A 54,438-nucleotide genomic window follows, 5' to 3' on the forward strand; every position below is an offset into this window, starting at 1 on the left:
TTGAAGCCGCTGTTCCGGCGCCGGGAGGTGGAGACGCGCCCGGAAGAGCCGCTCGGGACCGTGCCCCAACCACCGGGCCTCTCCCTCCCCTCAAGGGGGAGGGGAGCCCGACTGCGGGCGCAAGTTCCCCTGCCGCAAGACGCAGATGGGGCCGATTTGCTGCGCCGGTGGGGTCGGTGGTTGGGGGCGGGGAAGGAAGGGGAATGGGGCTCGGTTGCTCGCACCGGGTGGGGATTACGGGGAGCGGGATGTTTGAAGTAGCGGCTTCTTCTCGTACTCTCGGGGCGGCAAGGGGGAAGCCAATGAGCGCGTCGCTTAACACACCAACAATCGGCCTTGGCCAGCTTATTCAGGAGCGGTCATTCTTCGTTCCTCGCCACCAGCGGGACTACTCGTGGACCATCGATTTCGTGAACCACTTTCTTGAGGATGTCGAGCGGGCGCAACACGACGGGAACGAGGAGTACTTCTTCGGGCTGATGGTGTTCACGCAGCAGACGGGCTCGCAGCGACTGAATGTGATCGACGGGCAGCAACGCCTCGCGACAACCATCATGCTACTGAGCGCCATCCGCAACTGGATGGCAGGGTACCCTACTCTGAGCACACCGACCCATCAAATTGAGGAACGCTACATCGGGTTCGCCGATCTGGGTTCGGACGTGCTGCAGGCCAAGGTCATTCTCAATACGACAAACAACGATCTCTTCAAAAAGCTCATCATCGACCGGGTGCCGAGGGTAGAGGTCGAAAAGGCCGACAAGGTCCGAGGAAAGGGCGACCGTAACAAGCGCCTTCTTGAGGCGGCACTGCGGACTATCGAGTTTGTGGAGGCTAAGGCCGCCTCCTTCAAGGACGAGTTAGCCGCAAGGGACTACTTCATCAAGCTCATCAAGTTCTTCGACGAGAATGTTCGGGTCGTGTCTCTTATCCCCGGTGGTGACGAGGATGCGTACACCATCTTTGAGACGCTGAATGATCGCAGTCTCGCGCTCGCCCCGCTCGACCTCGTGAAGAACCTCCTGTTTTCCCGCGCGGAGAACTTCCAAAGGGGCAGTCTCCCCGCCATGGAAGCCCGTTGGAACGAAATGATGACGGTCCTTGAGCGCTCCAAGGTCGATGCGTTCTTACGGGTGTACTGGGCCTCGCGGTACGGGTTGGTAGAGGGAACCAAGTTGTTTGCCGCCTTTAAGGGGAAGTTCACATCGGCCGAGGACGCCTTCAACGCCTCCAACGAGTTGCGCGACGTGGCCGACGAGTACGTGGCGCTGGATGACCCCAGCGACCCCCTCTGGGCGGCCTACTCGCCAATGGTCCGAAAACGCATAGAGGCAATTCGCATAATAGGGGCGACGCAGCTCTACCCTTTGATGCTCTCGGCCATCGAGAAGTTCTCACCCCCCGAGATGGAGAAGCTCCTGCATCTCGTTGAGGTGATCGCCGTCCGGTACCAGTTGGTGGCGCGAGGGCGGCCGGGCCGAATGGAGAGCCTCGGGTCACAGGTGGCACGCAAAATACACGGGGGGGAGGTCACGACCACCGCGCAGGTCAAAGCCGAACTGGGGGAAATCTACCCAGACGACAAGGCGTTCAAGCAGGACTTCCTCACGAAGACCGAGAAGGACGCGAAAAAAGCCGCCTACATGCTCCGGGCGCTGGAGTTGCAGAGCCGCCGCGCGGCCGGACTGGAGCATCCCGAGGAGCTACAACCAGGCGACGTGACGATTGAGCACATCATGGGCAGGTCGCTGACGCCGGGACTGCAGGCGTACTTAGGACCCGATGCGGCTCGACATGACGAGTATCGCGACCGGCTCGGTAACCTCTGCCTCCTAGGTAAGGCCAATTCAAAGCTGGGTGACAAGCTCTTCCCGGAGAAGGTGTCGGCCTACTCGACGTCCGATATCCGTACGACTAATTCATTGTCGAAATACACTGATTGGAGGATGAAGGAGATTGACCAGCGTCAGGGGCACCTCGCCGAGTTTGCGGTGGTCGCTTGGAGGTACTAAGTCACGACTGGTTCCCCGCCATACCTACCAGGCCGAGGCTAACTTCCGTTGAGAAGGTTCTTGATCCGCTCGGCCTCCATAGCATAGCTGGCCATCATCTGAGCTCAGTAGCCGCCCCTAAGCTCCTGATGATTTTCGATCCTCGGCACCTCGACGATGGTGCCGGCCCAGCGCTGAAATCGACCGTTGGACCTTCGCCAAGAGTGTCCGGTTGCAGGAGAGGCTTTCGCGGGTGATCGACAAGTGGAGCAAGTCGCAGAGGGATTTGCGCCGCCGCGTGCACGATCACGAAGCGCGGGGCGTCCCCCATGCCTCCGCCAATCTTGCAGAAGCTACTTCTTCGGTGGCGCGGCGGCGATGGCGACTTCGACCCGGGCTGGTATCTCGAAGCCGACACGAACTGTCTTCACGCCCCTGTACTCACCCCCGTTGGGCGGGGAGTTCATCCCGCCGAACTCGTTGAATTGGGGGCGTTCCAGTCGCAAGCCAAGAACTGACCGCCCCTCCCGTTCCGCGCCATCAATAACGCCATCTAACCAGCGGCGAGTATCCTCCATTGAAATGTCGTCGACCAAGTTGTTGATAATGTCGAAGCGCTCCGACTCGTCTCTGCATCGACGAACTGCCTCATCAAATCCCGCGCCGTACCAGTCTATGTTGCTCGCCATCGTTCTCCCCTACGGTGCCATAGTCAGCAGTGGCACGTGCGGAGTAGTGCTGCAACCGCCTACATGGGTATCGTCCGCATAAACGACCCCCATGTAGCATGTCGTCCCGGACGCTCTGATCGGTGTTCACGGCTGCCACCGCTCAGACACAGAACGAGGCGACCGAGGAGGCGCAGTGAGCCGGGATTGACGCGGCGAGATCGAAGCGTGGGCGCTTGCCAGGCGACGGGCCTGACCCGCCCAACGGTACAGCGTCCGCGCGGCGACATTGCGGAGGCGGGAAGCCGTGCAGCGTAAGACACACACCCAACTACAACCACTGGTCTGTCCCCGTACACGGTCCGGGCCGCCCGCTGCCCCGGCGGACACAAATCTATACCTATCGGACGCCACCTGTTGGGCGCGTCAGCTTCGCGTCCAGTTCGGGCGCGTCTACCGATGTCATCGGGAACGGTGTACGGCGCATCATCTGCCACTTCGGCAACGCAGCGCGGGCCATCGCCGCATGGGTCCACGAGATCGCCGCTGCGCGGCGTCCGGGGGTGACGGTGCGGTGGGTGGGTGAGCCTGCGAAGCTTCGCCCCCCACCCGTCTCGGCCTGCGGCCGAGCCACCCTCCCCGCAAGGGGGAGGGAGGGCGGTGACTGTGGGAGGGGTGCGTCGCCTCACCCCAAGCCTGACGTCAAGAGCCTCAGATCCGCAACAGATTGGGGTGGCGGTCCGGTGGGGAGTTACCCCCTCACATTGCCGGGAGCGGCGAGTGGGCGCATTGCGGAAAGGGCTGCGGGTTCGTAACAAGGCGCCATCTGGAGGCGCAATGGACGGGTTCTCTTTTTCGCTGGTGTTCGGGGCAGGGGTCCTGAGCTTCCTCAGCCCCTGCGTGCTGCCGCTGGTGCCGCCCTACCTGACCTATATGAGCGGGGCGAGCTTCGACCAGCTGCGCGAGGACGGCGCCAGCGCCGGCGCGCTGTGGCGGCGCAGCGTCTTCACCTCGCTGTTCTTCATCCTCGGCTTCTCGGTGGTGTTCGTGACGCTGGGCGCCACGGCGACGGCTTTCGGCACGGCCTTCCGGCAGGCGCTGCCGGTGCTGACCCCGATCGCCGGGGTGGTCATCATCGCCATGGGGCTGCATTTCCTCGGCGTCTACCGCATCGGCCTGCTCGACCGGCAGCTGCGGCCGCAGGGGCCGGGGGTCGCCAGCGGCCCGCTGGGCGGGTTCCTGCTCGGGCTGGCCTTCGCCGTCGGCTGGACGCCGTGCATCGGGCCGGTGCTGGCGGCGATCCTGTCGGTCGCGGCCAGCCGGGATACGGCGCTCGAGGGGGCGGGGCTGCTCGGGCTCTATTCGGCCGGGCTGGGCGTGCCGTTCCTGCTGGCCGGCATCGCCATCGGCCCGTTCCTGACGTTCTTCCAGGGCTTCAAAAAGCACCTGGGAACGGTGGAGAAGGTGATGGGCGGCCTGCTGGTGCTGACCGGGCTGCTGTTCCTCACCGGCCAGTTCACCCGCATCTCCTACTGGTTCCTCGAAACCTTCCCGGTGCTGTCGACCTTCGGCTGAGTGCCCGGAGCGGTCAGCGGATCACCAGCACCGGAATGGTGGTGCGCACCAGCACCTCCGAGGTCTGGCTGCCGAGCAGCATCTTCTGGATGCCGCGCCGCCCGTGCGAGGCCATGACGATGAGATCGCAGTTGCGCAGCTTGGCGGTGCGCACGATGGCCTCGGCCGGGGAGCTGTCGGTCTCGCGGGCGACGTCGATGGTCACCCCCAGCTCGCCGGCGCGGGCCTTGGCGGAATCGGTGAACTTGTTCACCTGCTCGTCCATGTTCTGCTCATAGAGCGTGACCGGATCGGACACTCCGCCGCTGCGGGCGGCCCGGACGACTTCGGACGACAACGGCTCGGTGACGGAAAGCAGGGTGACCTCGGCGCCAAGCTGCTTGGCGAGATAGAGGCCGTGCTCGACGCCCTTGCCGGCGAGTTCGGAACCGTCGGTGGCGATCAACAGGTGCTTGTACATGCGTGTCCCCCAGGAGGTGCTCGCCGGGCCCGCCCCTTTCGGCCGGCCGCGGCATACGGCCAATAGGGCGCGATTGAAGCACCGGCCTTGCGCCAGATCAAATGCCGGTCAGATCAGCTTGAGGCTGCGCAGCGACGCGTGCCCGGAGCGGCCGATGACGATGTGGTCGTGCACGGCGATGCCGAGCGGCTTGGCGATGTCGGCGATGGCGCGCGTCATCTGCACATCGGCGGCCGACGGGGCAGGGTCGCCCGAGGGGTGGTTGTGCACCAGGATCAGCGCCGTGGCCGAGAGTTCGAGGCTGCGCTTGATGACTTCGCGCGGATAGACGGGGGTGTGGTCGACGGTGCCGGTCTGCTGCACCTCGTCGGCGATCAGCCGGTTCTTCTTGTCGAGGAAGAGGATGCGGAACTGCTCGATGTCCTCGAACGCCATCTGCGAGCGGCAGTAATCGATGAGCGCCGCCCAGGAGGCGAGGATCGGCATGTCGCGGCTGACGCGGTCGCGGGCGAAACGCTGGGCGACGGCCTGCACCACCTTGAGGCTGGAAATGGTGACCTCGCCCAGCCCCTTGAACTCGCGCAGCCGCTCGGGCGCAGCGCTCAGCGCCGCCGACAGCGAGCCGAAGCGGGCGAGCAGGTCCTTGGCCAGCGGCTTGGTGTCGACGCGCGGGATGACGACGTGCAGCAGGATCTCGAGCAGTTCGGCGTCGGTGAAGGCCTCGCCGCCGGTGTCCCGGAAGCGCCGGCGCAGCCGCTCGCGATGGCCGAGATAGTGGGGAGAGGCCTCGGCCAAACCGTCGGAGGGTTCGGTCGGGCCGCCCATCTGCTAGCGGCGGGCGTCGAGCGGGTTGAACAGGCCGCGCGGCGAGGCGGTGAAGATCTCGCAGCCGGTCTCGGTGATGCCGATCGAATGCTCGCACTGCGCCGACAGGGTGCGGTCGCGGGTGACGGCGGTCCAGCCGTCGGAGAGGATCTTCACGTGCGGCCGGCCGAGATTGATCATCGGCTCGATGGTGAAGATCATGCCCGGCTTGAGCGGCACGCCGGTGCCGGGCACGCCGAAATGCATGATGTTGGGCTCGTCGTGGAACAACTGGCCGACGCCGTGGCCGACGAAATCGCGCACCACGCTGGTGCGTTCCGATTCGGCCAGCTGCTGGATGGCGGCGCCGATGTCGCCGGTGGTGTTGCCCGGGCGCGCCGCGGCGATGCCGGCGGCGAGGCCGTCATAGGTGACCTCGATCAGGCGCTCGGCCTTGCGGGAAATTTCCCCCACCGGATACATCCGCGAGGAGTCGCCGTACCAGCCGTCGACGATCAGCGTGATGTCGATATTGACGATGTCGCCCTCGCGCAGCGGCCGCTCGTCGGGGATGCCGTGGCAGACGACGTGGTTGATCGAGGTGCAGATCGAGTGCCGGTAGCCCTTGTAGAACAGGGTGGCGGGGATGGCGTTGTTGTCGCGCGCGAATTCGTAGGCCAGCCGGTCGAGGGCGAGGGTGGTGACGCCGGGCTGCACCGCATCGACAAGGAGGTCGAGCGCCTCGGCGGTGAGCCGGCCGGCCTTGCGCATGCCCGCGAAGCCGGCCTCCCCATGCAGGGGGATGACTCCCGCGGTGCGGCGGGATTTGGACTCGGCGGTGACGAAGGTGACCATCAGGGACTCCGGAAGACGGCTGCAAAAATAGTGTTTCGGGCGCCGATTTGGAAGGGGCTGGCGCAAACCGGCCGCCGCGGCGGGGTCGGGCGCGCGCAATCGCTGTGGCAAATGCCCCGGCTCGCTTGACCTTGCGCCGCCATGCGGGCATTGCATTGAGCTTTCCGCCAGGCGCTGCTGACCGATGCCCGCCCCCCGAACCATCACTGCCGGCCTGCTTGTCATCGGCGACGAGATCCTGTCGGGGCGCACGCGGGACGTGAATATCGCCGCCACCGCCACGTTCTGCACCGATCTCGGGATCGACCTGCGGGAAGTGCGGGTGGTCGCCGACGACAGCGACGACATCGTCGCGGCCGTCAATGCGTTGCGGCACCGCTATACCTACGTGTTCACCACCGGCGGCATCGGGCCGACCCACGACGACATCACCGCCGAGGCGATCGCCCGCGCCTTCGGCGTGGCGCTGCCGGTCAACTCCGAGGCCCGGGCCATGCTGGAAACCCGCTGGAAGGCCACCGGCACCGAGGTCACCGAGGCCCGGCTGAGGATGGCGCGCATCCCCGAGGGGGCGAGCCTGATCGTCAATTCGGTGAGCGCCGCGCCGGGCTTCCGGATCGGCAACGTGCACGTGATGGCCGGCGTGCCGGTGATCATGCAGGCGATGCTGGAGGCGATCGCGCCGACGCTCGAGACCGGGCGCAAGGTGCACTCGGTCACCGTCACCTGCGGGGTGGGGGAAGGCGCTATCGGCGGGCCGCTGGGGCGGCTGCAGGAGGCCTACCCCGACGTCAGGATGGGCAGCTACCCGCAGATGGGGCAGACTTTCGTGCGCACCGAACTGGTGCTCAGGTCCGCCGACCAGGCGCGGCTCGCGGAGGCGGCGAACAAGGTGCGGGCCATGGTTGCCGAGGCGCACCGCGCGGCCGGGCTGCCGCCGCCGGCCGAGGCCTATTGAGGGATGCCGCCCGCCGGGAACGCCGGGCCGGAGCGGCCGCTTGGAGACAGAACGTGACGCAGACTTCGCAGAAATCCTTCCCCGTCACCTGGGACCAGTTCCACCGCGACAGCCGGGCGCTGGCCTGGCGGCTGCAGGGCCTCGGCCCGTTCGACGCCGTGGTGGCGATCGCCCGCGGCGGGCTGGTGCCGGCCACCATCGTCGCCCGCGAACTCAACATCCGCGTAGTGGAGAGCGTCGCGGTCAAGAGCTACGACCACCAGAACCAGGGCGAGGTGCGCGTGCTCAAGGCGATCGCGCCCGATATCCTGGCGCGTGCGAAGGCGGGCGGCAAGATCCTCATCGTCGACGACCTGGTCGACACCGGGGCCACGGCCCGGGTGGTGCGCGACATGCTGCCGGGAGCGCATTTCGCCACCGTCTACGCCAAGCCGAAGGGCCGCGACATGGTGGATACGTTCATCACCGAAGTAAGCCAGGACACCTGGATCTTCTTTCCCTGGGACCTCGACGTCGCCTACGCCCCGCCGATTTCGGGCGGCACGGATTAGGCGGGCCCTTGCGGCGCGTTGAGTTTTCCCCGCCCGTGTGGGACAGAGGGGCGCATGCGGGCGTGGTGGAACCGGTAGACACACAGGACTTAAAATCCTGAGGGGGTATCCCCGTGCGGGTTCGACTCCCGCCGCCCGCACCACAGGGCCGGGAACACCGCGGAGGGGCGAGGCATGCTGATCAAACGCGAGGTGCTGGAGGCGATCAGGCGCGGCGAGGTCACCCTGCAGTTCCGCCGCTGGACGCGCCCCTCGGTCAGGCCGGGCGGCACGCTCAAGACCCGGCTCGGGCTGCTGCAGATCGGGCGCATGGACGAGATGTCGCCGGACGACGTCAGCGAGGCGGACGCGAGGAGGGCCGGCTTCAAGGACATCGCCGATTTCCGCGCCTGGCTCGCCACGATGAAACAGGGGCCGCTCTTCCATCGCATCGAGGTCGGCTGGCTGGGCGAGGCGGAGTGACGCGAGGGGCGCGGGGGAACCCGGCGCCGCGACGCCGCATTGAGGGCGTGCAACGCGAGGAGGATGCGATGCCCAAGCCCCATACCGGACCGATCGACAGGCCGCCGCGCAAGGGGAGCAACGACCCGAGCGGCAAGCTGACCGACAATCCCAAGCTTCCCAAGCAGGCCGGCGGTGGCCGCGTCCCGTCGGGAAGCGGCAAGTCCAATCCGCACGCAGGGCTCAAGCGCGGCGGTTGAACCGGGCGGATATTCCGGCGATTTCCGGCGATCCGACAGGGTATTGTGAACCATTCCACAGGCACGGCGCCGCCGGAAATTGCGGCGTCCTCACGACTTCGTTAACACTTCCCATGGGCGCCGCTGCGGGCCGCCCGGGGATGCGAGCCATGTGGGATTTTTCCGTTGCCCGGGCGCTGGGGCTGATGCTGCAGACTAGCCCGTTCATCGTTTTCCGAGTCATCGTCTATGCCGGGATCGCCGTCGCCTACGTGCTGGCGACCGGGCTGGGGGCGGGAGTCGGCTGGGGCATCGGCGCTTTCGGCGACGACGAGTTCCGCGGCGCCTCGATCTTCTGGGGCGGCGCGGCGGGCTTCGGCCTCACTGCCGGGGCGCTGTATTTCCTCAGGGAATACATCCTCTACGTCGTCAAGGCCGGCCACATCGCCGTGCTGGTGGAACTGCTCGACGGGCGCGACATCCCCACGGGGCGCGAGCAGATCACGCATGCCACCAGCGTGGTCAAATCGCGCTTTGCCGAAACCAGCGTGCTGTTCGCTGTCGACCAGTTGGTCAAGGGCGTGCTCGCGGCGATCATCGGCCTCGTCGAGGGGTTGGCATCGCTGTTGCCGATTCCGGGCCTGCAGAACGTGGTTGGGCTGGTGCGCGCCTTCCTCAGGATCGCCATCGGCTTCGTCGACGAGGTGATCCTTGCCTACGCCATCCGCACGGGTGCGACCAACCCCTGGGCGTCGGCGCAGACGGCGCTGGTGCTGTACGGGCAGAATTACCAAGCGATGCTCAAGAACGCCGCGTGGCTGACCGTCATCACCTACGGCCTCGCTTTCGTCGTATTCCTCGTGATGCTGGCCCCTGCCGCGCTGGTGGTCTGGCTGATCCCGGGCGGCTGGTCGGCGGGGGGCTTCGTGTTCGCGCTGATCTTTGCCTGGGCGGTCAAGGCGGCGCTGATCGAGCCTTTCGCCATCGCCTGCATGATGCAGGTCTATTTCCGGGCGATCGAGGGCCAGAGCCCGGATCCGGCCTGGGAGCGGCGGCTGTCGGAGGCGTCGCGCAAGTTCGGCGAAATCAAGGAGCGTGCCGCCCGCTGGGCAGGCGGCCGTGAAGCAACCGGCAGAACGCCCCATTCGAGCGAGGGTGCCCTGGGCAATTGAAGCAGGTTCACTTCGTGGTCGACTACGGCATGGTCGCGCATGGGCTGGCGCCGCTGTTCATCGACGGCCATCCGACGGAACTCGGATTCTGGGGCTTTTCCAACGACATCATCCGCCGGCTCAAGCGGCTCAACGAGTTGTACGACCGGCAGATCAACTGGGACAATCCGCACGACGAGAACTGGCGGCTGTCGGAACGCGACCGCCAGGAGTTCAATGCGCTGCTGCCCTTCGTGGCCTCGGAACTGTCGCTGGCGCTGGGCGAGCAGTGGGAACTGGTGATCGACACCAAGCCGCTTTAAGCTCGGGGTTTCAGTCGAAGCGGTAGTGCAGCCGCGCCATGCCGCCGCCGAGGGCGCGCGCGGACACCAGGGTCGGCATCGCCTTGCACCCGGTCGGGGGGAACAGCGGGACGCCGCCGCCGAGGATGGCGGAGGTGACGTAGATTTCGATCTCGTCGAGGGCGCCTCGCTCGAGGAAGGCCATCTGCAGCCGGCCGCCGCCCAGCATCCAGACGTCGCCATCGTCCAGTGCCCGCAGTTCGGCGACCAGCGCATCGACGTCGCTGCGGGTTTCGAGGGGACCGAGAGGGGTGTCGAGCGGGCGGGAGGTGACGACGATGACGCGCTGGCCGTCATAGGCCCAGCCGCCCTCGCGGGCGAGCCAGTCGTAGGTGGCGCGACCCATCACCACGGTGCGGATGCGCTTGATGAACAGGGTGTAGTCGTATTCCCCGAGTTCGAAGTCGGTGCGCTTCGTCAGCCAGTCGAGCGAGTCGGCGTCGTCGGCGATGAAGCCGTCGAGCGAGGCGGCGATGTAACCTACGATGCGAGCCATGACGATTCTCCTTGGCAAGGGCGACGTCGTATATATAAATGAATGTTCGTTTACAATAGGGAAGATTTTGGCGCGCCCCAAGACGGTATCGGATGAAGCGATCCTGGATGCGGCCGGCCGAGTATTGCGCCGGTCCGGACCGGCGGGCGTAACTTTCGCCGCCGTCGGCGCCGAGGCCGGGCTGTCACCCGCAACGCTGGTGCAGCGCTACGGCAGCAAGGACGGCCTGATGCGGGCGACGCTGCTGCGCGCCTGGGACCAGCTCGACGTCAGCACCCGGGTGGCCGACGAGCTCTCGCCGGTGGACGCCGAGGGGGCGGTCGCCATGCTGGTGGCGCTTTCGGGCGAGTATGGCGACCACGAGCAATATGCCGAGGGCCTGCTGGTGCTGCGCGAGGACATGCGCGACCCGGTGCTCAGGGAGCGCGGCGCCCGCTGGGGCGAGGCCCTGGCCCAGGCGCTGGGGCGGCGGCTGACGACGAACGAACCCGAGCAGCGCCGGCTCGGCCGGCTGCTGGCCGGGCAGTGGCAGGGGGCCCTGATCTGGTGGGGCTTCGAACGCGAGGGCTCGGTCGGCGAATACGTGCAGAAACAGCTCACAAACTGGTGCGAAGTGGCGCTGCGGCGCTGAGCAGATGGCTGCGAGGCTTCGCCCGGAACGCCGGCTGCGCTAGGCTCCCGCCATGCAGTACGCGCTCATCGACACCGACCTCGGCACCATGGGCCTCGGCTGGACGGCGCGCGGGGTCAACCGCTTCGCCCTGCCGGGTACCGATCGCGCCGCCGCGGAAGGCCTGTTCGCGGGCGTCGCCGCCGGCACCCCGGATGCGGCCCTCGTCGCCCGCGTCCGTGCCTATGCGCAGGGCGAGCGCGTGGAGTTCGTGGATGTGCCGCTCGACCTCGCGGGCGTCTCCGCCTTCAACTGCGCCGTCTACCGCGAGACCCTGACGCTCGCCTGGGGCGAGACCGCCACCTATGGCGACATCGCCCGGCGGCTCGGCGACGTCACCCTGGCGCGCGCGGTCGGGCGGGCGCTGGGGGAGAACCCGATCCCGCTGCTCATCCCGTGCCACCGCGTCATGGGGGCGAACGGGCGGCCCACCGGCTTTTCGGCGCCGGGCGGGGTGACGGCCAAGCTGCGCATGCTGGCGCTGGAGAAGGCGGCGCCGGGCGGGCAATACGGCTTCGGCTTCTGAAGAACCGGGTTATTGCTGGCGCCGAAAGCTCCGCAGATGGCCCAGGGACCTGGCGATCCTGTCGGCGGTGGGCTCGACCGGCTCGAGCACCGAAATGGTCATGACCTGTTCGTCGGCATCGGGCATTTCGAGCGTCGCGAACTGGCTGTCGAGCAGGCTGGCCGGCATGTATTCGTGGCTGCGGCGCGCCATGCGCTCGGCGATCACCGATTTTTCGCCGTGCAGATGCACGAAAAGCAACGGTTCCCCAACGGTCTTGCGCAGCAGGTCGCGGTAGCTGCGCCGCAGAGCCGAGCAGGCGCCGACGGCGACGCCCTTGGTGCGGGCGGCGTCGCGCAGGGCCAGCCCCAGCGTCTCGAGCCAGGGCCAGCGATCTTCGTCAGTCAAGGCGATGCCCGCGCGCATCTTGTCCTTGTTGGCAGGCGGGTGGAAATCGTCGCCGTCGAGGAAGGGCGCGTGCAGGCGGCGCGCCAGCGCCTTGCCCACGGCGGTCTTGCCGCTCGAGGAGACGCCCATGATCACGATGATGCGCGCCACCTCAGACGGTGGCGGAGAAGGCGCCGTCGACATAGAGGATGTGTCCGTTGACGAAACTGGCAGCGTCCGAGGCGAGGAAGATCGCGGCCCCGCCGAGTTCGCCGAGGTCCCCCCAGCGGCCCATGGGGGTGCGCTTTTCCACCCAGGCATTGAACTCGGGATCCCGGACCAGGGCCTCGTTGAGCTCGGTGCGGAAATAGCCCGGCGCGATGCCGTTGACGTTGAGCCCGTGCCGGGCCCAGTCGGTGGCCATGCCGCGGGTGAGGTTGGCGACAGCCGCCTTGCTGGCGGCGTAGGGGGCGACGGTGGGGCGGGACAGGGCACTCATCAGCGAGCAGATGTTGATGATGCGGCCGCGGCCGCGCCGGATCATCGCCGCCGCCACCGCCTTGCTTACCATGAACACCGAGGTGACGTTGGTGGCCAGCACCTGCTCGAAGCGGTCGAGGGGGTAGTCCTCGAGCGGGGCGCGATACTGCATGCCGGCGTTGTTGACGAGGATGTCGAGGGGGCCGATCTCGGCCTCGGCGTAGGCGACTGCCTCGGTGATGCCCTGCTCGCTGGTCACGTCGAAGGCGAGTGCCCGCACGCGCGCGCCCGACTGCGCCAACTTCTCGGCAGCCTCGCCCAGCGCCGCCGTGTCGCGGCCATTGAGGATGATTTCGGCACCGGCGCCGGCCAGCGCTCCGGCGATGGCGAGGCCGATGCCGCGGCTCGAGCCGGTGACGAGGGCACGCCGGCCCGCAAGACTGAAAAGCGAAAGCGATTCCAACGCCGACTCCTGCCTCCCGGCGAGCCTAGAGCATTCCGCGCGGCGATGGAATCGGGCTGCGCCGGCGCCCTCCGGGCGGGCGTGGCGCAGCGGCGAAAGGCGCTGGTGCGGCAATGACGTACGTGCACATCGCTAGTGCTTTAGTATGGTATTGCCGCCGGCCGCGTGCGAAACAGGCACGTGCCGCATGCCGGCGCTGCGTGAAGGAGACTGTGATGCCGTCTGCCGATATCGGCCTGATCGGGCTGGCCGTGATGGGTTCGAACCTGGCCCTCAACATCGCCGAAAAGGGCTACACGGTGGCGGTCCACAACCGAACGACGGGGCGCATCGTCGAATTCGTGGCGACCGCCAGGGAGCAGGGGCTGGCCGAGCGGGTCGTGCCGGAGGCCGACCTCGGGGAATTCATCCGCGCGATCCGGCGGCCGCGTTCGGTGATCATCATGGTCAAGGCCGGCCAGCCGGTCGACGACATGATCGAGCAGCTGCTGCCGCATCTCGAACCCGGCGACGCCATCCTCGAATGCGGCAACTCGCTCTATACCGATACCGACCGGCGCTTCGCCTATCTGGGCGGCAAGGGCATCGGCTATCTCGGCGTCGGCGTTTCGGGTGGCGAGGAGGGAGCCCGGCACGGCCCCTCGATCATGGTCGGCGGCTCCAGGGCGCAGTGGCACAATGCCGAGCCGGTGCTGACGGCGATCGCGGCCAAGTTCAACGGCGAGCCGTGCGTCGCCTACCTGGGCGAGGGCGGCGCCGGGCACTTCGTCAAGACCATCCACAACGGCATCGAATACGGCGACATGCAGATGATCGCCGAGGTCTACGGCGTCATGCGCGACGGGCTGGGCATGGACCCGGCCGCGGCGGCCGACGTGTTCAAGGGCTGGAACGCGGGGCCGCTCAACTCCTATCTCATAGAGATCACCGGGCACGTGCTGGCCGCCGTCGACGCGCCGACCGGCAAGCCGCTGGTCGAACTGATCCTCGACAAGGCGGGACAGAAGGGCACCGGCGCCTGGTCGGCCATCGCAGCGCAGCAGCTCGGCGTGCCGGCCACCGCCATCGAGGGGGCGGTCGCGGCCCGCTCGCTGTCGGCGCGCAAGCCGGAGCGGGTGGCGGCCGAGGCGGTCTACGGCAAGCGTGCCGGGGGCAGGGCCGAGGTGACGCTGGCCGAGCTCGAGCAGGCACTGCTGGCGGGCAAGATCGTTTCCTACGCGCAGGGCTTTGCGGTGATGGCCGAGGCCTCGCGCGCGTATGGCTGGGAGCTGCCGCTGGCGACCATCGCCAGGATCTGGCGGGCCGGGTGCATCATCCGCTCGCGCTTCCTCGACCAGATGGCGGCGGCCTACGCCAAGGGCGACGGCGGCAATCTGCTGCTGGTGCCCGATTTCGTCGCACTGATGCGGGGCGCGCATCCGGCGCTGCGCAAGGTGGTGGCGGCGGGCGCGGCCGGCGAGTTCCCGCTCATCTGCCTCTCCGCGGCGCTCAGCTATTTCGACTCCTACCGGCAGGCGCAGGGGACGGCGAACCTGATCCAGGGGCAGCGCGACTTCTTCGGCGCGCACGGCTTCGAGATCGAAGGCCGGGGCGCCGGCCTGCACGGGACCTGGCCGGCAACGATCGCGGGGTAGGGACAATGCAAAAGAGGCGCCACCCCCGGGGAGGTGGCGCCTCGCCGTCGACGCGCGGAGGGACGGCGCGTCAGGGCAGCAGGACGGCGTCGATCACGTGGATGATGCCGTTGTCCGCCCTGATGTCGGCGGCCACGACATTGGCCGTGTTCGCGCCGGCGACGGTCACCGTCCGGGCCTTGGCGCTCTTGGTCACCGCAAGCATCTCGGAGGTGTTCAGCGTACGCACGTGGATGCTGCGGCCCGGCAGCTGGTTGGAGGCCAGTTCGCGGGGCAGGACGTGCATGGTCAGGATGGCGACCAGCTTGTCCTTGTTCTCGGGCTTGAGCAGATCCTCGACGGTGCCGGCCGGGAGGGCGGCGAAGGCCTCGTCGGTCGGGGCGAAGACGGTGATGCTGTCGGTGGTGGCGAGGGCGTCGGCAAGGCCGGCGGCGGTGGCCGCCGCGAGCAGGGTGCCGAAGGTGCCGGCCTGCTGGGCCGTCTCGACCACGTTGGCCGCTTGCGCGGAGGAGAAGGTGGCCGAGCCCAGGGCGAGCGTGGCAGCGAGGGCAGTCGCCTTGATGAACCGCACTTGATGTTCCTTTCGTCGGTGCATTGCCGCCGGGATGTCCGGCAGGTCGCACACAGCTACGGCAGGGGCGCGGAAAGAGTTTCAGCGGGCGTGTGTCGCCGCGTTGCGCGGATCGCCGCCGCTGTGCGAGCCCGCCGGCGGCGGCCCCGAGCCTAGCGGTCCACCCCGGAGGCCGGGTCGGGGTTCGCCTCGTCCTCGACATGCGGCGGGGTGACCTGCGCGCCCGGCGGGGCGAGGTCGGGATGGTGCGGGTGCTTGGCGACCGGCGGCCGGTGCGTCAGGTCGAAGCGCCAGGCGGTGAAGCTGAACAGCGCCGCCGCGGCGAGCACGAGGATGCCGGCGCCGAGGAAGGGTGCGCCCGGGAAATAGCCGCTGGAGCCCTCGGGGGCGGTGGTGAAGATGCGGAACAGCTGCGTCGCCAGCAGCGGGCCGACGATGGCGGTCAGCGAGTTGGTGGCATTGATGGCGCCCTGCAACTCGCCCTGGGCGTCGTCGGACACCTGCCGCGACAGCAGCGAGTTGATGGCCGGGCCGGCGAGGCCGGCGAGCGAGCCGACCATGAGGAAGCCATAGAGCCCGAACGGGGTGTGGATGAAGGCGGTGCCGGTGAGCGCGATGGCGGCGGCCAGCATGCCGAGCAGCACCGTGGACCACTCGCCCAGCCGCTTGACCACGGGGGCGATGAGGAAGGCCTGGCTGGCGGCGAAGCCGAAGCCGAAGGCGCCGAGGGCGAGGCCGATCTGGCTCGAGGAGAAATCCAGCACCTCGATGGTGAAGAAGTTCCACACCGAGGGGAAGGCCTGGCTGGCCAGGGTGAACAGGCCGAGCGCGGCCAGCAGCCACAGCACCACCGGGTTGCGCCCGAGGCTCCACAGCGCGCCGAAGGGGTTGGCGCGGCGGATGTCGAACTTGCGGCGCTTGGCCTTGCCGAGGCTCTCGGGCAGGACGAAGAAGCCGAACAGCAGATTGGCCGCGGCGAGGGTGGCGGCCGCGTAGAACGGCCAGCGCGGGCCCAGTTCGCCGAGCAGGCCGCCGACGACGGGGCCGATGATGAAGCCGAGCCCGAAGGCGGCGCCGATCAGCCCGAAGCGCTGCGCCCGCTTTTCCTGCGGCGTGATGTCGGCGATGTAGGCGGTGGCGGTGGCGACGGCGGCGCCCGAGATGCCGGCGATGGTGTGGCCGATGAACAGGAAGATGACGGCCGGGGCGAAGCCCATGATGGTGTAGTCGATGGTCAGCCCGATGAGCGAGATCAGCAGGATCGGGCGGCGCCCGAACTGGTCGGAGAGGTTGCCCAGCACCGGCCCGAAGACGAACTGCATGAGGGAATAGAAGAAGACCATGTAGCCGCCGATGACGGCGGCGTCGGCGACGCTGCCGCCGGTCAGTTCCCCGATCAGCCGCGGCAGCACCGGCAGCACGATGCCGTACCCGACCATGTCGAGCAGGATGGTGATCAGGATGAAGGCAAGCGTGAGCCTGGATTGCGGGGATACGGCCATGCGGATCGGTACGAACCTGATTTTGGCGGCAGTTGACACAGAGGGGGTGCCCAAGGCAAGCGCCAAGGCCGGCGCGCGGCGGCCCGCGACGGCACGTCAGGCCGGGGGATGGAGGCTCCCGGTTCGGACCGGAGCCCCGATCGCCGGGTCCGGGGCGGCGCGGTAGCCATAGAGCCAGTCGAGGCGCTTGAAGTGGCCGCGCGACCCCTGCAGGGCGAGGACGGCGTTGCGGCCGAGGGTGAACGGCCATTCGAGGTGGAAGGCGAAGCCGTTGAAATCGGACAGCCGGCGCACCCGTTCGACCCGTTGCCGGCGCAGTGCGGTATAGTGTGCGAAGGCAGAGGCGGCGTCGGGCTCGCTGATCAGCAGCGGGGCGAGCACGGCGGCGTCCTCGATGGCCATGGCGGCGCCCTGGGCCTGGAACGGCATCATGGCGTGGGCGGCGTCGCCGATGAGGCCGATGGCCCCCTGATGCCAGGCGTCGGTCTCGACCCGGAACAGCGGCCAGTAGTTCCACGCCCCCGTCGCCGCCTCGGTGATGATGCGGAAGTGCTCGCTGGGCAGCGCCGCCCACGGCAGCTGCGGCTGCCGCGGCGGGTTGGGACCGAAGGCGCGGCCCGGCTTCTCCCGGGCGAACAGGGCGATGTTGACCTGGTTGCGGTGCGGCAGCGGGTAGCACACGGCATGGTAGCCGGGCCCGAACAGCAGCGTCGTGCGATCCGGCGCGATGGCGCCGCGCAGGTCGGCCATGGGCAGCGTGGCGCGCCAGGCCACGGCGCCGGTATAGACCGCCGCGCCCCCTCCGAGCAGTTCGGTGCGGGTGCGCGAGCGCACGCCGTCGGCGCCGACGAAGGCGAAGGCGCGGCTGCTGCGCGAGCTGCCCCCGGCCTCGTCGGCGGTCACCGACACGCCGCGTGCGTGGCTCTCGGCGTCGAAGCTGCGCACGCCGAAGACGATCTCGATATTGGCGAAGCGCTTGCAGGCCCGGTAGAGCACGTCGGCGAGGTCGGCGCGGTGCATGACCGCGTAGGGCGCCCCGTAGCGCTCGACCATCGCCCCGCCCAGTTGCAGGGTGGTGAGCGGGCGCCGGGCGCGAAAGGGGAAGACGTCGATGCCGGCGGGTTCGAGGCTGCGCGCCGCGACCTGCCGGTCGAGCCCGAGCTGGTTGAGCACGTGGCGTGCGTTGGGACTGACCTGCAGGCCGGCCCCGACTTCCTGGATGGCCTTGTTGCGCTCGAGCACGACGACGGTGGCGCCGAACTTGGCCAGCGCCAGGGCGAGGGTGAGCCCCGCGATGCCGGCTCCCGCGATGTAGACCGTGCGGCCCCCGCCGGACATGGCCGGTCAGGCGACCTCGTCGTGGAAGACGGCGGAGAGCGGTTGCGACGTGCCCTCGGGCAGGTCCGGGTTATAGACGTACAGGGTGGAGCAATAGGAGCAGACGATCTCGGTGTCGTCGCCCATCTCGATATAGATGTGCGGGTGGTCGAAGGGCGGCAGCGCGCCCACGCACTTGAACTCCTTCGAGCCGACTTCGATGCGGGCGAGCCCTTCGGAGTTGTGGAAATGGGGCATGCTCGACTCGGACATCTGCCAGTCCTGAAATGCGGTGGGTGGAGACGCGCGGACCATATAGAAGCGGCGGGGCAAAGGAAAGAGCCGCCGCGCCGGCGCGATTGTCGCGCCCGGTTGGCGGCGCCGCCCGCCGATGCTAGACCCGGCCGCGCCACACCCAGGGAACTTCGACCGTGCCCAGCTTTCTCTCCGCCGGCATTCCGATCGCCTACGACGTCTACGGCGAGGGCATGCCCATCCTCTTGATCCACGGCTTCGGCTCAAGCGGCAAGGTCAACTGGCTCGACACCGGCTGGGTGGAGACGCTGACCAAGTCCGGCTACCAGGCCATCACCATCGACAATCGCGGCCACGGGAATTCCAGGAAGCTCTACGACGCCGGCCTGTACTTCGCCCGCGACATGGCGCTCGACGCCAAGCGCCTGCTCGACCATCTCGGCATCCGCCGCGCCCCGGTCATCGGCTATTCGATGGGCGCCCGCATCGCCGCGTTCCTCGCGCTGCAGCATCCCGGCCACGTCAGCGCCAGCGTCTGGGGCGGCATGGGCATGAACCTGATCAGCGGGCTCGCCGACTCCGAGGAGATCATCTCGGCGCTGACCGCGGAGTCGCTGGCCGACGTGCGCGGCAAGACCGGGCGGCAGTTCCGCATCTTTGCCGAGCACACCGGGGCCGACAAGGCGGCGCTGGCGGCGTGCATGGTGTCCTCGCGCCAGCCGATGACGGAAATGCAGGTGCGCGAGATCACGGTGCCGGTGCTGGTGGCGACGGGCAGCGAGGACGAAATGGCGGGCTCGGCCGACGACCTCGCGGCGCTGCTGCAGCACGGCGAAGCCTTCACGATTCCGCGCCGCGACCACATGCGCGCCACCGGCGATGCCAAGTTCAAGCAGGCGGCCCTCGACTTCCTCGCCCGGCACCGCTGACGATCCGCCGTCGGGTGTCTTGAGGAAACCATTTTCCTCCGCGGGACTTGGTTGCAAGATGCGATTGCCCTATATCGGCAATCTGCGATGGAGATTTCGATGAACAGCATCGTGACGAAGCCGGTCGAGTTGACCTCCGTGGACCCGGTCTGGGCCGCAGTGCTGGCGGGCGCCCGCCAGATCGCCGCCGGCGAACCGGCCCTGGGCAACCTGGTCTACGCCTCGGTGCTCAACCACGACGGTTTCGAGAGCGCGCTGGCGCACCGGCTGGCCGAGCGGCTGCACCATGGCGACGTGTCCGCCGACCTCGTGCGCCAGGCGTTCGAGGACGCCTTCGAGATTCGGCCCGAGATCGGGGCCGAGGCGCGGGCCGACCTGGCTGCGACGCTCGAGCGCGATCCCGCCTGCCACAAGGCGGTCGATGCCTTCCTGTATTTCAAGGGCTACCAGGCCATCCAGACGCACCGCTTCGCCAACGCGCTCTGGTATGCCGGCCGGCGCGACTTCGCGCTCTACCTGCAGAGCCGCTCGAGCCAGGTGTTCCAGGTGGACATCCATCCGGCCGCGCGCATCGGCAAGGGCATCATGCTCGACCACGCCACCGGCTTCGTCGTCGGCGAGACGGCGGCGATCGGCGACCATGTCTCGATCCTGCAGGGCGTGACGCTGGGCGGCACCGGCAAGTCCGAGGAAGACCGCCATCCCAAGATCGGCAACGGCGTGCTGATCGGAGCCGGGGCGATCGTACTCGGCAATATCCGGGTGGGCGAGTGCGCCCGCATCGGCGCCGGTTCCGTGGTGGTCAAGGAGGTGCCGCCGCGGGTGACGGTGGCCGGCGTCCCGGCGCGGATCATCGGCGAAGCCGGGGTGCAGCCGGCCTCGGTGATGGACCAGGTGCTGCCGGTCAGCGACAGCAACGGCTGACGGCGCCGCAATTTCGCCGATTCGAGCGGGGAAAAGCGGCAGGTGGGATTGCCGGCGCGCCAACAAACCCTATTGTGGCCCTCCCTAACTCTACCCAAGGACGACGGTACGTGAAGCACCCCGAGATCATCAAGCTGCAGAAGTTCCTGCAGCAGAAGTTCGGCAACCGTGCCATCGACGTGCGGCCGCGCAACAAGCAGGACGACAGCGTCGAAGTCTATCTGGGGGAAGAGTTCCTCGGCCTCATCTATGCCGACGATGAAGACGGCGAGCGGTCCTACAATTTCCAGATGGCCATCCTCGACGTCGACCTCGAGGACATCCACTAAGCCTTTCAGTCGATCCCGATCGCCGCGAGCAGCGGCCGCATCCTGTCGTCGAACTGCCGCCACGCCGGCAGCAGTTCGGAGTCGAAGGCGTAAACGGCCGCGATATTGCCGAAGCGCACGGTCCTGAGGCAGCGCGTGCCCGCACCCGGTGCCACCGGCACGCTGCACTTGGCGACGAAGGGATCCGCCGACAACGGGTCGTACCACACCGTCTCGCCGGTGAAGCCATCGGCGGCGGCCAGCGGCTTGCCGACGAGCCCCGGCGGCCCCGCCAGCTGCGCCGGCTGGAACTGGTGCAGATAGACGCGGTCAAGCAGCAGGGCGCTGGGCTGCGCCCGACTGCGCGGCACGAGCATCACGTCGACACTGCGAGGCGCGCCCTCCGGCCCGAGCGGCAGGTTGAGCCGGAGGTCGACCTGACGGGCGAAGCCGTCCGCCGGGATTGCAGCCTCGCGGAACCATGAGACGGGGATGTGCAACCGGCGGTCGGCGAGCGTGCGGGTGAGGACGGTCTCGGCCCCGGGCCGGTGCGCCGGCTGGTGGCCGGCCCGGCTCATCGCATCGATGCCGTAGGCAAGCCCGATTCCCGCCAGGGCGAGGAGCAGCATAAGGCCGACCACGTTGAAACCCACGGTCGAAGCCTCGCTTCGCTGTGCCGAAGAGGCGGGCATGTGCGGATTAACCAGCATTTCGAAGGACAGATGACAGCCGATTGGGCGCTCCATATGATTAACAAACGGTAAATGCGACCGGCGGCGCGGAGGGCGTCGCCGCGGTACATCGTGGACGGTGCTCATGGTCACAGAATTCGCACTGGCGGGGTTCCTCATGGCCGTCGGCCTGTCGCTCGCGGGGGCCGGGACCCATCTGTACCAGTGGCTCTCCAGCCAGCCGGCAGCGCTGCGCTATGACGGCCGCACGGTGCTGCACATGGCCGGGCACCTGGCGATGAGCTTCATCTGCGGGCCCTACATCATGCTGCAGCTCGGCTGGCAGCAGGAGGAGGGCGGCACCGTGCTGCTGAGTTCGGCGCTGCTGGCGGCGCTGGTGGCGTTTGGCTGGGCGTTCCTGACCGGGCTTCTCGCGGTGGGTGTCTATCTTGCCCTGGTGAGCTAGGACCCCGGCCGGTCCTCGCCGGGGCGGGGCCGCGGCAGCCATCGCACAGCCGGTCCTGGGTGTGGCGGAAATGGCTTTGCGCGGTCGTGACACAGAACCTGCAAGCAGCATTGCGGCCCTCGCGGTCACCGTCTGGATCGCGGTGATGGCGTGGCTGGCCGCCACGACCGGCGCCCGGCACGACTACCTGTTCTATCTCCAACAGTGGCGGGCCGTCCTTGCCGGCGGCGACCCCTGGGCGGGCAGCAACGCCTACGGCCCGGCGCACAACGCCCTGGCGCCCCTGCTCGGGTTCGGCGCGTTCGGGCCGAAATACTTCATGGTTGCGCTGCTTCTCCTCGCCAGCACGCTGCTGGCGGCGAAGCTGTGGCGGGCGCGGGGCGGGGCAGGGCTCTATGGTCCCTATCTTCTTGCCCTGCCGACGAACTTCCTGCTCGTCGGCATGGGCGTCATCTACGGCCTCAATGACGGGCTGGTCGCGGCCCTGGTCATCGGCGCGGTCCTTGCCCGCGAGCGACGGGCCTGGCTGAGCGGCGCGCTGCTCGGTCTTGCGGCGCTCGTCAAGTACTACCCCCTCGTGCTGGTGCTGCCGTTCGCGCTCGAGGGGCGGCGGTTCCGGCCGGACGTCATGCTGGCCGCGGCGATGGTGTTTGCGGCGGGCATGGCGCTCGCCTATGCGCTCTGGGGACCGGCCGTGTTCAGTGCCATCGTTTTCGGCGCCGAGCGGGGCCCCAAGCTGCTGTCCATCGTCAACGCGCTGACGACGGTTCCCGGGGCGGAGACGCTGGTTCGCTGGCTTAGCGACGCCAATGTGTATTTCGTGGCGGGGGCGGCGGCGATGGCGACCGCGGCGGCATGGTGGTGCCGCCTGCACTGGCTGGAAGCGGGCGCGGTAACGCTGCTCGCCGTCCTCCTCGCCTACAAGACCGGTCACCAGCAGTTCTGGATCCCCTGGCTCGCGCTGATCGCGAGCCTGCCCCTGGCCGGGTCGCGCCGCAGCGACCGGATGGCGCTTGCGGCGCTGCCGCTGGTCTTGTTCCTGTCCCTGTACCAGTGGGGCTACCAGTTCGGCTCGGACGGCTATGTGCGCACCCTCGGCTGGGTGCGCGCCTATGGCGGGTTCGTGGCCTTTCCGCTGGGCGTGGCGACCCTGGCCGCATGGTTTCTGCCCTGGAATCGGCCGCGGGCCCTGGCCCGGGAGGAGCGGCCCCTGACGGGGCCTGGCTCTACTTCGTCGCCACCATGAAGACGCGGTTGTCGACGATGTCGACCCATTCGGCGGCGTTGGCCTGCGACTGGCGCTTGAGGAAGTGGTAGGGGGTCTCGCCCCACAGGCGGATGGTGCCGTCCTGGTTGTCGAGCACGAGGTCGCCGCGGTCGGTGCGCACCATCAGCACGGCGTGGCCGTTGCCGTCGGTCTCGCGCACCACGGCCATGAGCAGCGTGCTCGGATCCCAGCCCCTCTCGACCAGCGCCCGGCGCTTGGCCAGCGCGATGTCCTCGCAGTCGCCGTAGCCGGCCGGGTAGGTCCAGTACTCGGCCATCTGGTAGAAGTCCTGGTCGCTGATCGGCACGATCGAACTGTTGACTTCGTTGTTGATCGCGACCAACTCGGCCCAGCTCTGCGCGGTCAGCTCGGTGACCTCGCGGACGCTGGCATAGACCGGGCATTCGCCCGGGTTGAGCCGGCAGAACTCCGAATGCCCGACCGGCACGCTGGTGCGGCCGCCAACCTGGGCGAAGGCAGGATTGGAGAAATCCACCGGCGAGGCGGCCAGTGCCGCGGGAGCCGCGAGCAGGACGCACAGCGCCGCAATCATGGTGCGCAGGTTCTTGGTGTGGATTGGCATAACGTGAGCCCCCCGAATGGAGATCACGTTGCCAGTCCACAATTGCGCTGCCCCGAAAACTCCAAGGCAATTTTTACGGGAAGTCTAACGAAGCTGTTAAGAGAAAATTAACCGCTGCCGATCACGCGCCGGACAATTTTGTGTTTGCTGTGACGCAGGCGCAACAGGACTTCAGCCGACCCGCAGGTTCTGCTGCACGACCGAAAGCATTTCCTGCGCCGACGTGAATTCCACACCGATCCCGTCATGGAAATGCCGGACCACGCGCGCCCGCATCCGCCCCAGCGTCACCGGCGTGCCCATGGCCGGGCGCACGGCCAGCTCGATGGCCGCGCCGGACAGCGAGATGTCGATGATCTTGCAGTTGTAGCGCCGTCCATCGTCGAGGACGACGGTGGAATGGCGGTTGTCGGGCACGACGCGTTCGTGCCGGCGGTCTTCCGGCAGGTCGAGCAGTTCCTTGTTGGCGAGCCAGGTGAGCTGCGCCGCGGTCTTGTCGCGCTTGCGCGCCGAGGCGACGATCTCCATGACGAAGCCGCCGTCGACCTCCTCGGTGATGCTGCCCTCGATGCGGCCGATGTGATCGACATAGGCGACGATCTTTTCCCCGACGCTGCCGGGCACCGGCGCGATGACGAGGGCGTCGCCGGGTGACATCTCGAGGATCTGGCAGGGGAACTCGCGCCGGTCGGCCAGCATGTAGCGGCCGAGCACCGATATCCTTACGCGCTGGAAGCGCGGCAGCTGTGCGTAGTTGCGCGCCGGTCTGACCAGGCGCGAGGGGGAATCGTCGGTGAGCATGCGGCGGGCCGGCCTATCGGCTTAAAGTATACCGACGTCACTGTAGGCGCGCTTGGTTAACCGAAGATGATGGCCTTGCCTCGGGATTGCGGCAATCAGCGGGCAAGCGGGAGCGCGCCGCTGCAGGCGGCTCAGAGGCTGCGGCCGCCGTCGATCACGGCGAGGTGGGCATAGCGCCGCGCGGCGCGGCCGTAGACGGTTGCGGCCATCGGAATGGGCGCGTGCGGATGCGCGCCGTCGGCGAACAGCGCCTGCCTGGGCTCGGGAGCGGCGGCCATGCTGCGGGCGACGTCGCCGAGCGCCACGTCGTCGGGCCAGATCAGCCTGAGGCCGGTGATGCGCTGCTCGAGGATCGGCTCGACCCCGAACCAGTAGGGTTCGTCCAACGCGGTCATGGCGCCGAGGATACGGGTATGGGTGGAGCCGTTGTGGCGGATCGGCAGCAGGATGGTCTCGACGGCGGCGCGGGTGTGCAGCGCCGTCGTGCCCTGGAAGGTGATGAGCGCCACCGCGTGATCCTCGGTGACGGCGCGCACGAGCGTGTCCATGGCGTCGCGGTCGCGCGCGTGCCACAGCCGGGTGAACGAGCGCCCCTTGAGTTCGCGGGCATAGGCCGCGCACAGATGCGAGCCGGCGAGGCGGAAATCGAAGCCGCCCTGGTCGTTGAGCTCGAGGATGAAGGTGTTGGCCAGCGCGCCGCGGATGCGCGTCGGGTCGATGTCGCGGCGATCGGGGGCGCTGCGCGAGCCGCGCAGGGCGTTCCAGTAGTCGTAGAGCGTCTTGGTGCTCGTTTTCTGCATCGCCTGTCCTGCATCCGCCACAGGCGGACCGGCCATCCCGAGGGGTGCCGCCGCCGGGTCCCACACTCGCAAAAGGCGGCCCCGAAAGCGCGCTTAAACAACTCTTAAGGTTAATGCCGACGCTTCCGTGTGGATAATTCGGTGAACTGGGGTAAAAGCCCCCAGCGCAACGGGGATGCCCATGTCCGACGAGCACAATCCACAGGAAAACCCGCCCACACAGCCGCACCAGCCGGTGTTCCTGCTGCCCGCTTCCGTCACCTGGCTGGGCGGCCTGCTGATCGCCGTGCACCTCGCCAGCACGCTCGTTCTTAACGAACAGGCGGGCTGGGACCTACTCGCCTGGTTCGGTTTCATCCCCATCCGGCTGCTGGCCGGCGACACCATTCCCGGGGGCTGGCTGCCGCTGCTGTGGACGCCGTTCACCCACGCCTTCCTGCACGCCGGCTGGGACCACGTGCTGTTCAACACGGTGTGGCTGGCGGTCTTCGCGACGCCGGTGGCCCGGCGCTACGGCGGCCGGCCGATGCTGGCGATCTTCCTCTTGGGTGCGGCGGCGGGAGCTGCCGCCTTCGCCGCGACGACGCTGCCCAGTTTCCAGGTCCTGATCGGGGCTTCGGGCGGGGTGGCGGCGCTGACCGGTGCGGCGGTGCGCTTCGTGTTCCAGCCGGTGATCGTCGCCGAGGATCCCGAGAGCGGCCGGCGCCGGGTGCTCGGCCGGCGCCTCGCCAGCTTCGCCGACCTCGTGCGCGACCCGCGCCCGCGCTACTTCACGCTCATCTGGGTGGTGCTCAACGCGGCGGTGCCGCTGCTGCCGCTGCTCACCGGAGCAAACGTGCAGATCGCCTGGCAGGCGCATCTGGGCGGCTTCTTCGCCGGGCTGCTGGCAGTGGGCTGGTTCGAGCATCGCACGCGAGGAGGCGCGCAATGAGCGAGAGCGACGACCTCAAGCGGCGCATCGAGCGGCTCGAAGAGGTGGCGGCGTTCCAGGAGCGCACCATCGAGGAGCTGAGCGCAACCCTGACCGACCAGTGGAAGCAGATGCAGGCGCTGAAGCGCGAGTTGGCCAATCTGGGGGCGCAGCTGGCGGAGGTGGAAGCGGCGGGTGCGACGCCGCAGCGCGAGCCGCCGCCGCCGCACTACTGATCAGAGCTTGTACACCTCGGCCGGGTCGAACAGGCGCGGTTCGCCGGTGTCGACCAGCCCTGCCGCGCCGTCCGCGACCTCGACGCGGCGATAGAAGCAACTGCGGCGCCCGGTGTGGCAGGCGGCGCCGCGGCCGGTCTGCTCGACCAGGACGAGCAGGGCGTCCTGGTCGCAATCGGTACGGATCTCGACGAGCTTCTGGATCTCGCCCGAGGTCTCCCCCTTCTTCCAGAGCGTGCCGCGCGAGCGCGAGTAGTAGTGGACCTCGCCGGTCTCCAGCGTGCGCGCCAGCGCCTCGGCGTTCATGTGGGCGAGCATGAGCACGGCGCCGCTCGCCGCCTCGACGGTTACGGCGGTGACGAGCCCGCGACTGTCGAAGCGGGGCGCGAACACGGTGCCTTCCTCGAGCGAGTCGTGGTCGAGGCCGGCGGGTGAAGAAAATGTGATGCTCATTGGCGGCTTATAGGGCACAGGGGCAGGGGCTGTCATCCGCCGCGCACTTGCGGGGCGGCGCGGCAGGCCACATATTCCGGGCAGGAAGGAGCACGCGTGAAGACGCCAGGCAAGCCCAAGGCCGCGACCCCCGCGACGACCACGTCGTCCGGCGGCGACGTCGCCGCGTTCATACGGCAGGTCAATGCGCTCGGCCCGGCCGGGACGCCGGGCGAGCGGGGGCGGCTGTTGTTCGCGCTCGATGCGACGATGAGCCGGCAGCCGACCTGGGACCTCGCCTGCAAGCTGCAGGCCGAAATGTTCGAGACGCTCGCCGGGACGCAGAGCCTCGAGGTGCAGCTCCTCTATTTCCGCGGCTTCGGCGAGTGCAAGGCCTCCAAGTGGATGCAGGACGCCGCCGCGCTCGGGCGGGTGATGACGGGCATCCAGTGCCGCGGCGGCAATACGCAGATCGGCAAGGTGTTCGCGCATGCCCGGACGGAGCACGCGCGCAGGAAGATCAACGCCGTGGTCTTCGTCGGCGACGCGCTCGAGGAGAATGTCGACCGGCTGGCGCAGCAAGCGGGAGAACTGGGACTGCTCGGCTGCCCCGTCTTCATCTTCCACGAGGGGCACGACCCGCTGGCCGGGGCCGCCTTCAAGGAATTCGCGCGCGTCAGCAAGGGCGCCTATGCCCGCTTCGATGCCAGCGCGCCGCGGGAACTGGCGGCATTGCTGCGCGCGGTGGCCGCCTATGCGGCGGGCGGCAGGGCGGCGCTGCAGCTGCAGCAGACCCCGCCGGCGAGGCTGCTGCTGCAGCAGCTGCACTGAGATGACCTACGTCTTCATCGGGGGCATCGCCCTGATCGGGCTGATGGTGCTGTACCAGCTGGTGCGCCGCATTCCCGTGCGCAGGCTGGTGCGCGGCCTGCGCTGGACCAGCGGCGGCATCGCGGCGCTGCTGACGGCGTTCCTGCTGCTGCGCGGGCAGGTCGGCGTCGCCAGCGTCACCGGCTTCGCCGCCTATTCGATCCTGCATCTGGGCCGGCTCGGGCCGCTGGTCTTCGACACCGGCATCAGCGAAGCCAATCGCTCGAGCGTCAGCAGCCGCTATTTCGCCATGACGCTCGATCACGGCAGCGGCGAGGTTTCGGGGCGCGTGCTCACCGGCGCCTTCGCGGGAGCCGACCTCATCGACCTGGGGGAGGTCGAGACGCGACAACTCCTCGCCGAGGTGACGCCCGATCCGGACAGCCTGGCGCTGCTCGAGACCTGGCTCGACCGCAACCGGGCCGGCTGGCGCGAGTATTTTGCCGAGACGGCCGGCGCGGCCGGGGGCGGCGCCCGGCCGGTGGACGCCGAGCAGCAGGCCTACGAGGTACTCGGCCTCCAGCCCGGGGCAAGCGCCGAGGAGATTCACGCGGCGCATCGCCGGCTGATGAAGGCCGTCCACCCGGACCAGGGCGGCTCGACCTTCCTTGCCGCCAAGATCAACGAGGCGCGGGACCTGTTGCTGAAGCGGGCCGGCACGCAGTAGCGCGCCGCGCTCAGCCGCGCTTGCCGACCAGGGCGTAGAAACGGTCCTGCTCGTTGCGGTCCTCGGCGAACACGCCGGTGAAGCGATGGGTGATGGTGGCGGCGCCGTGCGCCCGCACACCGCGCATCGACATGCACATGTGCTCGGCTTCGAGCATCACCGCGGCACCGCGCGGGTTGAGCGATTCGTTGAGGGCGTCGATGATCTGCGCCGTAAGGTTCTCCTGCGTCTGCAGGCGCTTGGCGAAGACCTCCACCAGCCGCGCCAGCTTGCTCAGGCCGACGACGCCGTCATGCGGCAGGTAGGCGATGTGCGCCTTGCCGACGAACGGGACCATGTGGTGCTCGCAATGCGAGGAGAACGGAATGTCGCGGACGAGCACGATGTCGTCGTAGCCGCCGACGTCCTTGAAGGTCTTGTCCAGCACCTGCGCGGCGTCCTGGTCGTAGCCGGCGAAGAACTCGCCAAAGGCCTTGGCAACGCGGGCCGGCGTCTCGAGCAGCCCCTCGCGGTCCGGGTCGTCACCGGCCCAGGCAATCAGCGTGCGGACCGCCGCCTCCGCCTCATGCCGGCTCGGGCGTACGATATGGGTGGTTTCGGCAGGCTGGGCGAGGTGAAGCTTCACGCTGGCGTCCATGGCGGGTCTCTCGTCTCTAGTTCTGAACCATTGGATGGAGAAACGGGCCGAAAGTTCCGAGAGTTTCGCGCCCCGCGGCGCATCAACGCGCCTGCCGCCGCTGACAGTGCGGCGAAGCCAACTTATATAGGGGTGATAGACGCGCTCACAAGAAACAGATTTGTGCGATTCCATGGAGCTGAGTGATCTCTATTCCGAAAAGATCCTCGAGATCGCGGGGAATCAACCCATCCCCGGCCGCCTCCCCGATGCCGACGCCACGGCCCGCCGCGTCAGCCGGGTGTGCGGCTCCAGCATCGAGGTGGACGTCAAGGTCGAAGACGGGGTGATCACCGGCTACGGCCATGCCATCTCGGCCTGCGCGCTCGGGCAGACGTCGGCGGCGATCGTCGCCACCCACATCGTCGGCACGCCGGTTGCCGAGTTCCGGGCGCTGCGCGACACGATGACGGCAATGCTCAAGGACAACGGCCCGCCGCCGGCGGGCAAGTGGGCCGATCTTCGCTATCTCGAGCCGGTGCGGGAATACCGCCCGCGCCACACCTCGACGCTGCTGGTGTTCGACGCGGTGGCGGATGCCCTGGAGAAGATAGAACCAACGCAATCGCTTGCGGCAAAATCCTGATGGAGAAGGTTATCGCGCTGCTGGGGCGCGTCATCGACCTTCCGTTCAAGGTCATCGCCATCGGGCTGATCACGCTCTACCGCTACACGCTCTCGGCCTTTGCCGGCCGCACGTGCCGGCATCTGCCGACCTGCTCGGAGTATACGGCCGAGGCGATCTGGAAATTCGGCTTCTGGCCCGGCGGCTGGATGGGGCTGGCGCGGTTCTCCCGCTGCCGGCCGGGCGGCACGCACGGCTACGACCCGGTGCCGGAGGCATTGCCGCCAGAGGCGCACTGGTACGCGCCGTGGCGCTACGGCAGGTGGAAGGGCGGGCAGGCAGCCGCGCCGCAGCGCAAGCGCACCGATACCGCCTCGCGCCTGATCAAGGCGCCGCCCGAGCGGGTCTACGCGGCGCTCACCGACCCTAAGGCGCTGGTCGCGTGGCTGCCGCCACAAGGGATGACGGCGAGGCTCGAGGCCTGGGACCTGCGGGAGGGCGGGCGCTACCGGATGGTGCTCACCTACGAGGGTGCGGCCGTGGCGCGACCCAAGAGCACCGCCGAGGCGGACGTCGTGCAGGGGCGTTTCGTCGAACTGGTGCCCGGCAGGCGCCTGGTGCAGGCGGTCGAGTTCGTCTCGGGCGACCCGGCCTTCGCCGGCACCATGACCATGCGGTGGTTGCTGGAGCCGGCCGGCGGGGGAACGCAGGTCACCATTCTGGCCGAAGACGTGCCCGCGGGAATATCGGCCGAGGACCACGACGCCGGGCTGCGCGCCTCGCTCGCAAACCTCGCCGGCCATCTCGAGCAGGCGCCCCCAGCGATCGGGTGACACTGCGCCCCGCGCCATGCTAGAGAGCCGCGCCCGAGGCAGGCCTCGAGCGCGGCCGATGGTGGCCATGCATTGGAGATGAAAATGATCAAGGTGACGTTCCCCGACGGTGCAGTTCGCGAATTCGCGCGCGGCACCACCGGGACCACCGTGGTCGAGAACATCTCCCCGAGTCTGGCCAAGAAGACGGTGGCGATGAAGTGGAACGGGGCGCTCAGCGACCTCGCCGACCCGCTCGAGGAGGACGGCAGCATCGAGTTCGTGGCGCGCGACAGCGCCGATGGGCTCGGCCTCATCCGCCACGACGCGGCGCACGTGCTGGCCGAGGCGGTGCAGGAATTGTGGCCGTCGACGCAGGTGACCATCGGGCCGGTGATCGAGAACGGCTTCTACTACGATTTCTACCGCGACGAGCCGTTCTCGGAGGATGACCTGCGCGCCATCGAGAAGAAGATGAGCGAGATCATCCAGCGCGGCGCGGCCTTCACCAAGGAAGTGTGGAGCCGCGACGAGGCCAAGCGCGTCTTCGCCGCCAAGGGCGAGAACTTCAAGGTCGAACTGGTCGATGCCATCCCGGCCGACCAGCAGGTCAAGATCTACCGGCAGGGCCAGTGGTTCGATCTGTGCCGCGGGCCGCACATGCGCACCACGAGGGACGTCGGCCAGGCGTTCAAGCTCACCAAGGTCGCCGGCGCCTACTGGCGCGGCGACAGCAAGCGCGAGGTGCTCAGCCGCATCTACGGCACGGCTTTCGCCAACCAGGCGGAGCTCGACGCCTATCTGCACATGCTGGAGGAGGCGGAGAAGCGCGACCACCGCAAGCTCGGCCAGGAGATGGACCTGTACCATTTCCAGCCCGAGGCGCAGGGCTCGGTGTTCTGGCATCCCAAGGGCTATTTGATCTGGCGCCAGCTCGAAGGCTATATCCGCCGCCGCCTCGATGCCGACGGCTATGTCGAGGTGAAGACGCCGCAGCTCATCGACAACAAGCTGTGGGTGCAATCGGGGCACTGGGGCAAGTTCCGCGAGAACATGTTCGTGGTGCCCGACGAAATCCCGACGACCGAAGGCGAACAGCCCGAGATCTCCGCCGACGCCAACTTCCTCGCCCTCAAGCCGATGAACTGCCCGGCGCACGTGCAGATCTTCAAGCAGGGCACGAAGAGCTACCGCGACCTGCCGCTCAGGATGGCCGAATTCGGCTGCTGCCACCGCAACGAGGCGCACGGCGCCCTGCACGGGCTGATGCGGGTGCGCCAGATGACGCAGGACGACGCCCACATCTTCGCCCGCGAGGACCAGATCAAGGACGAGACGGCGCGCTTCCTCAAGCTGTTCGCGACCGTCTACGGCGACATGGGGCTGACCAATATCCGCTACAAGCTGGCCACGCGCCCCGAGGTCCGCGCCGGCGAGGACGCCACCTGGGACCGGGCGGAAGCGGCGCTGGCCGAGGCGCTGACCGCTTCCGGCATCGCCTTCGACTACGCGCCGGGCGAGGGGGCGTTCTACGGTCCCAAGCTGGAATTCCACCTGACCGACGCCATCGGCCGCACCTGGCAGTGCGGCACGTTCCAGCTCGACTACGTGATGCCCGAGCGGCTCGACGCCAGCTACGTCGCCGAGGACGGCTCGCGCCAGCGCCCCGTGATGCTGCACCGCGCGGTGTTCGGCTCGTTCGAGCGCTTCATCGGCCTCATGATCGAGAACTACGCGGGCAAGCTGCCGCTGTGGCTGGCGCCCGTGCAGGTGGTGGTGGCGACGATCGTGTCCGATGCGGACGGCTATGCGCAGCAGCTGGTCGAGCAGCTCGCCGCCGCCGGCATCCGGGCCGAGCTCGACACGCGCAACGAGAAGATCAACTACAAGGTACGCGAGCACTCGGTGCAGAAGGTGCCGCTGCTGTTCGTGGTCGGCAAGCGCGAGGCGGACGAGGGCACGGTGTCGGTGCGCCGGCTGGGTCAGGAGGGGCAGAAGGTGCTGCCGGCAGCGCAGGCCATCGCCGAGCTGGCGGTCGAGGCGACGGCACCGGACCTGCAGCAGGACGCCGCCTGAAGGCGGCAGGCATCATCCCGCGCCGGGCGCGGGATGATCGCTCAGGCGGCGGCGATCTCGATCACCAGCCGCAGCGGGTCGGCGCTGACGCCTTTGGGAATGGTGCGCACGAACAGCCGCCCCGCCCGGTGGCCGGCGTTGCGGTAGGCGTGGGGCACTCCCGCCGGGATGCGCACGAAATTGCCGCCAGTGACGAAGCCGGCCGCCCCGTTGACCATGAACTCGAAGGTGCCGGCCTCCACGTAGTAGACCGTCTCCTCCGGGGCGGCGCGCACCGGGACCTGCGCGCCGGCGGGGATGTGGCGCGAGTCGGCCTCGAAGCGGCGGATTTCGCCGGCGTCGTTGGCGACGAGAGCGGCCTTGCTGGGGGAAACGAAAAAGGCGTTCGTGGACATGCGCGTCCCCTGAAGCGGTGCCATACCGCAATACCCCCTTTACAGCGGCGCAGATGAACGGCACTTGAACGGCAGCACCGCCGACGTGGAGGAGGACATGGCCGAGCCGATCGCGATCACGCCCCGCCTGCACCTGGATCCCGACGCGCTCGAGATAAGCTTCGTGCGCGCCTCCGGGCCGGGCGGGCAGAACGTCAACAAGGTGTCGACGGCGGCGCAGCTGCGTTTCGACCTCCTCGGCGCGCCGGCGATCCCCGATGCCATGAAGCGCCGCGTCGCCGCGCTGGCCGGAAGCCGGCTCAGCAAGGACGGCGTCATCGTCATCACCGCCGAGCGCTACCGCACGCAGGCGCAGAACCGCGAGGATGCGGTGGCGCGGCTGGTGGCGCTGCTGCGCGAGGGGGCGATCGTGCCCAAGCATCGCCGGCCGACGCGGCCGACCCTGGCGTCGAAGCAACGCCGCCTCGCCGGCAAGAGCCGGCGCAGCGAGCTCAAGCGCCTGCGTGGCGAGGTGTCGGGGAGCGATTAGGCGGCCTGCGCGCCTGCGCGTCACCGCTTCGGGCGCGGCGAGGTTGAAATCGCGCCCGTGCCGGTGCACACCAGCAGCAACGACAACACCCAGCGCGAGTAGTAGCCAGTGACCAGATCGCCCGCCGAGTGCAGCACCAAGGAGGAGGTGCGCGCCGAAATCGACCGCATCGACCAGGCCCTGTTGAGCCTGTTCGCGGAGCGGCACCGCTATGTCACGCGCATGGCCCAGATCAAGACCGACCCGCACGAGGCGTACGACCTCAAGCGCATCGAGGCGGTGATCAGGAAGCAGCGCAAGCGCGCCGAAGAGCTCGATCTCGACGAGGACCAGGCGGAATTGATCTGGCGCACGCTGATCGACTGGAACGTGAACTACGAAAAGGGCATTATCGTCGCGCGCAAGCGCATGGAGTAGGCACGTGATCGCCGGGGTGAGCATCCGCAAGGCCGTGGCCAGCGAGGTCGAGACCCTCGCCGACATCGGCTTCGTCGCGTGGGAGCGCGACCTGCGGCCGTTCCTCTCGGGCGTTGCCGCCTCCCGCGAGAACGAGCGGCGCCGCCTGTCCAACGCCGTGCACGAGCTGCTCGACCGTACCATCGTCGCCGAAGTCGACGGCATCGCCGCGGGCTGGTGCGCACGCCAGCGCGGCAAGGCGTACATCCCGTTCCTGTTCGTCACCCCGCTGCTGCAGAACCACGGCATCGGCTCGCTGCTGCTGCGGCGCATGGAGTCGCTGCTCGAGCTGGAGGGGGCCGAGTGCGTGCAACTGGACACGCTCGCCGACAACGTGCGGGCGGTGAGCTTCTACCAGCGCCAAGGCTACCGCATCCTGGCGCTGAAGCGCGAGGGCCGCATGGGCCCCGACCCCGAGACCGGCGTGCGCCTGGAAAAGCGGCTGATGCCGTGGCGCGGGGTGATCACTGGCATCGAGGACTAGGGTGAATCATCCAGTGGGACTGGATCGACCCGGGGTGGAACCTAATCCACGGTTCACGGTTGCTGAGCCATAGTGGCACGGCCAGCGATTCCTCTTGAAGGAATTCTTCGTTTGGGCATACATATGCTTACTCCACTGCGACCGCTACGTGATTGGTCGACAGTGGCATAAAAGGGCTCCTGCGGGAGCCCTTGCTATTTGGGGGTAGGCGGTGGACAGGGTCGCTGTCTTCGTGGATGCGGGGTATCTCTACGCACAGGGCAGCGCCGCGCTATCCGGAAGCAAGAAGTCCCGAACCAGCATAATGCTGGATGCTGCCGGTGCCGTCGCCGCTCTCAAGGCGATTGCCGCCGAGACCTCGCCGGAATGTTGCCTGCTTCGCATCTACTGGTATGACGGCGCGGTTGCCGGTTCGCGCCCGACAACCGAGCAGGCGCTGCTGGCAAACTCAGATGACGTCAAACTGCGTCTGGGCTTCGTCAACAGCCAAGGGGAGCAGAAGGGCGTCGACTCCCTCATTGTGACCGACTTGATCGAACTTGCCCGATTGAAGTCCATCTCCGACGCAGTGCTTCTGTCGGGGGATGAAGACGTGCGCGTTGGGGTGCAGATCGCACAGAACCATGGCGTTCGCGTACACCTTCTGGGCATCATCCCAAGTCGCGGTTCTCAGTCCCATCAGCTCTTGCAGGAGGCGGATACGACCAAGGAGTGGGGCGCCGAAGCGGTCGCGTCCTTCATGACGATCAGAGAACCGGTCGCAGACGGCAGTGCCCGAGCGCCAGTTTCCGCGACCGTCGAGGCCACACTTGTGACCACAGTCCATTTGGGGGACGACGTGGTCATGCAAACCGTCACCAAATTCGTAGACGAAATGACGGAGGCAGAGATCCAGGGTGTCGAGGCCTATTGGAAGACCGAACGTGGTGTTCCTCAGGAGTTCGATCGAAAGCTGCTCCCCATTTGTGGCGAAGCCCTGGGCCGGAATCTTGAGCGCGAGGAGATCCGCCAAATGCGATCGCGGTTTCAGCAGGCCGTGAAGCTGAGGCTTGCCCAGCAGCGGCAAGTTCGCTAGCAGCGATCAACCAAGCACTCACAAGGCCCCAGCCAGCCATGACCATCATCGACACGCGCACGCCCAACCCCAAGAGCTTCATCAAGGGTTCGACGGGGGACTGGGAGGTGATCATCGGCATGGAAGTGCATGCCCAGGTGACTTCGGAGAGCAAGCTGTTCTCCGGCTCCTCGACCGAGTTCGGCTCGCCGCCCAACGCCAATGTCAGCTTCGTCGACGCGGCCATGCCCGGCATGCTGCCGGTAATCAACGAGGAATGCGTGCGCCAGGCCGTGCGCACCGGCCTGGGGCTCAAGGCGCAGATCAACAAGCGCTCGATTTTCGACCGCAAGAACTACTTCTATCCGGACCTGCCGCAGGGCTACCAGATCAGCCAGTACAAGGACCCGATCGTGGGCGAGGGCAAGGTGCTGCTCGACATGGGCGAGGAGCAGATCGAGATCGGCATCGAGCGGCTGCATCTCGAGCAGGACGCCGGCAAGTCGATCCACGACCAGCACCCGAGCATGAGCTTCGTCGACCTCAACCGCTCGGGCGTGGCGCTGATGGAGATCGTGTCGAAGCCGGACCTGCGCTCCTCGGACGAGGCCAAGGCCTACCTCTCGAAGCTGAGGACCATCCTGCGCTATCTCGGCACCTGCGACGGCAACATGGAGCAGGGCTCGATGCGCGCCGATATCAACGTCTCGGTGCGCCGGCCGGGCGGCGCCTTCGGCACGCGCTGCGAGATCAAGAACGTCAACTCGGTGCGTTTCGCCGGCCAGGCCATCGAATACGAGGCGCGCCGGCAGATCGACATTCTCGAGGACGGCGGGGCGATCGACCAGGAGACGCGGCTCTATGACCCCAGGACCGGCGAGACGCGCTCGATGCGCAGCAAGGAAGAAGCGCACGACTACCGCTACTTCCCCGATCCCGACCTGCTGCCGCTCGAGTTCGACGACGCCTTCATCGAGGCGCTGCGGGCGGGCCTCACCGAACTGCCGGACGACAAGAAGGCGCGGCTGATGACCGAGTACGGGCTCGGCGCCTACGATGCGGGCGTGCTCATCCTCGAGCGCGAGACGGCCGACTATTACGAGGCCGCGGTAAGGCACGGCGGCCGCCAGCGCGACGGCAAAGCGGTGGCCAACTGGGTGATGGGCGACCTCTCGGCCTACGCCAACAGCCAGGGGCTGTCGGTCTACGAGACGCACATCACGCCGGCGCAGATCGCGGGCATCGTCGACCTCGTGGCGGAAGGCACGATCTCGGGCAAGATCGCCAAGGACCTGCTGCAGATTCTCATTGCCGAGGAGAAGGACGGCGATCCGGCCGAGATCGTCGAGCGCCGCGGCATGAAGCAGGTCACCGATTTGGGCGCCATCGAGAAGGTGGTCGACGAGATCATCGCCGCCAATCCGGAACAGGTGGAGAAGGTCAAGGCCAAGCCGACGCTGATCGGCTGGTTCGTCGGCCAGGCGATGAAGGCTTCGGGCGGCAAGGCCAACCCGCAGGCGCTCAACGAGATCCTGAAGAAGAAATTGGGGCTGTAGATGGGGGCAAAGGGATACTGGGTGGTCGGGCTCGACGTCGAGGACGCCGAGCGCTACGCGACCTACAGCGCGTTCGTGCGGCCGTTCCTCGCCGCCAATGGCGGCCGCTTCGTGGTCGCGGGCGGCCAGCAGGACGTGGTCGAGGGCATGGGCCGGCGGCGCACGGTGCTGGTCGAGTTCCCGAGCTATGCCGACGCCGTTCGCGTCTACCGCTCGGACGGCTACCAGAAGGGCATGCAGGACCGCATCGCGGCGAGCGTCGCCGACTTCGTCATCGTCGAGGGGCTGGCGGAGTAGCGCCGCTGCCCCGGTCCGCCCGCTAGATGGGCTTGCCCACCGTCATGGCCGCGCGGAAGCCGGGGTCTTCGTCGAAGAAGAACGGCTCCGGCGTGGCGCCGGTCGCGTCGAAATAGCGGCTCATGAAGCAGCGGAAGGCAGCGCAGAAGGCGATGTCGGCGATGTTGCGATCGGAAAAGCCGACGGCGCGCAGGGCGTCGATATCGGCCTGCGTGATCCTGCTGGCATCGACGGCAACCTGCTCGGCATAGGCGAGCATGGCGACGTCCCTGTCGCTGAGCCCGGCGTTGCGGAAGTCGCGGTGGATGGCGAGCACCTGTTCCTTCGAGCCCAGATCGGCGACCAGCCCCCGCGCATAGACGTGCGAGCAATAGGTAGAGGGGATGTGCCGGGCGGCGATCAGCGTGATCAGCCGCCAGGCGCGCAGTCCGAGCGAGAAATCTGTGCGGGCGGTGTTGAGCAGGTGGTCGACCAGCGGCAGCAGGTCGGGCCGTGCCGTCCAGCAGCGCGTGCCCTCCATGACGAAGCCCAGCGCCGCCTTTTCCTCGGCATAGATCCTTGCGATTTCGCCGGTCGCGGCGGCGTCGTCGATGGTCTGGATGAACATGGTTTTGTCCTTGCGCCGATGCAGTTGCGCGAAGACCCTATGGCATGAACGGGAAGGTGGAAATGACCGGGCCGACACAGCCGGAACGCGGACTGCGCGCCATCCCGCCCGGGATCTGGGCGCTGGGCTTCGTGTCGCTGCTGATGGATGTCTCATCGGAGATGATCCATGCGCTGCTGCCGGTGTACCTGGTGACGGCGATGGGCGCCTCGGCTACCGTGGTCGGGGCCATCGAGGGCATTGCCGAGGCGACCGCGGCCATCACCAAGGTGTTCTCGGGCGCCGTTTCCGACTGGCTCGGCAGGCGCAAGGCGCTCGCCGTGATCGGCTACGGACTCGCCGCGCTGACCAAGCCGGTCTTCCCTTTGGCCAGCACCATCGGCTGGGTGGTGGCCGCCCGCTTCGTCGACCGCATCGGCAAGGGCATCCGTGGCGCTCCGCGCGACGCGCTGGTTGCCGACATTGCCCCGCCGCACCTGCGCGGCGCCAGCTTCGGGCTGCGCCAGACGCTGGACACGGTGGGGGCGTTCCTCGGGCCGGGGCTGGCGGTGGTGCTCATGTGGGTGCTGGCCGACGATTTCCGGGCCGTCTTCTGGGTCGCGGTGATCCCGGCCGCATTATGCGTCGTCGTGCTGGTGCTCGGCGTGCACGAACCGGAGCGGCCGGCCGGGCTGCGCAAGGTGAAGGCGCCGCTGTCGTTCGCGGAGATGGCGCGGCTGGGGCAGGCGTACTGGTGGATCACGGCGGCCGCCACGGTGTTCACGCTGGCCCGGTTCAGCGAGGCGTTCCTGCTGCTCAAGGCGCAGGCCGAGGGGCTGGCGATCGCGCTGGTGCCGCTGGTGCTGGTCGTCATGAACGTCGTCTATTCGCTCTCGGCCTATCCGGCCGGGGCGCTGTCCGACAGGGTCAACAAGGTCCAGGTGCTCGCCGCGGGGCTGGCGTTGCTGATCGCCGCGGACCTGGTGCTGGCTTTCGTGCCGACGCTCGCCGGCGTCGCCATCGGGGTGGTGTTGTGGGGATTGCACATGGGCTTCACCCAGGGGCTGCTGGCCAGCCTTGTCGCCGAGACGTCGCCGCCCGAACTGCGCGGCACCGCCTTCGGCGTCTTCAACATGCTGGGCGGCGTGGCGCTGCTGGTGGCCAGCTTGGCGGCGGGACTGCTGTGGGACACGGCCGGCCCGGGCGCGACCTTCCTCGCCGGCGCCGGGGTGTCGCTGCTGGCGCTGCTGCTCCTCGCATATTTGCGCCGGCGGCTGCCGGAACTCGGCGCCGCCGGCCACGGAACCAGCGGCGGCGGCGGCCGTTGAGGGTCACGAGCCAGCGACAGGAGCGTCCGATGCAGGCCAATGTCAACCGCATCCTCTTCAACGTCCTCGCCAAGGATCTGCGGGCGAGCGTCGAGTTCTACCGGCGGATCGCCAATCTGCAGCCGGTGTTCGAGAGCGAGTGGTACGTCGTGTTGTCGCCGGCCGGCCAGCCGAACGTGCAGATCGGGCTCATCGACCAGGTCAGCGAATTCGCGCCGCGCCACGCCTGGGGCGTGCACGAGGGCAGCTACCTGACGCTGGTGGTGGACGACGTGCGGCTGGCCCTGCGCGAGGCCCGCGAGATGGGGCTCGACATCATCGAGGAACCGGTCGCGCTGAATTACGGGCAGACGCGCATGCTGATCCGCGATCCCAACGGGCTGGTGATCGACATCTCGACGCCGACCGCGGATCTCGCCCGGCTCGGCGGCGAGTCCGCGCCGCCGGCTGCGGTCACGGCCATCGACCAACCGCAGCCGGAAGACAGCCCTCGGTAGGCTCGCTCAGGCGCGGGCGCCGCGCCAGCGCCGCACGATGCGTCCGTCAATGAGGAGCAGGCCGAGGAAGATGGCGGCCATGCCGAGGAAATGGCTCGGCAGCAGCCTCTCGCCGAGCAGCGTCACGCCGAGGATGATGGCGGACACCGGGGCGATGAAGGTCACCGTGGTGAAATTGGTCGCGCCGATGCGCGGCAGCAGCCGGTACATGATCATGAACCCGAAGGTGGTGGCGACGAGGCCGATGCCGAGCGCGGCGCCAACGGTTTCCGGCCGGGTGATGACCGGCGCGCCGTGGGCGGCGAAGGCAAGCGGGATGCCGGCCAGGGTCGCCCCCGTCAACGCCAGCGTGGCGATGGTGGTGGGGTCCATGCGGACGAAGCGGCGCGTATAGTTGAGCGACACCGCGTAGCACAGCGTCGCCAGCAGGCACGCGCCGATGGCCCAGAGTTGGCTGGTGCCGCCCGATTGCAGCGCCGGCAGTGCGAGGAGCGCGGCGCCGCCGAAGCCGGCGACGACGCCGGCGGATTTCAGCATGGTGGCGCGTTCCCCGCCGGGCCAGAAATGCGAGACGATCACCGTGGTGATGGGGGTGAGGGCGTTGATGATGGCGGCGACGCCGCTGGCCAGATGCATCTGGCTGAGCGGAAACAGCGCGAACGGAATCGTGTAGCCGATGATGCCGAGCAGCAGCATCTGGGCATAGACGAGCACGCCGCGCGGCAGCGACTTGCCCATGGCGAAGAACACCGCCCAGCAGCCGAGCATGCCGACGCCGACGCGCAGCGCGGAGACCCAGAGCGGGTCGATCTCGCGGATGAGCACGGCGTTGAAGAGGAACGAGCATCCCCAGATCGCTCCCAGCAGGATGACCCAGAACCAGTCACGCGCGGCCATGGCAGTATCTCCGAAAGGTCGGGACGCTAGTACCGTCCGGCAGGCGCGTCGAACCGATTTTGGCGATGGGACCGATCAACGGACGTGATGCCGTTTGGCAGCCTGCACCTGAACCGGCAATGAACCGCGCCCGCGGACGGGTCAGTTGAACGCCACCTCGCCGCGAGCCACCATGGCCAGGGCCCGGGGGTAGATGCGGTGCTCCTCCGCCAGCACGCGCTCGGAGAGCGTCTCGACGGTGTCGCCGGGAAGCACGGGGACGCGCGCCTGCAGGATCGGGGGGCCTTCGTCCATTCCGGGGGTGACGAAATGCACGGTGCAGCCGTGTTCGGCGACGCCGTCGGCCAGGGCCTGCGCATGCGTGTGCAGGCCCCTGTGCAGGGGCAGCAGCGACGGATGGATGTTGAGGATGCGGCCGCGCCAGCGCTCGACGAATCCGGGCGACAGGATGCGCATGAACCCGGCGAGGCAGACGAGTTGGGCACCCCATGCGCGCAGCACCGCCTCGATGGCGGCGTCGGCGGCCTCCTTGTCGGCGTAGTCGCGCAGCGTCCGCACCGCGGTCGGGATGCCGGCTGCACGGGCGAAGGCGAGGCCCTCGGCATCGGCCTTGTTAGAGAGCACGCCGACGATTTCGGCGGGATAGTCCGGGGCCCGCGCGGCTTCGACCAGCGCGCGCATGTTGGAGCCGCGGCCGGAAATCAGGATGGCCGTCGGCGCCTTCAAAGCGCCAGCGAGCCCGAAAAGGTCACCGCTTCGCCGCGGCGCTCCCCGAGGCGGCCGATGATGCTGGCCCGTTCCCCTGCCTCGGCGAGGTGGGCGAGCAGGGCGTCGGCTGCATCGGCGGCGACCACCGCGACCATGCCGACGCCGCAATTGAAGGTGCGCAGCATGTCGCGCTGCTCGAGGCCGCCGACGCGGGCGAGCCAGGCGAAGACCGGCGGCACGTCGACCGCCGCAAGGTCGATCTCGGCGGCCAGCGCGTCGGGCAGGACACGCGGGATGTTGTCGACGAAACCGCCGCCGGTGATGTGGGCGAGGGCCTTGATGCCGATGCCGGCCCGGAGGGCGGCGAGCAGCGGCTTGACGTAGATGCGGGTCGGGGTGAGCAGCGCCTCGGACAAGGTCCTGCCCGGCGCGAAGGGCGCGGGCAGGTACCAGTCGATGCCGGACACCTCGACGATCCTGCGCACCAGCGAGAAGCCGTTGGAGTGAACGCCGGAGGAGGCGAGAGCGACCAGCACGTCGCCGGCGGCGACATCGGCGCGCGGCAGCAGCGTCCCGCGCTCGGCGGCGCCGACGGCAAAGCCGGCGAGGTCGTAGTCCTTGTCGTGGTACATGCCGGGCATCTCGGCGGTCTCGCCGCCGATCAGGGCGCAGCCGGCCTGGCGGCAGCCCTCGGCGATGCCTTCCACGATCGCGGTGCCGGTGGCGACGTCGAGCCGGCCGGTGGCGAAATAATCGAGGAAGAACAGCGGCTCGGCCCCCTGCACGATGATATCGTTGACGCACATGGCGACGAGGTCGATGCCGATCGTGGCATGGCTGCCGGTGTCGATGGCGATCTTGAGCTTGGTGCCGACGCCGTCATTGGCGGCGACGAGGACGGGGTCGCGGAAGCCGGCGGCCTTGAGGTCGAACAGGCCGCCGAAACCGCCGATCTCGGCGTCGGCGCCGGGCCGGCGCGTCGAGCGCACCGCCGGCTTGATGGCTTCCACGAGGGCATTGCCGGCGTCGATATCGACGCCCGCCTGCTTGTATGTAAGCCCGTTTGATGGCAGGTTTTGCGCGTCGGACATCAGGGTTTGATGCGGCTGTGGGAAGGGGAAGGCGTTTCCCCGCGCTGATACCCGCTCCACCATCCCGACGCAAGGGCCGCCCCATCTCATGACTTTGCGAAATCAAGTACTGGTCTGGGTCGGATTCTTCGTCGCCACCATCTTCCTGCTGTGGATCTTCCGCCCGATCCTGCTGCCCTTCGTGGTGGGCATGGCGCTCGCCTACCTGCTCAATCCGGTGGTCAACATTATCGGCCGCATCGGCATCAGCCGGCCGTGGGCCTCGGCCATCGTGCTCGTCATCGGCATCCTCGTCATCATCGGCATGCTGCTGATGCTGGTGCCGCTGGTGGGTCAGCAGGTGGTGGGCCTCATCACGCGGCTGCCCGGCTACGTCACCGACCTGCAGGCGCTGGCGCAGGGCCTCGTCCCGCAGCTGACCGAATGGCTCGGCCCGGAGCGTACCGCCCAGGTCGAGGCGTCGCTGGCCGACCTGATCACCCGCGGCGTCGAGATGGCCGGCCTGATCACGGCCCAGGTGGCGCAAAGCGGGCTCACCGTGGTCAACACCATCGCCGTGCTGTTCATCACGCCGGTGGTGGCCTTCTACATGCTGCTCGACTGGGAGGGGATGACCGAGCGCGTCGACGACCTGCTGCCGCGCGCCTATCGCGACGAAATCCGCGGCGTGCTCAACCAGATCGACAAGTCGATGGCGGGTGTGATCCGCGGCCAGGGCAGCGTCGTACTCGTGCTGTGCATCTACTACGCCACCGCCCTGACGCTGGTCGGGCTCAATTTCGGCCTCGCCATCGGCCTGCTCGGCGGCCTGCTGAGCTTCGTGCCCTATGTCGGCTTCGCCATCGGCTTCGTGCTGTCGATGACGGTGGCGCTGGTGCAGTTCTGGCCGGATCAGTGGCTGTTCGTGCTCATCGTGCTGGCCGTCTACCTGGTCGGCCAGTTCCTCGAGGCGAACATCCTCTATCCCAAGCTGGTCGGGCAGAGCATCAACATCAACCCGGTCTGGCTGATGTTCGCGCTGTTCGCGTTCGGGCTGCTGTTCGGCTTCGTGGGCCTGCTGCTGGCGGTGCCGCTGGCCGCCATCACCGGAGTGCTGACCCGCTACGCCCTCGCCAAGTACCAGGCATCCAGCCTGTATCGCGGCCCGGAGCCCGAGCCGGCGGCCCCGAAAGTGGACCTCGTCGTCCCGCCCGTCCGCAAGCCGCCGGCGCGCCGCCCGACGCGCGCCAAATGACCCCCACGGCCAGCCAGCTCGCCTTCGAGCTCGGGCACACGCCCTCGCACGCGGAAGCCGACTTCATCGTCGGCGAGGGCAACGAACTCGCCCATGCCCACGTCATGGCCTATCCGCACTGGCCCGGACCGCTGACGCTGGTCACCGGGCCGGCCAAGGCCGGCAAGTCGCACCTGGCGCGCATCTGGGCCGACCGCGCCGGCGCGGCGGCGCCGTGGCCGGACGAACTGGAGGACCTGGCCAGGGCGGGGGGCAAGCTGCCGCTGCTGCTCGAGGATGTCGACCGTCGCGGCTATGAGGAAGCGGCCCTGTTCCACCTGCTCAACCAGTCGATGCGGGATCGCCGGCCCGTGCTGATGACGGCCCGCGAGCCGGTTGCCAACTGGCCCTTCGCAACCGATGATCTGAAGTCGCGGGCGCGACTCGCTGCCCTGTTCACGGTGAGCACGAGCGATGACATCCATTTGTCACAGATGTTCGTGAAATTGTTCGGCGACCGGCAGCTTGCCGTCGATCCCAAGATCATCGCCTATCTGGTCGCGCGCATGGAACGGTCGCCCGAGGAGACGGTTGCCCTGACCGGCCTGATGGACCGGCTGGCGCTCGAACGCGGCACGGCAGTCACCCGCGCCATCGCCGCCGAGGCCCTGGCCATGCGCGACGCGGCACGCGGGGAGGGCCAGCTGGAGCTGGCACTGGTCCAGTCGGTAACGGAAAGCAAGAAGGATGAATGAGCTGAGCGAACTGGCGGACGTCGACGGCGCCGCCCCCGACATTGCCGAATTGCGCCAGAGCCCGGCCCGCTACGTCAATCGCGAGGTGAGCTGGCTGCAGTTCAACATGCGGGTGCTCGAGGAGGCGGGGAATGCCAACCACCCGCTGCTGGAGCGGCTGCGCTTCGTCTCCATCTCGGCCAGCAATCTCGACGAATTCTTCATGGTCCGCGTGGCCGGCCTCAAGGGCCAGCAGCGGCTCGGCGTCACCACCCGCAGCGCCGACGGCCTGACCCCGGCCGAGCAGCTCGAGGAGATCGCGACGCTCGCCCAGCACCTGCATCTCGACCAGCAGGACCACTGGCAGACGCTGCGCGAGGAACTGTTCGAGCAGGGCATCGTGATCCACGAGGCGGCGGACCTCAGCATGGAGCAGGTGACCTACCTGCAGCGGCTGTTTCGCGAAGAGATCTTCCCGGTCCTGACCCCGATCGCGGTCGATCCGGCGCACCCGTTCCCGTTCATCCCCAATCTCGGGCTGTCGCTGGCCTTCGAGCTCACCCAGCCGAATACGGCGCAGACGCTGACCGCGCTGGTGCGCGTGCCGGCGAATCTCGACCGCTTCATCAAGCTGCCGGCCGACCTTGCCGAAAGCGGGCGGATCGAGGTGGTGACCATCGACACGCTCATCAACATCTTCTTCCACCGCATGTTCCCCGGCTACGAGGTGGCAGGCTCCGGCGCCTTCCGCATCATCCGCGACAGCGAGATCGAGATCGACGACGAGGCCGCCGATCTGGTGGTCGAGTTCGAAACCGCGCTGCGGCAGCGGCGGCGCGGCCAGGTCATCCGGCTCGAGATCGAACGCAAGATGCCGCACGCGCTGCGCCGGCAGATCTCGGAGCGGCTGGGCGTCGCCGGCAGCGACACCTTCGAGGTGGAAGGCTTCCTCGGCCTCGCCGACGCCAGCTGGATCTGCGACATTGAGCGGCCCGACCTCAAGTTCGCGCCCTACATGCCGCGCTATCCGGAGCGCGTCCGCGACTATGGCGGCGACATCTTCGCGGCGGTGCGGGCCAAGGACATGCTGGTGCACCATCCCTTCGAGAGCTTCGACGTGGTGGCCCAGTTCCTGATGCAGGCGGCGCGCGACCCCGACGTGGTCGCCATCAAGCAGACGCTGTACCGCACGTCGCGCGATTCCCCGGTGGTCAAGGCGCTGGTGATGGCCGCCGAGGCCGGCAAGTCAGTCACCGCGCTGGTCGAGCTCAAGGCCCGCTTCGACGAGGAAGCCAATATCCGCTGGGCCCGCGACCTCGAGCGCGCCGGCGCCCAGGTGGTGTTCGGCTTCATCGAGCTCAAGACGCACGCCAAGATGAGCCAGGTGGTGCGGCGCGAGAACGGCAAGCTGATGACCTACTGCCACGTCGGCACCGGCAACTACCATCCGATCACCGCCAAGATCTACACCGACCTCAGCTACTTCACGACCGACCCGGCCATTACCCGCGACGTGGCCCGGGTGTTCAACTTCATCACCGGCTACGCCCGGCCGACCGAGCTCGAGGTGATCGCGGCCTCGCCGGTCAATCTGCGCTCGACGCTGGTCGAGCATATCGAGCGGGAGGTGAGGTTCGCCGAGCGCGGCGAGCCGGCGAGCATCTGGCTGAAGATGAATGCGCTGGTCGACCCGCAGATCATCGACACGCTCTACGACGCCAGCCAGAAGGGCGTGAAGATCGAGCTGATCGTGCGCGGCATCTGCTGCCTCAGGCCCGGCATCCCCGGGTTCTCCGACAACATCCGGGTGAAATCCGTGGTCGGCCGCTTCCTCGAGCACTCGCGCATCTTCTGCTTCGGCAACGGCGCGCCGATGCCCTCGCCGCAGGCGAAGGTCTACATCTCCTCGGCCGACCTGATGCAGCGCAACCTCGACTGGCGCGTCGAGGTCATGGTTCCGATCGTCAACAAGACGGTGCACAAGCAGATCCTGGGCCGCATGCTGGTCGCCTATCTCAAGGACAACCAGCAGAGCTGGGAGGTGCTCCCCGATGGCAGCTCGCAGCGCGTCCGCTTGCACGAAGGCGAAGAACCGTATAGCGCGCACAACTACTTCATGACCAATGCCAGCCTGTCGGGACGCGGCAGCGCCGGGCACCGCGACAGCGAAGAGGATGACGATTGAACCCAGTGTGGGGCGTCGACGCCGATCCGACCGCGCAAGGGCGCATCAAGGGCGCCGGACCGGTCGCCGTGCTCGACATCGGCTCCAACTCGGTGCGCCTCGTCGTCTATGAGCGCCACGCTCGCGCGCTGACCACCCTGTACAACGAGAAGGCCGCCTGCGCGCTCGGCCGCGGCCTCGCCGCGACCGGCCGGCTGCCGCAGGACAGCATCGAGCGGGCGCTGACGGCGATCCAGCGCTTCGCCCTGGTGGCCCGGCTCATGCGGGCGACGAAGGTTTTCGTCCTCGCCACGTCGGCGGTGCGGGAGGCGAAGAATGCCGCCGCGTTCGTCGAGGCGGTGACCGCCATCATCGGCGTCGACGTGCGCGTGCTGAGCGGCCGGGAAGAGGCGCATTTCGCCGCGCTCGGGGCGATTTCCGGCATGCCCGGCTTCGTCGGCGTGATCGGCGACCTCGGAGGCGGCAGCCTCGAACTGTCGGCCGTCGCCGACGGGCGCGACTCGGCCGGCGAGACGCACGCGCTCGGCGTCATCCGGCTGCAGGACGATGCCGGCGGCTCGGTCCGCCGGGCGCGGGAGGTGGTGCGGCAGCGGCTCGCACACTCGAAGCTCGTGGGCTCGCCTCCGGGCGCCGCGTTCTGCGCCATCGGCGGTACCTGGCGCTCGCTGGCCAAGGTGCACCAGGTGCTGCGTGGCTACCCGCTGCACATGGTGCAGCATTACGCGGTTCCCGCCCCGGACCTGCTGCGGCTGTGCGACGAGATCGCCGACGCCGTCGCCGCCGGGGAGGCGATGCCGGGCGGGGAGTTCGTCAGTTCGTCGCGGCGCGACCTCGTGCCGTTCGGAGCGGTGGTGCTCGGCGAAGTGCTCCGGGCAGGGGCCTTCGCCTCGGTGACCTTTTCGGCGCTGGGCGTGCGCGAGGGCTATCTGTACGGCCTGCTCGACCGCCGCGAGCAGGCGCTCGATCCGCTGCTGCAGGCGGCGCAGGACATCAACGTGCTGCGCTCGCGTTCGCCGGCCCACGCCACCGACCTGTTCGATTTCACCTCCGGGTTCCTCGCCGCGATCGGCGTGCGCGAGGGCCCCGACGGGGAGCGCCTGCGCAAGGCCGCCTGCTACCTCGCCGATATCGGCTGGCGCGGGCATCCCGACTACCGGGGCGACCAGAGCGTCGACCTCATCGCCTACGGGTCGCTCACCGGCGTCGACCATCCCGGCCGGGCCTTCCTCGCCGAGGTGCTGGCGGTGCGCTACATGGGCCTCAAGCACAAGAGCGCCAACCAGAAGCTGCTGACGCTGGCGGGGCCGGTGGGCAGCGCCCGGGCACGGCTGATCGGCGCGGCCTTCCGGGTCGCCTATCCGATGTCGGCGGGGATGCCCGGCGTGCTGCCGCGCACACGCTTCGCCATGGAGGGCAAGACGCTGGTGCTGCACCTGCCGCAGGACCTGGCCTTCCTCGATGGGGAACACCTGCGGGGCCGGCTCGAGCAACTGGCGGGCGTTGCCAGCATCAAGGCGACGGCCGTGCGCGTCGGCGCCAGCGACGGCAACGCCGCCGCCTGAAGCCGTTACTGCGGAATCTCGAACTCCACCACGCCCTTGCGGGTGGCGGCGAGGCCGATCCGGCCGTGCTTGATGGCGAGCGCCTTGTCGCCGAACAGCTTGCGCCGCCAGCCTTTCAGCGCCGGCACGTTGGCGTTGTCGTCGAGCACCAGGGCGTCGATGTCGTCGGACGTGGCGATGATGCGGGCGGCGACGCCGTGCTGCTCGGAGACCGCCTTGAGCAGGACGCGCAGCAGGTCGCCCACGGCACCCTTGGGCGAGGCGCCGCGGTGGCGCTCGGGGGCGGGCGGCAGTTCCGACTTGGGGAGCGCCTCCACCTGCTTGAGGATGGCGATGATCTCGGCGGCGGCGGTACTGCGGCCGTAGCCGCGCTGCACGGCCCGCAGCTTGTCGAAGCCCTCCGGGCTCTGCGGCCGCTGCATGGCGAGTTCGACCAGCGCATCGTCCTTGAGGATGCGGCTGCGCGGCTGGTCGGTATCCTGCGCGCGCTTCTCTCGCCATGCCGCGAGTGCCTTGAGCGCGGCCAGGTCGCGCGGGCGGTGCAGCTTGGTCTTGAGCCGCTCCCAAGCCTGCTCGGGCTGGATGACATAGGTGTCGATGGAACGCATCGCCGAGAGCTCGTCCTCGACCCAGTCCCAGCGCTTGGTCTCCTCCACCTGCCGCACCAGCGCCTTGTAGATGTCGCGCAGATGGGTGACGTCGCCGAGCGCGTACAGGCGCTGCTTTTCCGAGAGCGGCCGTGCCGACCAGTCGGTGAAGCGGGAGGACTTGTCGAGTTCGACGCTGACGATGGAGCGCACGAGGTTGTCGTAGGAGACGCTGTCGCCGAAGCCGCAGACGCTGGCGGCGATCTGGGTATCGAAGATGTTGAGCGGCACGCGGCCGGTCAGCTTGACGAAAATCTCGATGTCCTGGCGGGCGGCGTGGAAGACCTTGGTGACCCTGTCATCGCCGAGCAGGTCGAAGAAGGGGGCGAGGTCGAGGCCCTCGGCCAGCGGGTCGACGAGGACCGCCTCCTGCTCGGTGGCGGCCTGCAGCAGGCACAGCTTGGGCCAGTACGTGGTTTCCCGAAGGAATTCAGTGTCGACCGTGACGAAGGGTTGGTTTGCGGCGCGCTCGCAAAAGCCGGCGAGCACAGTGGTCGTCGTGATGAGCTCCATGAGTCCTTGTTCTCGGACGTTCTTTGCATCGGGTCATAACAGGGGAGGCCGGCGTACTCCAGCGCGGAATCGCGCGCCGCCGCCGCGGCGCCGCTGGCAGCTTGACAAACCCGGGCCCGCATGCGCTTTTCCGGCCCGATTCCTGCCGTCTCGAGAGCCCGAAAATGCACCGTTACCGCTCCCACACCTGCGCAGCCCTCACTGCGGCCGACGTGGGTAATACCGTCCGGCTGAGCGGCTGGGTGCACCGCGTGCGCGACCACGGCGGGCTGCTGTTCATCGACCTGCGCGACCATTACGGCATCACCCAACTGGTGATCGACCCCGATTCCAAGGCGTTCGCCGCGGCCGAGCAGGTGCGGGCCGAATGGGTGATCCGCGTCGACGGCGAGGTCAAGGCGCGCACGCCCGAGACGATGAACCCCAACCTGCCGACCGGGCAGGTGGAGGTGTTCATCCGCGAACTCGAGGTGCTGGGCGCCGCCGCGGAGCTGCCGCTGCCGGTGTTCGGGGAGCCGGACTACCCCGAGGACATCCGGCTCAAGTACCGCTTCCTCGACCTGCGGCGCGAAACGCTGCACGCCAATATCGTCAAGCGCACCAAGGTCATCGCCTCGATGCGCCGGCGCATGGCGGAGATCGGCTTCGGCGAGTATTCGACGCCGATTCTCACCGCCTCGTCGCCCGAGGGTGCGCGCGACTTCCTGGTGCCGAGCCGCATCCATCCGGGCAAGTTCTTCGCGCTGCCGCAGGCCCCGCAGCAATACAAGCAGCTGCTGATGGTGGCCGGCTTCGACCGCTACTTCCAGATCGCCCCGTGCTTCCGCGACGAGGACCCGCGCGCCGACCGGCTGCCGGGCGAGTTCTACCAGCTCGACGTGGAGATGAGCTTCGTCACCCAGGAAGACGTCTGGGACACAATGGAGCCGGTGCTGCGCGGCGTGTTCGAGGAATTCGCCGACGGCAAGCCGGTGACGCAGAAATTCCCGCGCATCCCCTACGCCGAGGCGATCCGCAAATACGGCACCGACAAGCCGGACCTGCGCAACCCGATCGAGATGCAGGACGTGACCGAGCATTTCCGCGGCTCCGGCTTCGGCGTGTTCGCCAACCAGATCGCCGCCGACCCCAAGGTCGAGGTGTGGGCGATTCCCGCCCCGACCGGCGGCAGCCGGGCGTTCTGCGACCGCATGAACGCGTGGGCGCAGGGCGAGGGCCAGCCGGGGCTCGGCTACATCTTCTTCAAGGAAGGGCAGGGCTCCGGCCCGATCGCCAAGAATGTCGGGCCGGAGCGCACCGAGGCGATCCGCGCGCAACTGGGGCTCAGCGACGGCGACGCGGTGTTCTTCGTGCTCGGCCGGCCGGAGAAAATGTCCCGCTTCGCGGGCGAGGCCCGCAGCAAGGTCGGCACCGACCTCAACCTCGTCGACACCGACCGGTTCGAATTGTGCTGGATCGTCGACTTCCCGTTCTACGAATACGACGAGGACGAGAAGCGCATCGATTTCGCGCACAACCCGTTCTCGATGCCGCAGGGCGGCATGGAGGCGCTGAATTCGCAGGATCCGCTGACGATCAAGGCCTACCAGTACGACGCGGTGTGCAACGGCTACGAGATCGCCTCGGGTTCGATCCGCAACCAGGAGCCCGAGACCATGGTCAAGGCGTTCGAGTTGACGGGCAAGTCGCGGGCGGAGGTCGAGCAGGAGTTTGGCGGGCTGTACCGCGCCTTCCAGTACGGCGCACCGCCGCACGGCGGCATGGCGGCCGGCGTCGACCGCATGGTCATGCTCATCTGCGGCGTGCAGAACCTGCGCGAGATCACGCTGTTCCCGATGAACCAGCAGGCCGAAGACCTGCTGATGGGAGCGCCGTCGCCGGCCACCGCCAAGCAGTTGCGCGAGCTCAGCATCCGGCTCAACGTCACCGACAAGTAAGGGCACGAGCCAGCTTCCAGGCTGCTTTGCCAGATGGTTAATTTCCGTTAACCATCCGTTAAACCCCGCACTGCTAGCGCTGGTGCGGGTGGCGCGGTGGGGATTCGGAATCCGGTGAACTCCAAGTATTCCCAGGTGATCATTCTGGCGGCGGCCATTGCCGCCTTCCTGCCCGTGCTCGCCGTGGACTACCTGCTCGACAACTACGTGCGCATCCGCGAGCGGGCGCAGCTGCAGCAGACCGTCACCGGCGTCGGCGGCCGCATCCAGACCATCGCCTACGACGCCATCGCCTCGCTGCGGCGCGTGCTGGCGGACAGCCCGTCGCTGTGCACGCCCGGTTTCATCGCCAATGTCCACCGGCAGATGGAGCGAAGCATCTACCTCAAGCAGGTGCTGGTCGAGAACGCCGACGGCGTGCAGTATTGCGACGCCTTCGGGCGGCAGGTGCGCTGGTCGGCGCTGTCGGAGGGCCTGCCGGTGCCGGGTCATACCGAGACCATCTCGGTGGTGGCGCTGGGCGATCTCGACATGCCGGCGATGAAGATCACGCAGTCGTTCGGCTCGCGCCTGGTGTCTGCCTTCGTGCCGGTACTGGCCAGCGACATCAAGAGTCTGGCGGACGGGCTGCGGCCGACGACCATGGTTCGCGTGGCGCTGACCAACGGCGCGCCGGTCGTCGCCACGGGCGATACGGCGGCCTATGACGGGCGCGGCGACGTCGAATATGTCGAAGCCGACGCCATCGCCGGGGATATCCCGCTGCGCGCCCAGGCCGCCGTGCCGTTCGCCATCGTGCGGGCCGACTACGCCGATCTCGACGCCAGCTTCACCATCATCGCGTGCCTGATGAGCGGCGCCTTCCTGGTACTGGCGCTGCAATATGTGCGGCGCTCGCAACTGCCCGCCTTCGACCTCGAGCGCGCCATCGCCGCGGGCGAACTCAAGCCCTACTACCAGCCGGTGATCAACCTGCGCACCGGGACGCTCGCCGGCTGCGAAGTGCTGTGCCGCTGGGAGAAGAAATCCGGCGAGGTGGTGCCGCCCGGCGCGTTCATCGAATACGCCGAGGTGACCGGCCTCGCCATCCCGATGACGCTGAGCCTCATGCAACAGGTCCGGGCCGACCTTGCCGACCTGTGCCGGCAGATGCCGGAGCTGAGGGTGTCGATCAACCTGTTCGAAGGGCATTTCCGCGACGGCACCATCGTCGAGGACGTGCAGGCCATTTTCGGGGATTCTCCCATCTCGTTCCGGCAACTGGTGTTCGAGATAACCGAGCGGCGCCCGCTGGAGAACTCCATGCAGGCCAACAGCGTCATCGCCGGCCTGCACGCGCTGGGGGCGCGCCTGGCCATGGACGACGCGGGGACGGGGCATTCCAACCTCGCCTACCTGCAGACGCTGGGCGTCGACATCGTCAAGATCGACCGCGTTTTCGTCGACATGATCAAGGACGAGACGACGCCGGTGCCGGTACTGGACGGGCTGATCTCGATGGCGCGCGACCTCGGCACGGAGATCGTGGCCGAGGGCGTGGAGCGCGAGGCGCAGGCCCTCTATCTCAGGGCGCGGGGGGTGGTGATGGCGCAAGGCTACCTGTTCGCGCCCGCCCTTCGCATCGAGCCGTTCAGGGACCTGGCGCAGGCGCTCAACGGGGAGCCGAGGCCGGTGCCGCTCGCGCCGTCGACCGCAGTGGCGTAGCGAACCGGCCGTTCCCCGTGTTCCGGCCTTCCCTTGGCCGCGATTTGGTGTAAGCAACCCCCGCATCCATACCGCAGGGGGAACCGATGACGCCCGACACGACCGAGCAGAGGAAGGCATTGCGGCAGGCAGCGCTGCATTTCCACGAGTTTCCCAAGCCGGGCAAGCTCGAGATCCAGCCGACCAAGCCGCTCGGCAACCAGCGCGACCTCGCCCTTGCCTATTCCCCCGGTGTCGCGGCGCCGTGCGAGGAGATCAAGGCGGATCCCGACGCGGCGACGCGCTACACGTCGCGCGGCAACCTCGTGGGGGTCATCTCCAACGGCACGGCGGTGCTCGGGCTGGGCAATATCGGCGCGCTGGCCAGCAAGCCGGTGATGGAAGGCAAGGCCGTCCTGTTCAAGAAATTCGCGGGCATCGACGTCTTCGACATCGAGATCGAGGAACGCGACCCCAAGAAGTTCATCGAGGTCGTGGCGCCGCTGGAGCCGACCTTCGGCGGCATCAACCTCGAGGATATCAAGGCCCCGGAGTGCTTCGAGATCGAGGAGGCGCTGCGCGAGCGCATGCGCATCCCCGTGGTCCACGACGACCAGCACGGCACCGCCATCATCGTCGGCGCCGCGGTGCTGAACGGGCTGGCCCTCGCCGGCAAGACCATCGCCGACGCCAAGATCTGCACCTCCGGGGCGGGCGCGGCCGCCATCGCCTGCCTCAACCTGCTGCTGTCGCTGGGCGCGAAGCAGGAGAACATCTGGGTCGCCGATGTCGACGGACTGGTGACGCACAAGCGCACCGACGTGCTCGACAAATGGCGCGGCAAGTTCGCGCAGACGAGCGAGGCGACGACGCTCGCGGAGGTATTCGACGGCGCCGACGTGTTCCTCGGGTTGTCGGCGGCGGGGGCGCTGAAGCCCGAGATGCTGGCCCGCATGGCGGAGAACCCGCTGATCCTGGCGCTGGCCAATCCGGTCCCCGAGATCATGCCGGAAGTGGCCAAGGAACTGCGTCCCGACGCCATGGTGTGCACCGGGCGCTCCGACTATCCCAACCAGGTCAACAACGTCCTGTGCTTCCCGTTCATCTTCCGCGGCGCCCTCGACGTCGGCGCCACGGCGATCAATGAAGACATGAAGCTGGCTGCGGTGCGGGCGATCGCGAAGCTCGCGCACGAGCCCGGCCTCGAGGTCTCGCCCACCGGGCAGCCCGCCGTGTACGGCGCCGACCACCTCATCCCCAACCCGTTCGACCAGCGCCTGATCCTCAGGATTGCGCCGGCCGTGGCGCGGGCGGCCATGGATACCGGCGTTGCCCGGCGGCCGATCGCCGATTTCGACGCCTACCGCGACAGTCTCAACCGCTTCGTCTTCCGCTCCGGGCTGGTGATGAAGCCGATCATCGACCGGGCCCAGGGGCAGGGCAAGATCATCGCCTTTGCCGACGGCGAGGACGAGCGCGTGCTGCGCGCCGCCCAGGTGCTGCTCGAGGAGCGCATCGCCCGGCCGTTGCTGATCGGCCGGCCGTCGGTGATCGAGGCGCGCATCGCGCGCTTCGGGCTGACGCTCAACCCGGGCAAGGATGCGGAGATCATCAACCCCGAGGACGACCCGCGCTTCCGCGACTACGTGGCGCTGTTCCATTCGCTGGTGGGCCGCAGCGGCGTCACCCCGGATACCGCCAAGACCATCGTGCGCACCAATACCACCGTCATCGCCGCACTGGCGGTCAAGCGGGGCG

60 protein-coding genes, 1 tRNA gene and 2 pseudogenes (1 of these 63 only partly in view) are annotated in these 54,438 nt (G+C 68.2%); 40 read left to right on the top strand and 23 right to left on the bottom strand.

Going from position 1 to position 54,438, the window contains the following annotated elements:
* The first annotated feature begins 302 nt into the window (after positions 1-302).
* Positions 303-2,012: a DUF262 domain-containing protein gene (locus VGD93_RS11150; RefSeq protein ID WP_395012045.1), complete on the top strand. Its 1,710-nt coding sequence runs from the start codon at positions 303-305 to the stop codon at positions 2,010-2,012.
* A 332-nt stretch (positions 2,013-2,344) separates the two neighbouring features.
* On the opposite strand, the gene VGD93_RS11155 is transcribed toward VGD93_RS11150, so the two are convergent.
* The gene (locus VGD93_RS11155) at positions 2,345-2,680 is read right to left on the bottom strand and encodes a hypothetical protein (protein WP_395012047.1); all 336 of its coding nucleotides are present in this window, start codon (positions 2,678-2,680) and stop codon (positions 2,345-2,347) included.
* Positions 2,681-3,496: 816 nt separating this feature from the next.
* Here VGD93_RS11155 and VGD93_RS11160 point away from each other — a divergent pair.
* Entirely contained in the window at positions 3,497-4,234 is a 738-nt protein-coding gene (locus VGD93_RS11160; protein WP_395012048.1) for a cytochrome c biogenesis CcdA family protein, read from the top strand.
* Between the two features lie 13 nt (positions 4,235-4,247).
* Here the strand turns inward: VGD93_RS11160 and VGD93_RS11165 are convergent, their stop codons facing one another.
* The 3 genes from VGD93_RS11165 to map all read right to left on the bottom strand — a co-directional run bounded on the left by VGD93_RS11165 (position 4,248) and on the right by map (position 6,353).
* A complete protein-coding gene (locus tag VGD93_RS11165) occupies positions 4,248-4,694 on the bottom strand; it encodes a universal stress protein (protein ID WP_395012050.1) in 447 nt (148 codons plus the stop codon).
* Positions 4,695-4,802: 108 nt separating this feature from the next.
* Entirely contained in the window at positions 4,803-5,519 is a 717-nt protein-coding gene (gene radC / locus VGD93_RS11170; protein ID WP_395012052.1) for a RadC family protein, read from the bottom strand.
* Positions 5,520-5,522: 3 nt separating this feature from the next.
* A complete protein-coding gene (gene map, locus VGD93_RS11175; protein ID WP_395012054.1) occupies positions 5,523-6,353 on the bottom strand; it encodes a type I methionyl aminopeptidase in 831 nt (276 codons plus the stop codon).
* A 184-nt stretch (positions 6,354-6,537) separates the two neighbouring features.
* Here map and VGD93_RS11180 point away from each other — a divergent pair, with 184 nt between their 5' ends.
* The 7 genes from VGD93_RS11180 to VGD93_RS11210 all read left to right on the top strand — a co-directional run bounded on the left by VGD93_RS11180 (position 6,538) and on the right by VGD93_RS11210 (position 10,016).
* Positions 6,538-7,311 carry a competence/damage-inducible protein A gene (locus VGD93_RS11180; RefSeq protein ID WP_395012056.1) on the top strand — a complete coding sequence of 258 codons (774 nt, stop codon included), beginning with the start codon at positions 6,538-6,540 and terminating at the stop codon, positions 7,309-7,311.
* A gap of 53 nt (positions 7,312-7,364) precedes the next feature.
* Positions 7,365-7,862 carry a xanthine phosphoribosyltransferase gene (gene gpt / locus VGD93_RS11185; RefSeq protein WP_395012058.1) on the top strand — a complete coding sequence of 166 codons (498 nt, stop codon included), beginning with the start codon at positions 7,365-7,367 and terminating at the stop codon, positions 7,860-7,862.
* A 56-nt stretch (positions 7,863-7,918) separates the two neighbouring features.
* Positions 7,919-8,005: transfer RNA gene (locus VGD93_RS11190), tRNA-Leu, on the top strand.
* A 31-nt stretch (positions 8,006-8,036) separates the two neighbouring features.
* Positions 8,037-8,324, top strand: coding sequence for a hypothetical protein (locus VGD93_RS11195; protein WP_395012060.1), 288 nt, complete (start codon positions 8,037-8,039; stop codon positions 8,322-8,324).
* Between the two features lie 68 nt (positions 8,325-8,392).
* Positions 8,393-8,563 (top strand): hypothetical protein, encoded by a 171-nt coding sequence (locus tag VGD93_RS11200; RefSeq protein ID WP_395012061.1) that lies wholly within the window; start codon positions 8,393-8,395, stop codon positions 8,561-8,563.
* Positions 8,564-8,712: 149 nt separating this feature from the next.
* Positions 8,713-9,714, top strand: a complete 1,002-nt coding sequence (locus VGD93_RS11205) for a hypothetical protein (protein WP_395012063.1) — start codon at positions 8,713-8,715, stop codon at positions 9,712-9,714.
* The gene (locus tag VGD93_RS11210) at positions 9,711-10,016 is read left to right on the top strand and encodes a hypothetical protein (RefSeq protein ID WP_395012065.1); all 306 of its coding nucleotides are present in this window, start codon (positions 9,711-9,713) and stop codon (positions 10,014-10,016) included. Before VGD93_RS11205 ends, VGD93_RS11210 begins: the two co-directional genes overlap by 4 nt.
* Positions 10,017-10,026: 10 nt before the next feature.
* On the opposite strand, the gene VGD93_RS11215 is transcribed toward VGD93_RS11210, so the two are convergent.
* The gene (locus VGD93_RS11215; RefSeq protein ID WP_395012067.1) at positions 10,027-10,551 is read right to left on the bottom strand and encodes a dihydrofolate reductase family protein; all 525 of its coding nucleotides are present in this window, start codon (positions 10,549-10,551) and stop codon (positions 10,027-10,029) included.
* Between the two features lie 67 nt (positions 10,552-10,618).
* Here VGD93_RS11215 and VGD93_RS11220 point away from each other — a divergent pair, with 67 nt between their 5' ends.
* Together VGD93_RS11220 and VGD93_RS11225 are read left to right on the top strand one after the other, a co-directional pair.
* Positions 10,619-11,182, top strand: coding sequence for a TetR/AcrR family transcriptional regulator (locus VGD93_RS11220; protein ID WP_395012069.1), 564 nt, complete (start codon positions 10,619-10,621; stop codon positions 11,180-11,182).
* Positions 11,183-11,234: 52 nt separating this feature from the next.
* A complete protein-coding gene (locus tag VGD93_RS11225) occupies positions 11,235-11,747 on the top strand; it encodes a methylated-DNA--[protein]-cysteine S-methyltransferase (RefSeq protein ID WP_395012071.1) in 513 nt (170 codons plus the stop codon).
* A gap of 9 nt (positions 11,748-11,756) precedes the next feature.
* On the opposite strand, the gene VGD93_RS11230 is transcribed toward VGD93_RS11225, so the two are convergent.
* Positions 11,757-12,284, bottom strand: coding sequence for a gluconokinase (locus tag VGD93_RS11230; protein WP_395012073.1), 528 nt, complete (start codon positions 12,282-12,284; stop codon positions 11,757-11,759).
* A 1-nt stretch (position 12,285) separates the two neighbouring features.
* Complete coding sequence (locus VGD93_RS11235) at positions 12,286-13,056, bottom strand: glucose 1-dehydrogenase (protein WP_395012074.1); 771 nt, start codon at positions 13,054-13,056, stop codon at positions 12,286-12,288.
* Between the two features lie 215 nt (positions 13,057-13,271).
* Between VGD93_RS11235 and gndA the strand changes: the two genes are divergently transcribed.
* Positions 13,272-14,690, top strand: coding sequence for an NADP-dependent phosphogluconate dehydrogenase (gene gndA / locus VGD93_RS11240; RefSeq protein ID WP_395012076.1), 1,419 nt, complete (start codon positions 13,272-13,274; stop codon positions 14,688-14,690).
* Between the two features lie 70 nt (positions 14,691-14,760).
* Here the strand turns inward: gndA and VGD93_RS11245 are convergent, their stop codons facing one another.
* From VGD93_RS11245 to VGD93_RS11260, 4 genes are all read right to left on the bottom strand, one after another.
* Entirely contained in the window at positions 14,761-15,252 is a 492-nt protein-coding gene (locus VGD93_RS11245; protein WP_395012161.1) for a fasciclin domain-containing protein, read from the bottom strand.
* Between the two features lie 161 nt (positions 15,253-15,413).
* Positions 15,414-16,763, bottom strand: coding sequence for a TCR/Tet family MFS transporter (locus VGD93_RS11250; protein ID WP_395012078.1), 1,350 nt, complete (start codon positions 16,761-16,763; stop codon positions 15,414-15,416).
* A 96-nt stretch (positions 16,764-16,859) separates the two neighbouring features.
* Entirely contained in the window at positions 16,860-18,101 is a 1,242-nt protein-coding gene (locus VGD93_RS11255; protein WP_395012079.1) for an FAD-dependent monooxygenase, read from the bottom strand.
* 6 nt (positions 18,102-18,107) lie between these two features.
* Positions 18,108-18,353: a zinc-finger domain-containing protein gene (locus tag VGD93_RS11260; RefSeq protein ID WP_395012081.1), complete on the bottom strand. Its 246-nt coding sequence runs from the start codon at positions 18,351-18,353 to the stop codon at positions 18,108-18,110.
* A gap of 158 nt (positions 18,354-18,511) precedes the next feature.
* On the opposite strand from VGD93_RS11260, the gene VGD93_RS11265 reads away from it, so the two are divergent.
* From VGD93_RS11265 to VGD93_RS11275, 3 genes are all read left to right on the top strand, one after another.
* Positions 18,512-19,264: an alpha/beta fold hydrolase gene (locus VGD93_RS11265; RefSeq protein ID WP_395012083.1), complete on the top strand. Its 753-nt coding sequence runs from the start codon at positions 18,512-18,514 to the stop codon at positions 19,262-19,264.
* 99 nt (positions 19,265-19,363) lie between these two features.
* The gene (gene cysE / locus VGD93_RS11270; protein ID WP_395012085.1) at positions 19,364-20,188 is read left to right on the top strand and encodes a serine O-acetyltransferase; all 825 of its coding nucleotides are present in this window, start codon (positions 19,364-19,366) and stop codon (positions 20,186-20,188) included.
* Positions 20,189-20,298: 110 nt separating this feature from the next.
* The gene (locus tag VGD93_RS11275; RefSeq protein ID WP_395012086.1) at positions 20,299-20,517 is read left to right on the top strand and encodes a DUF3126 family protein; all 219 of its coding nucleotides are present in this window, start codon (positions 20,299-20,301) and stop codon (positions 20,515-20,517) included.
* A 5-nt stretch (positions 20,518-20,522) separates the two neighbouring features.
* Here VGD93_RS11275 and VGD93_RS11280 read toward each other — a convergent pair whose 3' ends face one another.
* Entirely contained in the window at positions 20,523-21,149 is a 627-nt protein-coding gene (locus VGD93_RS11280; RefSeq protein ID WP_395012088.1) for a hypothetical protein, read from the bottom strand.
* Positions 21,150-21,312: 163 nt separating this feature from the next.
* Between VGD93_RS11280 and VGD93_RS11285 the strand changes: the two genes are divergently transcribed.
* A complete protein-coding gene (locus VGD93_RS11285; protein WP_395012090.1) occupies positions 21,313-21,633 on the top strand; it encodes a DUF6949 family protein in 321 nt (106 codons plus the stop codon).
* 145 nt (positions 21,634-21,778) lie between these two features.
* Positions 21,779-22,879, top strand: a complete 1,101-nt coding sequence (locus VGD93_RS11290; RefSeq protein WP_395012091.1) for a glycosyltransferase 87 family protein — start codon at positions 21,779-21,781, stop codon at positions 22,877-22,879.
* On the opposite strand, the gene VGD93_RS11295 is transcribed toward VGD93_RS11290, so the two are convergent.
* From VGD93_RS11295 to VGD93_RS11305, 3 genes are all read right to left on the bottom strand, one after another.
* Complete coding sequence (locus tag VGD93_RS11295) at positions 22,860-23,483, bottom strand: transglutaminase-like cysteine peptidase (protein ID WP_395012092.1); 624 nt, start codon at positions 23,481-23,483, stop codon at positions 22,860-22,862. The genes VGD93_RS11290 and VGD93_RS11295 overlap by 20 nt on opposite strands.
* Positions 23,484-23,654: 171 nt before the next feature.
* Positions 23,655-24,284 carry a PilZ domain-containing protein gene (locus tag VGD93_RS11300; RefSeq protein WP_395012093.1) on the bottom strand — a complete coding sequence of 210 codons (630 nt, stop codon included), beginning with the start codon at positions 24,282-24,284 and terminating at the stop codon, positions 23,655-23,657.
* A gap of 131 nt (positions 24,285-24,415) precedes the next feature.
* Positions 24,416-25,084 (bottom strand): PAS domain-containing protein, encoded by a 669-nt coding sequence (locus tag VGD93_RS11305; protein ID WP_395012094.1) that lies wholly within the window; start codon positions 25,082-25,084, stop codon positions 24,416-24,418.
* 181 nt (positions 25,085-25,265) lie between these two features.
* On the opposite strand from VGD93_RS11305, the gene VGD93_RS11310 reads away from it, so the two are divergent.
* Both VGD93_RS11310 and VGD93_RS11315 read left to right on the top strand, forming a co-directional pair.
* Complete coding sequence (locus tag VGD93_RS11310; RefSeq protein WP_395012096.1) at positions 25,266-26,015, top strand: rhomboid family intramembrane serine protease; 750 nt, start codon at positions 25,266-25,268, stop codon at positions 26,013-26,015.
* A complete protein-coding gene (locus tag VGD93_RS11315) occupies positions 26,012-26,230 on the top strand; it encodes a SlyX family protein (protein ID WP_395012097.1) in 219 nt (72 codons plus the stop codon). The genes VGD93_RS11310 and VGD93_RS11315 overlap by 4 nt, the downstream gene beginning before the upstream one ends.
* Here VGD93_RS11315 and hisI read toward each other — a convergent pair whose 3' ends face one another.
* Complete coding sequence (gene hisI, locus VGD93_RS11320; protein WP_395012099.1) at positions 26,231-26,683, bottom strand: phosphoribosyl-AMP cyclohydrolase; 453 nt, start codon at positions 26,681-26,683, stop codon at positions 26,231-26,233.
* Positions 26,684-26,779: 96 nt separating this feature from the next.
* Here hisI and VGD93_RS11325 point away from each other — a divergent pair, with 96 nt between their 5' ends.
* Both VGD93_RS11325 and VGD93_RS11330 read left to right on the top strand, forming a co-directional pair.
* The gene (locus tag VGD93_RS11325) at positions 26,780-27,493 is read left to right on the top strand and encodes a VWA domain-containing protein (RefSeq protein WP_395012100.1); all 714 of its coding nucleotides are present in this window, start codon (positions 26,780-26,782) and stop codon (positions 27,491-27,493) included.
* A gap of 1 nt (position 27,494) precedes the next feature.
* Entirely contained in the window at positions 27,495-28,199 is a 705-nt protein-coding gene (locus VGD93_RS11330; protein ID WP_395012102.1) for a DnaJ domain-containing protein, read from the top strand.
* 10 nt (positions 28,200-28,209) lie between these two features.
* Here VGD93_RS11330 and folE read toward each other — a convergent pair whose 3' ends face one another.
* A complete protein-coding gene (gene folE / locus VGD93_RS11335) occupies positions 28,210-28,836 on the bottom strand; it encodes a GTP cyclohydrolase I FolE (protein WP_395012104.1) in 627 nt (208 codons plus the stop codon).
* A gap of 172 nt (positions 28,837-29,008) precedes the next feature.
* Here folE and VGD93_RS11340 point away from each other — a divergent pair, with 172 nt between their 5' ends.
* The 4 genes and pseudogenes from VGD93_RS11340 (at position 29,009) to thrS (ending at position 32,328) form a co-directional block, all read left to right on the top strand.
* A complete protein-coding gene (locus VGD93_RS11340) occupies positions 29,009-29,461 on the top strand; it encodes an iron-sulfur cluster assembly scaffold protein (protein ID WP_395012105.1) in 453 nt (150 codons plus the stop codon).
* Positions 29,461-29,757 (top strand): annotated as a pseudogene (gene yidD / locus VGD93_RS11345) (membrane protein insertion efficiency factor YidD); the annotation flags it as partial. The gene VGD93_RS11340 and the pseudogene yidD, both read left to right, overlap by 1 nt.
* A 63-nt stretch (positions 29,758-29,820) precedes the next feature.
* A pseudogene (locus VGD93_RS11350) lies at positions 29,821-30,273 on the top strand (SRPBCC family protein); the annotation flags it as partial.
* A gap of 84 nt (positions 30,274-30,357) precedes the next feature.
* Complete coding sequence (thrS, locus tag VGD93_RS11355) at positions 30,358-32,328, top strand: threonine--tRNA ligase (protein WP_395012107.1); 1,971 nt, start codon at positions 30,358-30,360, stop codon at positions 32,326-32,328.
* Positions 32,329-32,369: 41 nt separating this feature from the next.
* Here thrS and VGD93_RS11360 read toward each other — a convergent pair whose 3' ends face one another.
* Positions 32,370-32,723 carry a cupin domain-containing protein gene (locus VGD93_RS11360; RefSeq protein ID WP_395012109.1) on the bottom strand — a complete coding sequence of 118 codons (354 nt, stop codon included), beginning with the start codon at positions 32,721-32,723 and terminating at the stop codon, positions 32,370-32,372.
* A gap of 64 nt (positions 32,724-32,787) precedes the next feature.
* Between VGD93_RS11360 and arfB the strand changes: the two genes are divergently transcribed.
* From arfB to VGD93_RS11390, 6 genes are all read left to right on the top strand, one after another.
* Positions 32,788-33,252: an alternative ribosome rescue aminoacyl-tRNA hydrolase ArfB gene (gene arfB, locus VGD93_RS11365; protein WP_395012111.1), complete on the top strand. Its 465-nt coding sequence runs from the start codon at positions 32,788-32,790 to the stop codon at positions 33,250-33,252.
* A gap of 108 nt (positions 33,253-33,360) precedes the next feature.
* Positions 33,361-33,669, top strand: a complete 309-nt coding sequence (locus VGD93_RS11370) for a chorismate mutase (RefSeq protein ID WP_395012112.1) — start codon at positions 33,361-33,363, stop codon at positions 33,667-33,669.
* A 4-nt stretch (positions 33,670-33,673) separates the two neighbouring features.
* On the top strand, positions 33,674-34,192 hold the full coding sequence (locus VGD93_RS11375) for a GNAT family N-acetyltransferase (protein ID WP_395012114.1): 519 nt from the start codon (positions 33,674-33,676) through the stop codon (positions 34,190-34,192).
* 211 nt (positions 34,193-34,403) lie between these two features.
* Entirely contained in the window at positions 34,404-35,267 is an 864-nt protein-coding gene (locus VGD93_RS11380; RefSeq protein WP_395012116.1) for an NYN domain-containing protein, read from the top strand.
* Between the two features lie 38 nt (positions 35,268-35,305).
* Positions 35,306-36,802: an Asp-tRNA(Asn)/Glu-tRNA(Gln) amidotransferase subunit GatB gene (gene gatB / locus VGD93_RS11385; protein ID WP_395012117.1), complete on the top strand. Its 1,497-nt coding sequence runs from the start codon at positions 35,306-35,308 to the stop codon at positions 36,800-36,802.
* Positions 36,803-37,099, top strand: a complete 297-nt coding sequence (locus VGD93_RS11390; protein ID WP_395012119.1) for a DUF1330 domain-containing protein — start codon at positions 36,803-36,805, stop codon at positions 37,097-37,099.
* Positions 37,100-37,121: 22 nt separating this feature from the next.
* Here VGD93_RS11390 and VGD93_RS11395 read toward each other — a convergent pair whose 3' ends face one another.
* On the bottom strand, positions 37,122-37,706 hold the full coding sequence (locus VGD93_RS11395; protein WP_395012121.1) for a carboxymuconolactone decarboxylase family protein: 585 nt from the start codon (positions 37,704-37,706) through the stop codon (positions 37,122-37,124).
* A gap of 62 nt (positions 37,707-37,768) precedes the next feature.
* Here VGD93_RS11395 and VGD93_RS11400 point away from each other — a divergent pair, with 62 nt between their 5' ends.
* Both VGD93_RS11400 and VGD93_RS11405 read left to right on the top strand, forming a co-directional pair.
* A complete protein-coding gene (locus tag VGD93_RS11400; RefSeq protein WP_395012122.1) occupies positions 37,769-39,013 on the top strand; it encodes an MFS transporter in 1,245 nt (414 codons plus the stop codon).
* A gap of 29 nt (positions 39,014-39,042) precedes the next feature.
* Positions 39,043-39,510 carry a VOC family protein gene (locus tag VGD93_RS11405; protein ID WP_395012124.1) on the top strand — a complete coding sequence of 156 codons (468 nt, stop codon included), beginning with the start codon at positions 39,043-39,045 and terminating at the stop codon, positions 39,508-39,510.
* A 6-nt stretch (positions 39,511-39,516) separates the two neighbouring features.
* On the opposite strand, the gene VGD93_RS11410 is transcribed toward VGD93_RS11405, so the two are convergent.
* From VGD93_RS11410 to purM, 3 genes are all read right to left on the bottom strand, one after another.
* The gene (locus VGD93_RS11410) at positions 39,517-40,407 is read right to left on the bottom strand and encodes a DMT family transporter (protein ID WP_395012125.1); all 891 of its coding nucleotides are present in this window, start codon (positions 40,405-40,407) and stop codon (positions 39,517-39,519) included.
* Between the two features lie 141 nt (positions 40,408-40,548).
* Positions 40,549-41,088, bottom strand: a complete 540-nt coding sequence (gene purN / locus VGD93_RS11415) for a phosphoribosylglycinamide formyltransferase (protein WP_395012163.1) — start codon at positions 41,086-41,088, stop codon at positions 40,549-40,551.
* Between the two features lie 41 nt (positions 41,089-41,129).
* Positions 41,130-42,206: a phosphoribosylformylglycinamidine cyclo-ligase gene (purM, locus tag VGD93_RS11420; protein ID WP_395012127.1), complete on the bottom strand. Its 1,077-nt coding sequence runs from the start codon at positions 42,204-42,206 to the stop codon at positions 41,130-41,132.
* Between the two features lie 88 nt (positions 42,207-42,294).
* On the opposite strand from purM, the gene VGD93_RS11425 reads away from it, so the two are divergent.
* The 4 genes from VGD93_RS11425 to VGD93_RS11440 are packed head-to-tail and all read left to right on the top strand — an operon-like array spanning position 42,295 to position 47,900.
* A complete protein-coding gene (locus VGD93_RS11425; protein WP_395012129.1) occupies positions 42,295-43,440 on the top strand; it encodes an AI-2E family transporter in 1,146 nt (381 codons plus the stop codon).
* The gene (locus VGD93_RS11430) at positions 43,437-44,174 is read left to right on the top strand and encodes a hypothetical protein (protein ID WP_395012131.1); all 738 of its coding nucleotides are present in this window, start codon (positions 43,437-43,439) and stop codon (positions 44,172-44,174) included. The genes VGD93_RS11425 and VGD93_RS11430 overlap by 4 nt, the downstream gene beginning before the upstream one ends.
* Positions 44,167-46,338: an RNA degradosome polyphosphate kinase gene (locus tag VGD93_RS11435; RefSeq protein ID WP_395012133.1), complete on the top strand. Its 2,172-nt coding sequence runs from the start codon at positions 44,167-44,169 to the stop codon at positions 46,336-46,338. The genes VGD93_RS11430 and VGD93_RS11435 overlap by 8 nt, the downstream gene beginning before the upstream one ends.
* Before the next feature lie 5 nt (positions 46,339-46,343).
* Positions 46,344-47,900 (top strand): exopolyphosphatase, encoded by a 1,557-nt coding sequence (locus VGD93_RS11440; protein ID WP_395012165.1) that lies wholly within the window; start codon positions 46,344-46,346, stop codon positions 47,898-47,900.
* Between the two features lie 5 nt (positions 47,901-47,905).
* On the opposite strand, the gene rnd is transcribed toward VGD93_RS11440, so the two are convergent.
* The gene (rnd, locus tag VGD93_RS11445) at positions 47,906-49,060 is read right to left on the bottom strand and encodes a ribonuclease D (RefSeq protein ID WP_395012135.1); all 1,155 of its coding nucleotides are present in this window, start codon (positions 49,058-49,060) and stop codon (positions 47,906-47,908) included.
* Between the two features lie 164 nt (positions 49,061-49,224).
* Between rnd and aspS the strand changes: the two genes are divergently transcribed.
* The 3 genes from aspS to VGD93_RS11460 all read left to right on the top strand — a co-directional run.
* The gene (gene aspS, locus VGD93_RS11450) at positions 49,225-50,997 is read left to right on the top strand and encodes an aspartate--tRNA ligase (protein ID WP_395012137.1); all 1,773 of its coding nucleotides are present in this window, start codon (positions 49,225-49,227) and stop codon (positions 50,995-50,997) included.
* A 114-nt stretch (positions 50,998-51,111) separates the two neighbouring features.
* Positions 51,112-52,701, top strand: coding sequence for an EAL domain-containing protein (locus tag VGD93_RS11455; RefSeq protein ID WP_395012139.1), 1,590 nt, complete (start codon positions 51,112-51,114; stop codon positions 52,699-52,701).
* Positions 52,702-52,769: 68 nt separating this feature from the next.
* A protein-coding gene (locus VGD93_RS11460; RefSeq protein WP_395012167.1) for an NADP-dependent malic enzyme crosses the window boundary here: on the top strand, positions 52,770-54,438 show its 5' portion. The gene runs 644 nt beyond the window's last position; the window shows 1,669 of its 2,313 coding nt (coding positions 1-1,669); it begins with the start codon at positions 52,770-52,772; the stop codon falls past the right edge of the window.

Origin of the sequence: Devosia sp. (assembly GCF_036406155.1) — a bacterium.
Taxonomy (GTDB): Bacteria; Pseudomonadota; Alphaproteobacteria; order Rhizobiales; family Devosiaceae; genus Devosia_A.

Excerpts from the sequence above, each read along its gene's own strand:
- VGD93_RS11435 (WP_395012133.1), top strand. The coding sequence starts at position 44,167 with ATGAATGAGCTGAGCGAACTGGCGGACGTCGACGGCGCCGCCCCCGAC.
- VGD93_RS11315 (WP_395012097.1), top strand. The coding sequence starts at position 26,012 with ATGAGCGAGAGCGACGACCTCAAGCGGCGCATCGAGCGGCTCGAAGAG.
- VGD93_RS11310 (WP_395012096.1), top strand. The coding sequence starts at position 25,266 with ATGTCCGACGAGCACAATCCACAGGAAAACCCGCCCACACAGCCGCAC.
- VGD93_RS11255 (WP_395012079.1), bottom strand. The coding sequence starts at position 18,101 with ATGTCCGGCGGGGGCCGCACGGTCTACATCGCGGGAGCCGGCATCGCG.
- radC (WP_395012052.1), bottom strand. The coding sequence starts at position 5,519 with ATGGGCGGCCCGACCGAACCCTCCGACGGTTTGGCCGAGGCCTCTCCC.
- VGD93_RS11430 (WP_395012131.1), top strand. The coding sequence starts at position 43,437 with ATGACCCCCACGGCCAGCCAGCTCGCCTTCGAGCTCGGGCACACGCCC.
- VGD93_RS11215 (WP_395012067.1), bottom strand. The coding sequence starts at position 10,551 with ATGGCTCGCATCGTAGGTTACATCGCCGCCTCGCTCGACGGCTTCATC.
- VGD93_RS11155 (WP_395012047.1), bottom strand. The coding sequence starts at position 2,680 with ATGGCGAGCAACATAGACTGGTACGGCGCGGGATTTGATGAGGCAGTT.
- gatB (WP_395012117.1), top strand. The coding sequence starts at position 35,306 with ATGACCATCATCGACACGCGCACGCCCAACCCCAAGAGCTTCATCAAG.
- VGD93_RS11295 (WP_395012092.1), bottom strand. The coding sequence starts at position 23,483 with ATGCCAATCCACACCAAGAACCTGCGCACCATGATTGCGGCGCTGTGC.
- aspS (WP_395012137.1), top strand. The coding sequence starts at position 49,225 with ATGCACCGTTACCGCTCCCACACCTGCGCAGCCCTCACTGCGGCCGAC.
- map (WP_395012054.1), bottom strand. The coding sequence starts at position 6,353 with ATGGTCACCTTCGTCACCGCCGAGTCCAAATCCCGCCGCACCGCGGGA.
- VGD93_RS11160 (WP_395012048.1), top strand. The coding sequence starts at position 3,497 with ATGGACGGGTTCTCTTTTTCGCTGGTGTTCGGGGCAGGGGTCCTGAGC.
- VGD93_RS11395 (WP_395012121.1), bottom strand. The coding sequence starts at position 37,706 with ATGTTCATCCAGACCATCGACGACGCCGCCGCGACCGGCGAAATCGCA.
- VGD93_RS11150 (WP_395012045.1), top strand. The coding sequence starts at position 303 with ATGAGCGCGTCGCTTAACACACCAACAATCGGCCTTGGCCAGCTTATT.
- VGD93_RS11290 (WP_395012091.1), top strand. The coding sequence starts at position 21,779 with ATGGCGTGGCTGGCCGCCACGACCGGCGCCCGGCACGACTACCTGTTC.
- VGD93_RS11285 (WP_395012090.1), top strand. The coding sequence starts at position 21,313 with ATGGTCACAGAATTCGCACTGGCGGGGTTCCTCATGGCCGTCGGCCTG.
- VGD93_RS11180 (WP_395012056.1), top strand. The coding sequence starts at position 6,538 with ATGCCCGCCCCCCGAACCATCACTGCCGGCCTGCTTGTCATCGGCGAC.
- VGD93_RS11330 (WP_395012102.1), top strand. The coding sequence starts at position 27,495 with ATGACCTACGTCTTCATCGGGGGCATCGCCCTGATCGGGCTGATGGTG.
- purM (WP_395012127.1), bottom strand. The coding sequence starts at position 42,206 with ATGTCCGACGCGCAAAACCTGCCATCAAACGGGCTTACATACAAGCAG.
- VGD93_RS11425 (WP_395012129.1), top strand. The coding sequence starts at position 42,295 with ATGACTTTGCGAAATCAAGTACTGGTCTGGGTCGGATTCTTCGTCGCC.
- purN (WP_395012163.1), bottom strand. The coding sequence starts at position 41,088 with ATGCGCGCGCTGGTCGAAGCCGCGCGGGCCCCGGACTATCCCGCCGAA.
- thrS (WP_395012107.1), top strand. The coding sequence starts at position 30,358 with ATGATCAAGGTGACGTTCCCCGACGGTGCAGTTCGCGAATTCGCGCGC.
- cysE (WP_395012085.1), top strand. The coding sequence starts at position 19,364 with ATGAACAGCATCGTGACGAAGCCGGTCGAGTTGACCTCCGTGGACCCG.
- VGD93_RS11200 (WP_395012061.1), top strand. The coding sequence starts at position 8,393 with ATGCCCAAGCCCCATACCGGACCGATCGACAGGCCGCCGCGCAAGGGG.
- VGD93_RS11305 (WP_395012094.1), bottom strand. The coding sequence starts at position 25,084 with ATGCAGAAAACGAGCACCAAGACGCTCTACGACTACTGGAACGCCCTG.
- VGD93_RS11360 (WP_395012109.1), bottom strand. The coding sequence starts at position 32,723 with ATGTCCACGAACGCCTTTTTCGTTTCCCCCAGCAAGGCCGCTCTCGTC.
- VGD93_RS11195 (WP_395012060.1), top strand. The coding sequence starts at position 8,037 with ATGCTGATCAAACGCGAGGTGCTGGAGGCGATCAGGCGCGGCGAGGTC.
- VGD93_RS11410 (WP_395012125.1), bottom strand. The coding sequence starts at position 40,407 with ATGGCCGCGCGTGACTGGTTCTGGGTCATCCTGCTGGGAGCGATCTGG.
- gndA (WP_395012076.1), top strand. The coding sequence starts at position 13,272 with ATGCCGTCTGCCGATATCGGCCTGATCGGGCTGGCCGTGATGGGTTCG.
- VGD93_RS11165 (WP_395012050.1), bottom strand. The coding sequence starts at position 4,694 with ATGTACAAGCACCTGTTGATCGCCACCGACGGTTCCGAACTCGCCGGC.
- VGD93_RS11340 (WP_395012105.1), top strand. The coding sequence starts at position 29,009 with ATGGAGCTGAGTGATCTCTATTCCGAAAAGATCCTCGAGATCGCGGGG.
- VGD93_RS11390 (WP_395012119.1), top strand. The coding sequence starts at position 36,803 with ATGGGGGCAAAGGGATACTGGGTGGTCGGGCTCGACGTCGAGGACGCC.
- VGD93_RS11205 (WP_395012063.1), top strand. The coding sequence starts at position 8,713 with ATGTGGGATTTTTCCGTTGCCCGGGCGCTGGGGCTGATGCTGCAGACT.
- VGD93_RS11250 (WP_395012078.1), bottom strand. The coding sequence starts at position 16,763 with ATGGCCGTATCCCCGCAATCCAGGCTCACGCTTGCCTTCATCCTGATC.
- VGD93_RS11225 (WP_395012071.1), top strand. The coding sequence starts at position 11,235 with ATGCAGTACGCGCTCATCGACACCGACCTCGGCACCATGGGCCTCGGC.
- hisI (WP_395012099.1), bottom strand. The coding sequence starts at position 26,683 with ATGAGCATCACATTTTCTTCACCCGCCGGCCTCGACCACGACTCGCTC.
- VGD93_RS11405 (WP_395012124.1), top strand. The coding sequence starts at position 39,043 with ATGCAGGCCAATGTCAACCGCATCCTCTTCAACGTCCTCGCCAAGGAT.
- folE (WP_395012104.1), bottom strand. The coding sequence starts at position 28,836 with ATGGACGCCAGCGTGAAGCTTCACCTCGCCCAGCCTGCCGAAACCACC.
- VGD93_RS11300 (WP_395012093.1), bottom strand. The coding sequence starts at position 24,284 with ATGCTCACCGACGATTCCCCCTCGCGCCTGGTCAGACCGGCGCGCAAC.
- VGD93_RS11400 (WP_395012122.1), top strand. The coding sequence starts at position 37,769 with ATGACCGGGCCGACACAGCCGGAACGCGGACTGCGCGCCATCCCGCCC.
- VGD93_RS11260 (WP_395012081.1), bottom strand. The coding sequence starts at position 18,353 with ATGTCCGAGTCGAGCATGCCCCATTTCCACAACTCCGAAGGGCTCGCC.
- rnd (WP_395012135.1), bottom strand. The coding sequence starts at position 49,060 with ATGGAGCTCATCACGACGACCACTGTGCTCGCCGGCTTTTGCGAGCGC.